Origin of the sequence: Photorhabdus akhurstii, from assembly GCF_018448925.1 — a bacterium.
Classification (GTDB): domain Bacteria; phylum Pseudomonadota; class Gammaproteobacteria; order Enterobacterales; family Enterobacteriaceae; genus Photorhabdus; species Photorhabdus akhurstii.
In genome coordinates this window covers 115,344-173,014 of record NZ_RCWE01000009.1, presented here as the reverse complement: position 1 = coordinate 173,014, position 57,671 = coordinate 115,344, and the positions used below count along the sequence as shown (strand labels likewise).

Below are 57,671 nucleotides of genomic sequence, written 5' to 3'. Positions count from 1 at the left end.
CAAATTCCCCTGGTATGGCATTTTCGAAGCTGATTGCAAGCTGATCTGGGTACATATTCACATGACTGGCGCCGCTGAAAGCGCAAAACATCACAAAGTCTGCAATAGCAGGTGACTGGATCTCATATAACTGACGCCAGACAGATAAAAATCGTTCTAACTGTAAATCTGTTTTCATCCATCCTGCGATCAGAACCAAATTACCAACCAGGTCAGGACGTTTAGCGGCAACAGAAGCAGTAACGACAGCTCCCAAAGAGTAACCTATCAATGTGACAGTCTCTCCCAACGCTGCTGCTTCAATAACGGCTTCGACCTGCTTTTCAAGATGTTCGAGGGTAAGCGTTTCGTTTGCTTTTACTGGTTGAGAAAAATCCAGGGATATAACTCGATTTTCCGCGGCAAGCAGTTGAAAGAGATAACCGAAATGTATCTCTGTGCTGCCGCCAGTGCCATGAACCAAGACGATAGGATTTCTATTGGCGTTATTCTTAATTGGATCGAGAGGTTGGGATGTGAAGAACTTTACCTCTTTTCCATCTACGTTGATGACACTTTCGTTGATATTAAATTTTTGCTCGGATTTATTCATGGTAATTAAATATCTCCTGATAGATATAGGTTATAAGGAAACTAAATGTAGATAATTAAACAATGATCTTGTTGGTTACTTAGTTAAATTAATAACTAAGTATAGAGTTGTTGTCAAATTATAAAAATAAAATAGTGTCGTGATTGAATATTTATATTATTATGAATTCCAATATTAGGTCTTATTTATTGTATTTTGGCGATATTGCAGGCAGAAAAAATAACTTGCAATCTATTAATTAAGTCATGAATGCTTTTTTTGAAATAATATGATAAATATCAATATATTATAAAATAAACATATTGGATTGTCTTATTGATTTCTTATTTCACATTGACAGATTTTCATCCTCATACCATAGTGATTACATCACTTTTTTATGTTCTTGCATTGTTAAATAATTTTATTTATCTATTTCTTGGGTATTACTGATTGATAATTTATATAGTTAAGAGTTATCAGTAATATACCAGAAATCATTTTCCTAAATATTTTATAAAGTGTTTTTCGCTCTGACAGCATTCTGCTATAACGCCTGACTTGGTTTATACAATTTATCAGCGTGTGTAGTCTGCTTTAGAGAGATAAAACTGAATGACATCATCGGATATTTAATACACTTGTTCAGGAGATGAAAAATGTCTACTCGAATCGTGAATGAACAACATCAACAATATGCGATAGCAGAAGGTGAAAAACGTGCTATACGCACGATTAAGCTATTTATTGCTCTGGGCTTTATCGCAGAGGCTGGATTTCTTTTAATGGGGCTTATTTTGTTTCCTGATAATGGCCCCTTGGTATGGCGTCTCGTATGGGCGCTTGGTTTATGTGGTATTGGTATGGGAGCTGCCGTTGGGGGATTGACTTACTTAGTTTCATCTCGTTTGACCCCCGGAAGCACTGGAGCTTATATCATGACCGCAGTGAGTAGTACTTTGCTGTTTAGTGTTTGCCAGACGCTTTGCTGGGGATTGGACCATAACGTTGGGCTGAATTATTGGGGTTCAATAGACATGCCGTTGTTGTTCCTTATTAAAGGATACACTGCTGCACTGATTGCAGGCATTCTGGGCAGCTTCCTGCTTAACTCGGTGCAAGGTGCAAGATTCCTTGCTTATCTTAAGGTGTTTTAGTGAATAAAAAGTCGAGTTTGCCCAATAGCTTTGCCATTTCCGTATTTCTGGCTGTGCTCGCTGCATGCCTGAATCTTATATTGTGGCGCGCTGATATTCTGGAAATGGCGCACAATACTGCGCTGAAAGGGTTAATGGCTATTTGGTATATATTAGGATGGGGTTTTGCTCCGGGTTGCCTGACCGCGCTTGCCATCAATTCAATCAGGGGAAGATTACCTCAGGGAGTGGGGGCGGTGACTGCAACGCTCATCAGCTTTCTACTGGTTACAGGGATTTGCGGTTTGGTTTATGCTTACCTGACAAACTCCGTTTTTATGCAAATTGCTATGGGAGGCGAAGCTCATCATCACCCGACCGCAAACAACGGAACTATTCTGGGTTTTATTATGCAACTGCTACCCAGTTTATGTGCGATCGTTATCTCAATCATAAATGCATTTTCGATAAAAATGGGAAAGGCGGTTTAGGCTATGAGATTTGGAATTCTTGGCAGCTAAATCGTTGTTTTGAATAGTGGGTGAAAAGCGTAGCTAGTCGACGGTTCTTCTCCCATCTTGTCATGGTGCTCAGTTCACCGACATAAAGCAAAAGATATTCGGCCCCAGTTTTGCGAATACAAAATTGGGGCATCCTCACCAATACAGCTTTATAGTAAGCTTTTTAAGTCCGCTGGCGTCGATTCTTCTACCGTCTGATATTATTGGATTTATTCCTCCAATTACCCTGGTTTTTCGTTACAGTCTGGCCTTTAAGCCCAAGGGAAAAGTTTTGATTGACGTGTAAGAACGTCAGAAATCGACAAATAGACGGGAAGGAAACCAACAAATAGACGCTATCTAAACCAGCATTTGGACGATATGATAGCCAGCAAATAGACGCTGTACAAACCAGCATTTGGACGATAGCATAGCCAACAAATAGACGGAGCAATTTAAGCTTCATTCTCTACATTGAACATAAAAGAACAACCTTGAATAACACACTACACCCAAGATACATAGCACCACAGCTCACGGCCGCATTGGCTGATACACCAGTGGTGTGTCTGCTTGGTCCTCGCCAAGTCGGCAAAACAACGCTGGCGAAATCTCTAGAGCCTGGGCGGGCTTACCTAACTTTCGATGACAGTACTTTGCTTAATACAGCTAAAGCCGATCCCACCGGATTTGTACAAAGCTTGCCAGAACGTGTCACACTGGATGAAGTACAGCGTGTGCCGGAGATCTTACCTGCCTTAAAAGCAACTATAGACATTCATCGTCAACCGGGACGGTTCATACTAACCGGTTCAGCTAATTTGCTGTTGCTGCCTGGAGTACAGGAATCATTGGCAGGTCGTGTCGAGGTGATCTATTTACAACCACTTTCTGAACAAGAAAAGCAGCATAGTCCAACATCGCTACTCGAGCAGTTGATCACGAACAAAATCTCTCCTTCAATCAAAGGGGAACAAATCCTCATTGAAGGTGTAGTAGAAGTTGTAGTACAAGGCGGTTATCCAGAACCGAATACGCGCAGTGAGGCGCGAGCTCGTCAGTGGCATAAGCAGTACCTCAACGCTATTATTCAACGTGATGTAAAAGACATTGCAGCGATTCGAGATGAATATGAGTTACTGCGACTTATCAAGACTCTTGCACTGCGTACCGGTAACTTATTGAACATCAGTGGATTGGCGAAAGATCTGGGTCTTCAGCGAGAAACCGTGGATAAATACATCACCATTCTAGAGCGCTTATTCTTAGTGAGGCGCTTACCGGCCTGGCATAAAAACCAAGCCAAGCGTTTAATAAAAGCCCCTAAAGTTCATGTGGTGGATTCGGGTCTGGCTTGTGCTTTAAATAATCTGAGAGTCGACGATTGGCATAACCTTAGTAATGATTTTGGTGCAGTACTTGAAAGCTTTGTGGTGCAACAATTGATTTGCCAAGCGGGTTGGAGTGAACATGAACTGCACTTCTCCCACTATCGTGATAAAGATCAGGTTGAGGTTGATCTGGTTATTGAAGATGGTCGAAGAATCTGGGGGATTGAAGTTAAAAAAGCGGCCAGCATACAGCCGAAAGACGGTATGGGGTTGGCAAGATTAGCTTCACTGGCTGATAGGGATTGGCAGGGTGGCATCTTACTGTACACCGGTAATAATTGCCTCCCAATTAGCCACATACCGAACACATTTGCGGTACCAATGAATGCGCTTTGGGGACATTGATATCCACCACGTCCTAAAGGACGTGGTTCCCTACAAGTTTCAGATCGTAGTCTGAATCTCTTCAGTGGGTTCCTGCTTCTCTTAGTTTCACAACAGCTTATTTAGTGTGTTACTGCACCAGCTATGCAGGTTAAATAAAATCTGCCCAAAAACAAACTCATGTAAGATAAAGCTTGCCAGAATCATCATTACGATTAGCGTAGCACATTTGGCAAACTATCTCCCTACAGTCACTACAGCTTCGATCTTTAATAGAAATTTACCGCTATCTTTGAGGAAGCCAAAAGGAGCTGGCATTCTCACTATTATTATACGACTAGATATGTATGACATCATCTGACTGCGAGATCTTTCTATTGCTATTTCATAATAGTATTCAAGATTACATATCAACGAACGCCGTCTAGCGCCCCATGTGGAATGATTAGAGTTTTCTTTTTTTAACAATCCTTAGGTATAAGATCAATTATAGTCATGTGGGCAGAGTTCTTCATTGAAAAAGATATAATCAAAAATAGCGTCCTTAGCACAGACTGCAAAGTACAAGTCAACTCTAGAAAAAGGGGAATTATCATGTTCAATCGTCTTCCAAGAAACTAAGCTACCAGCTACTGACCCCTTGCCAGTCAAGATATTCTTAATAGCTTCACTCGTCTCGTTTAATGACAATCTATTCTCTACAACATTAAGTTGCTCATTATGAATATGGCAACCACTAGATTTAAGCCAATCAGCTTTGAAGTATGTATATCCTAAGTTATATAACTGCTTTTCAATACACTTTTGGCAATAGCGAATTTGGACATGCTGCCCTGAGTAGCTTTTCTGTTTCTCCGGGTAAAAAACATCAATAAAAAGGGACTTTAAAGTCACTATATCCAGTCCGTTTTAAAACTCGAAAAATAAAGCTCTGCAATGATTCACTTAACGCCGGGCCAAAACCGTTTTTCCTTTTACTAATACCAACCTTCCCCCTGATTTTAGCACGTTCAGAAAAACCAGATTAAGTAGCCTTCTTTGAAGATTTTATTCTCGAATCTCCTTTTGTCGCGCTGGATAATTTTCACCTTTCCGCACCTGCGATCGCCTTTATTGAAACCACCAACCTCTGCAACCTGCGTTGCCAGCATTGTTATGCTTGGTCGGGGAAAAAGCGGGATAACGAACTCTCCACCGAAAGAATTAAGGCGCTCATTGATGAGTTCGAGGCCCTGGGGGTCTTGCAAGTCTTTCTGACTGGGGGCGAATTGTTTGCCCATAAAGATGCCATCGAGATCATTCAGCACGCCCGGCAAAAGCCATTTAGTACCCAAATTTTTAGCAAAAACCGCCGTAAACCCTCGTCCAGTGCGAGGGTGTCGCAAAAGTTAACCCTTATCAGTTAAGCTCTGGGTTAATATTCCAAACGAGACCTTCTATGACTCAATTCCTACGGCAACTGACACCTTCCGTTCATACCGGGCGTCAGTTTGTCACCGCTCAGCACCTAACTGTACTGGAGGGAACTCTTTCCCTCCATGACTATTTGAAGCAAGTGGGGGAACGCGCGGCATTTATTGTCTCCGATATCCTTGATGAGCAGGATTGGGCCCCTTTCGAACGCGATTACGCCTCATCCGGTAGAGCGCCGTATTCCCCACGTTCCATGATGGGCATTCTGCTTTATGGGATCATGAAAGGGATCAGTTCTCTCAGAGGACTTGAACGGCTGGCACGTCTGGATTTGGGATGTCTCTTTGTGAGTCATGGCATTACACCTGATCACGCCAGCCCTGGACGTTTCATCTATCAACATCAATCCACGCTGACGGGCTCGTTTTTTGACGGGGTAGCTTCATCCGTATTACATCACAGTCAATCCGGTGTTTCATGTCTGGCGGGGGATGGAACAGTGATAGAAGCGGCGTGTTCTCACTATCATCTCCTGACTCAGGAAGCGATTTTGCGAGAAAAAAAAAGCTTTAACTACCGTCCCCGCCAATCCCCAAAAAGCAGATAAAATCAGGCGACTGGAACAGTCTGCCGCCGTCTTACAAATCCGACAGGAAAATCGTGAAAAAAACGGTAAAGACGCCAGCCAGTGATGTATCAACCCGATAGAGCCAGAAGCGATGATCCAGCGGCTTAAGCGGAGACGGGGATTTTCCAGCGCGTATAAACCTTCAGTTTTGGTCAATGAGGTCCGTATCATTGTTGCTCAGACAGTCGATCCTGCCAGTGAAACACGGGTTATCGCGGATTGACTGGCTCAACATTATCGGCTATCTGGGTGTCACCCCAAAACCCTCTTACTGGATGCGGGTTATTTTCATGATGAGGTTATCGCCGAGGCTCAAAAACACGCGATCCTGTTGTTCTGTCCTGAAGGTAATAACCGACAGAGCCTAGGAAAAATCTACCCAAAATCGCGGTTTATTTATCATGAGGAGAAAGACCTGTATATTTGTCCGGCCAATGACAGGTTACTTCATGTCAGTACAGTAAGACCGTCCGAAAAAAGCCGTGGGTATCGGGTCTATACCGGAGCAAATTGTACCGATTGCCCGGAAAAAGAAAAGTGTACTCAGGCAAATTTACCTTGCACGCCATAGCGTATAACTTATCAAGGGCCGTTGCCCTGATATTATGGTTATTTTTAGCCTGTCATGGGTTGTCAGTCCCAATAACAGGCAATAAATCTCTGTGGGTTTATTGTCAATGCCGACCTTTTGCGACACCCTCTGTGCGGACGGGGATATCAGGCGAAAGCCCAGAGGGCTTTAGGACTGGCGACTCAGACGTCTCCTGACTGAATGGATATCTGCCGGTAAAACAGGCTAAAATGAATGCACTTTTTTTCAATGAGCGCTGAACATGTTAAGAGCCACCAAAGTACGCATCTACCCCACATCAGAGCAGGCGGAGTATCTTAACGCCCAGTTCGGTGCGGTACGTTTCGCGTACAACAAGGCTCTGCACATCAAAAAACACGCTTATCGGCGTTACGGCGTAAATTTAAACCCGCGTAAAGACCTGAAGCCTTTGCTGGCCGTGGCAAAAAAATCCCGTAAATATGCCTGGCTTAAAGAATATGATTCTATTGCCTTACAGCAGGCCGTGATTAACCTGAATACCGCATTTGATAACTTCTTTAATCCGAAGTTGAAAGCGCGTTTCCCGGCATTTAAAAGTAAGCACGCTAAGCAATCCAGCTATCATTGTGTCGGGGTAAAAGTGCTTGATGGCGCAATCAAAATACCGAAATTACCGCCGGTAAAAGCCCGGCTGCATCGTGAAATTAACGGGGAAGTGAAAAGCATCACCATCACTCGCGCGGCAACAGGCAAGTATTACGCCTCAATCCTCTGCAATGACGGCATGGAAGCGCCAGTAAAGCCCACTCGGGTAACCCGTGTCACCGGGCTGGATATGGGGCTGTCTCACTATGTGATCACATCCAGAGGGGATAAGATTGCGAATCCACGCCACCTTATCAACGTCAGCCGTAACCTGCGGCGTAAACAGAAAGCGTTATCCCGTAAGAACAAGGGGAGTGCCAATCGTCGCAAAGCTCGTATACAGCTTGCATGTGTACACGAACGGGTCGCCAATGCCCGTGCCGATTTTCAACACAAACTGTCTCGTTCAATTGTTGACGAAAACCAAGCGATCATTGTGGAGACACTGAAATCGGCCAACCTGATGAAAAATCCCAAGCTGGCTCGTGCTATCGGTGATGCAGGCTGGCATGGATTCATCACGAAGCTGGAATATAAAGCGGAAGCGGCAGGCATCCATCTGGTGAAACTGGATCAATGGTTCGCCAGTTCGAAAACGTGTCACTGCTGCTGCCATAAAGTGCCGGAAATGCCGCTGAACAAGCGGATCTGGTCATGTCCTTGCTGTGGTGTCGAACATGATCGTGACATCAATGCAGCGATCAACATCCAGCACAAGGGCATACAGGAATTACAGGCGGCGGGACTCGTCGTTTCTGCCCACGGAGGCCAGCGTAAATCCGTTGCATCAACGGTTGCGGCCTGAGAAGTGGGAAGCCTTGCCGTTTACGGCGGGGAGCAGTCACTAATGGTCTGCTCATTACGGAAGAAAAACTCAAGCGCATCCCCAAAGGTCAGTCGTTTTTTGTCAGTTTTGATACCGCCGTACCGGAACGAACCGTGCGGGGAAAAATGAACTTCCCGAAATTAAGAGAATGCTTCTAGCTCATGAGCCAGTATGGCCATGTCGTCCGCACAGCCGTATCTGTCCATAACCAGAATATCAATGATGTTGAAGAAATCTTCTAGTGGTGTGTGGACAACGGCTTTCCCCGCCCGCAATGGCTGGAAACACATCCCATCGGCAGGGCATTGCTCAATCCACATATCATTTTACAACCTGAACGGCTTGATGAAGTCTTTGCGATTTACGAACGTTGTATGGATCGCTTTCAGGGGGATGATGCCGATTCCCAGCATGAGTCCCTGATGGGGAAAAAGACAGGCGCGTTCACCTCCGATGACATTCACGGCGTTGAGACCATTAAGTTTTGTCAGACCTTGGAGCGGGCGACCCAACAAGAAAAATGTGGCCGTTCAACGATTTATGTGAATAGCTCTGGGGAAGTGTTTCCTTGCAGTAACTGTATGAGTAACAAGATGTATGGTGCCGGAAATATTAAAGATCGGTCCTTTCAGGAGATATGGGAGACAGGCTTCTCAGATTTCAGGGACAAGACCTTTGTCAGACATACCGTCTGCCAGTCCTGCGATGTTCAGCAAAGCGGCGTTTGGTGCCAGTTTCGCTGTCCTCCGCTTGCGAAAAATGTGTCCGGGGATGAAGCGGGCTGTGGCGCAATCGAGTATCTGAGGCTGTTTATGATTAAATCGCATTAGTATTGGATGTTAAGAAGAAGTCAGGGCTTGAAGCTCAAACTGATCGCACCGGGCAATTAAGTCGCGGCGCATTCTGACAGTGGCTTTTTTGTTGTTTCACTCACAGCATGTTGTGGTCTAATATTTCCGGACACATCAAAAGCCTGTTAATGTGACAACAGTCAATTGAGGTGTAGTCTATGAACAATCATCAAACTAAACGTCGCTTCTCCACGGAATTCAAGTTGGAGGCGATTACACAAGTTATTACACACCGGCAACGTGTGCCTGATGTGGGCGCAGCCTCTGCGGCCTTGAAAAAGTAATCACAGGTGTTGCGTATGTGCATTCTCAATTCTGTACATACGCACACTTTTTGCGCAGACGTGTTTTGCAGACAGGTCCGGGACGATGAACCCTACTTCTCAGCACTATCATTTAAAAGATGCGGATCACCAGCCTTTTCGAGTGCATATGACGGTGCCCGATACCCCATCATCTCCGCTTTGCTGTGTGTTCTTGCATTCCGGTCACATGACGGCATTTGATGCCCCCGCCCGGGAAAATGAATTCTTCTCCGCACTGCGACGGAATTTAGCAGCGCTTGGTATCGCGACCCTTGATTTTGATTTGCCTGATAAAATGCAAGCGGACGAAATCGCCTGCGCGATGGATATCCAAAAACGATATGAACGCTTCAATCAGGTGATTCAGGCCCCACTTTTTGAACCATTCAAGCGCAACTACTGTGTGATCGGGCTGTCCTTAGGCGGACAAATTCTATTAAAGCTGCTTGAAGATTCAAATCATGCCCATGCTCACTGCCGACAAGTTTTTTTACTCAGTACCGTGGTTGAACAACCCGTGTATGTCTATGCAAATCCCGATGCCATTCATCTGATTTATGGCAGCCGGGACTGCATTGCCTATTGCGATGAGGCAATCGAGACCGTCGAACAAGTCTGCGCCCCGGACACCTATTCAAAAGACAGCGCTGACTATGTGGTGACACGCAAATCACAAGAGAAACACATTCATATTCTTCAAGGCGTTGGACACTTGATGGATATGCAGACGACAGACAACCCGCCCTGCGATCCGGCCGATTATCTTGCGGCTCTGATCGCCGGCGAATCCGAATCTCCATGTTCCGCATCTGTTGAGGCGAATCATGCCAATCATTGAGTACCTTTCGCCGGAACCTGCACCGCCAGAAGCATTTTTGAAAACTATCTGTGACCGGATTCAGGTGATCTTGCAGCTCGCGCCCAATCACGTGTGGTCGTTCTGGCACCCGATCGATCCGGCTTGTTTCTTCAAACCGGACTGGGAAATCGCGAGCGCTCCGGCCCCGCTGGTCAAAATTCGCTGTAAATCCACGTACTCCAACCAAGCCGTGCAAGACATCATCACCTGTGTTGCCAATGGCATTGTTGAGGTATTTGGCGTCAACCGGGATGAGATCTATATCGTTGTCGATCGGGTGCATCCTGACCATTTATTCGTAAGAGGGCAGCTATGGAACCAGTAGATACAACTGTATTCACCCTACACCCGATTGGCTGGGTGAGAAATGAGAGAACGACCACCCAAGACGATTTCTGGGGCAGCGTGATCTCAACCATCACGCTCGATAGCAACCAGTTCACCCCGGCAGCGACGCAAGGTTTGAGTGAGTTTTCTCACTTGATAATCGTGTTTGCGATGCACAAAGTTCCTGCTGAAAAAATCGTCACCGGTGCAAGGCACCCGCGGGGTCAGACGGAGCTGCCGCTAGTCGGCATCTTCGGGCAGCGGGCCAAAGCGCGCCCCAATCGGCTGGGGGTGTCTTGCTGTGAACTGCTGGCCTGTGATGGGTTGACCTTAACCGTCAAAGCCCTTGATGCCATTGATGGCACACCGGTGATCGACATCAAACCTTACATGCAATCCTTTGAGCCACAAACAGAAATACGTGAGCCTGCATGGATCTCGGCCATTATGGCACAGTACTATGACTAACGAGTGATTCATGCCCTGAATCATCACTGACATTCGAGGAGCATCATCATGACGCGCATGGCCCATCCGACTGTTTTAGAAACATTGTTACACAACAATCCAGAACTCAATATTCCGGTCCACGAGTACAATATCAACGTGACTTCAAATCACGGGGATATTCTCAGTGATGTAGACACCTTTCAAGCCTACAAAGACTTTGATGGTGCTGGCAAAGAGACCCATCTCTACCTGCACTTGCCTTTGTGTGATTACATCTGTCACTACTGCAATTACGTCAAACGACGGATCAAAGCCAATGACAAAATGCATGAGCTGGAGATTTGGGCAGATTTGCTGATTCAGGAATCCAATTTGTATCTGACGCAGGTGCCGTGGGTGCGTCAGGCGCAGATTAAGTCATTCTACATCGGTGGCGGCACTGGCGCATTACTACTCAATAATCCGGTGGCGATCACCAAACTGATGACCTATATTCGCGAGAATTATCAGCTGGCGGATGACTGTGAAATCAGCATTGAAGGCAACCCGGAAAATTTGTTTTGGTCTAATATTCCCGGACACATCAAAAGCCTGTTAATGTGACAACAGTCAATTGAGGTGTAGTCTATGAACAATCATCAAACTAAACGTCGCTTCTCCACGGAATTCAAGCTGGAGGCGATTACACAAGTTATTACACACCGGTAACGTGTGCCTGATGTGGCCCGGGCTCTCGAACTCGACCCCAGCACCTTGCGCAAGTGGATAAAACAATATCAGGCCGACGAACTGAACGGGATTACCCCTTCCGGTATCGCGCTGACACCTGAACAACAGCGCATTAAAGCGCTGGAAGCCCAGGTCAGGCGTCTGGAAATGGAGAAAGCCATTTTAAAGCAGGCTGCCGTGTTGATGAGCGAAACCCCCGGCAAGTTTACGCTTTAATCACACGGCTAAGTCGGCGTTGGCCGGTCACTGACCTTTGTCGTCTCTTCTGGAAAAAGGCTAATAATGTGTCCTAAATTAGTGGACCACAACAGTCTTGTCAGACAGCACCTCTCTGAGCTGTTGAAGATCAGTCATGTCAATCAGAATCACCTGCACACCAAATTTCGGTAATCCCTGAGTCAGCAAATTATAACTGTTGCCATACATCTTATTGTGCGCAGCCACAACATCTCCGGACTGAAGTAAACTCCAGACAACGCTGCTGAGCGCCGCCATCCCGGATGCGAACGTCACTCCGGCTTCTAATAACGATTGGGTCGGATTATGGACCCGGCCATACACATAGCGCTGTTTTTCACCCGCAAACACCGTGGCGGCCTCTTCACAGGTCTCAAAGGTATAAGAGGCGTTCACATACAGTGGCGGGGAAATCGCCTGATATGGGTCTTCAAATTGTTCTGAAGCACTATGAATGGCCCGCGTTTCCAGTTGCATCGTTCTGTTTGTATTCTTTTGAGAGATATCGCTTTGAGACATATCGCATCCGCCATTGAATTCATATTCTTTCAAAGTATAGCAGTGAACCCTTTCGCAGGTGCTGTAATACTCTGTAATAGTTTTTGTTCCGGCTGAAAAATAGACTCTCCCAATACTTCAATCAAACATAAAATAGGGAGGATTACAATGTATAACAACTAATCACGCACAATAAAAGCAGTCACTCTGAGATATAATTAGATTTTATGACTTACTTAGCTCTTGGGCTTTGGTGTAGCGGAGTAGGCTCGGGCAAGTTTATCTCTAGCCACTCTCTTTCATGTTTATACAGCCAGAAGAACGCCGCATTACAGTCAAACTTTATGTCATGTCGGATGGCTTCTGGGTGGTATTGACGATAGCGAAGAATCTGAAGTTGATAGCGTCGCCTTTTTGATTCATGTTTACGCCAATTTACCAGTCCATCAGTAGTAGAAACGATCAGCTCAATACTCCCGGTTGAAATAGACAACCTTCGTGCGATTTCTTTACGGTGAAAGCCTTTCGTAGCAAGTTCAATTGCAATTTGGCAAACCAAAGGGGTTAGCTTAGTAGGCTTTAGTCGCGTACTTATTTTTGCCCCAAGAGCAGCAGCTTTTACAAAGCAGCGACTTTTGCTTATTTCCCTGCTAATGCTTGCAATTGAGTTACTTTTTTTCAGGAGTGTTAAACACTTTGCTTTCTTCTGGTCATTACGTGTTATGTAGTTAAATTCGGTGGTTACAAAACCTTCTACCGACTCAGCTTTACTCAACCAATAGCTGAACAAATGTTCTGTCTTACTTCTCCGTTAATGTGACAAAAATCTTTTTTCTTGGCTATCAAAAAACACTTGAAAATAACCATGCAAATGATAAGTTTTAATTTCAAACATTCTAGGCAAGGAAAATAAAAATGATAAATAAACCGATTGTCTATGATTTCCATGGTGATAAACCATTAAGTAAACCTGTTACTGATATAAAGCCCAAAGACATTCATATTTATCTTGATGAAATTAACGATCTTGTTAATAAAAGATTAAACGGTGTGTTAAAGAATGGATGTTTTTCTCGTGAGCTAATGAATAACCTCTCTGGTAGATCGATAGAGATTAAAAATGTTTAATAGATTATTGGTAATAGAAAAAAACCCATCCGGTTCGATTGGGTTAAAAAAAGCAAAAGAGCTGGGTGCTTATATTATATTTATTGGATCAAGGAAATACTATAATAAGGTATCTGATAATGATTTACTCTATATTGATGAATTCTTCGAAGCAGATACCAATGATGATCAGCTTGTTATAAATATGGCTGAACATATCAATGCTAAGAAAAAAATACAGGGTGTTATTACATTTATGGAGTTCTATGTTCCCCTTGCGGCTAAAGTAGCAGAAACATTAGGTCTTAAAGGAATAACATATGAGAATGCATTGAAAGCAAGAAACAAACACTTAATGAGAGAATCCTTTAGGCAAAAAAATGTTCCTATTCCTAAATACGCTCTAATTTCGAATGTTGACAGTGCAAAAATAGAAGCAGCCAAAATTGGGTATCCAAACATTATAAAACCTATTAATATGGCTGGAAGTCGAGGTGTTTTACGTAATGATAATGTCATCGAATTGGAAAGAAATTTCTGTGAAGTCTGTGAAATAACTCCTCCATTTGGAGTAAAAAAATCTTCTTTGTTTTTGATAGAAGAATATCTAGAAGGACAAGAATACAGTGTTGAATCTATTTCCTTTAATGGTGTTGTGAACATTATCACAATTACTAAAAAATACGTATCAGATAATGGTTATTTTGTTGAATTAGGGCATACATTGCCTGCTAATCTACCATTACAACAAAAAATTGAAATAGAAAAAGTGGTAACACAAGCCTTGCTCGCGTTAGGTATTTATAATGGAGGAGGACATACCGAGGTTAAGGTGACAAGTGATGGTGTCAAAGTCATTGAAGTAGGAGCTAGGTTAGGAGGAGATCATATTCCTGAATTAGTGGAAATGGCTACCGGTATTGATATGTGGAAAGCAGTTATACAGGTTTCGTTAGATATTTCACCTGACTTAAGTAAGAAGTTCAATAAATATGTCGCTATTTCTTATATCACCGCACCTTCTGGTATTGTTAAAAAGATAAATTACACAAAGAATGACTTTATCCATTTTGATGTTAACGTTGGAGAACATATTGAATCACTTAAAAATAGCTCTCAACGATTAGGGTATGCTATTGCATGTGGCGTAACAGCGGAGCAGGCTGAATCTGATAGTCATCACCTTAAAGAGAGTGTTATTATCGAAATAGAGTCAACATAACTCAATTACGTATCCTGGTGAATCAATGGCATCTCTATTTAGATTATCTTTATTAAAACATTTACCTCCCCCAATTTTTATCATGTTATTGGGGACACTGTTAACAAGGGCCGCCTATTTTATGGTTTGGCCTTTCTTAGCGATGATCCTTTATCGGCAGTTTAACATGTCAGCGACAGGGATTGGCGGATTATTGGCGCTGTCAAGTATCTTAGGCTCGGTGACAGGCATTTATACCGGATATTTGTCTGATATTTTTTGCCGCAGAACGATAATGCTTATCGGGGTGATGATAAGCATTATTTCATTCATCATGATATCCTTCTCATCTTCACCTATCTTATATTTAATCGCTATATCTGGAATTAGTATTGGCCGTGCTCTGTTAGAAGCGTGTAGCAAAGCCTTAATTGGCGATTATATTGATTCTCCTAAAGAGAGAGAGTCAATCCAATACTATCGATATTATTTGGTCAATGTTGGCGCTGCAATTGGTCCTTATATTGGATTAGCCTCTGGCCTATCGGCACAGAGAGAAACTTTTCTGATTACAGCCATTGTTTATTTTGTTTATGGTATTATGTTGCGTGTCCTTTTATTATCTTCAAAAAAGGAAGAGAAGATAAAAAAAGCCAGTAATGAAATTAGCTTTACAAAAACATTGAACATAATTATTTCTCACCGAACATTCGTGATACTTCTATTATGTAATGTTCTTGTTATGTTTGTTTATGCTAACTTTGACTCTACACTTGTTCAATATTTATCCAGATCAAATATCAACAATGTTACCAACTTTATCGCTTTATTAGTTATTGTCAACTCATTGACAATTATCACTTTGCAAATACCAATTTTAGTTTTGTTAAGAAAATTTACACCAAGAATAAAAATATTAATCGGTATCATGTTAATTGCCATAGCTCAAATCATTTTTGCATTCTCACCTATTGATACAGTTTATTATCTCTGTGTCGCAACTGTCATTTTGAGTTTTGGGGAAATAATTGCTATACCTACGTTTAATGTCGAAGTTGATACGCTCACACCTCACCATTTAAGGGGAGCTTTTTTTGGTGCTTCCAATATGTCAAGTATCGGATCAGCTTTAGCGCCTATTTACGGAGGGATCATGCTTGATTTATTTAATGCTACTCTACTGTTTTCATTATTATCCCTAATTAGCTTGATAACTCTATTGATTTATTATATTTTTTTAATCAAAAAAAGTAATTAATGGTGGATGTATGAATTTCAATTTTGATGTTGTATTCGATCGTTCTGTTTTTTCATCCACTAAATGGACATACCCTCAAGACCCACTGTATACCGATAACAAGCCAACACCATTATGGGTGGCAGATATGGATTTTCAGTGTCCTCCTTCTGTCAGAAAAGCGCTTTTGAACATCATTGATTATGGCATATTGGGTTACACTAATTGTAGCTTATCAACATTAAATGCGATTACAGACTGGCAAAAAAACAGGCATGACTGGACAATTGAACCCGATTGGATTGTTCAGAGTCCAGGTGTTGCTACTGCGATTGATATTATAATTAATGCACTTTCGGAGCCAGATGATTCTATCATTATAATGACACCTGTTTATGGGGCATTTTCGCGCTCTATACTCGCCAATCAACGCTCCGCAATAACTGTTCCTCTTCATAATATTACTGGTCGATATTTACTTGATTTTGATGAGCTAGAAAAAAGCATTACAGCAAAAACAAAAATGCTTATCCTCTGTAATCCCCATAATCCAATTGGTAAAATTTGGTCTATTGACGAGCTAAATATCATTGGTAATATCTGTTTGAAACATAAAATAATCATCATATCAGATGATATTCACCAAGATTTGATTTTCAATAACCGTTCGCAATACACTCCTTTAGCAGCTCTGCACCCTTATTTTTCTGAGATATGTATTACGTGTACCTCACCAAGCAAAACCTTTAATCTAGCAGGGCTGCAAACATCTAATATTATTATTAAAAATAATAAGCTACGTGAAAGAGTAAAAAAAGAATTTCTGCGATATGATATGTCCCGCCCCAACATGATAGGATTAGCTGCGTGTGAAGCAGCTTATAAAACAGGGCAGGAGTGGTTAGAAGCGCTTTTACTATATTTAAAGGGAAATTATAATTTATTACATACTATGCTGAATGGTGTTGAGGGTATTCGAGTGACTGAATCCGATGCATTATTTTTATCTTGGATAGACTTTCGGCAAACAAATATCAATTTAGATAATTTGAATAATACATTAATTCAACAAGGAAAAGTTTGGTTAGATATTGGTGAACAATTTGGTGCGGAAGGATATGGGTTTGCGAGATTGAATTTTGCTTGTCCTAGAAAGATGTTAGAGTCTTCAATTAAAAATATACTCCATATCTGTCATTTTCAGAATGATGGCTGCGTCAACTGACAGAGCTAAACCACCCAAGTCATGATTCCGGTAGTTAGGTATGGTCGAGTTGCCCGACATAGGCTCTCACGCAACCGGATGTGAAGTAGAGTAGAGCGCTAGCGAGTTACCATTTGCTATGACACTTTTCCGAACGCCCCTCTTCAAACCGGACATGAGACTTGCGACCTCATCCGGCTTTCCAGTATCATTTTTCCCGATTTTTGGTTGGACGAAACTTGTGAATCTCCTTATGGGTAAACTTTATTGTCTCTCCACAACAGTCACAACGCTTGCGCACATGCCCAAGAGGAACTCCATGCCCATTGGAAGTTATAGCCACCAAGCCAGCCGGTGACGTCTACTACCTCACCAATAAAGTAGAGACCTTTTACCTGATTAGCCTCCATCGTTTTAGATGAAAGCTGGTGAGTATCAACACCTCCCATTGTCACTTCGGCGGTGCGATAGCCTTCCGTACCGTTAGGTTGTACCCGCCATGATTGGAGGTTAGCCGCCAACTGTTTTTGCTGATTTGGAGTTAGTTGTTTAAGAGCAATATCTGGGATCTGACCGAGCGTTTGCAGGCACTCTGTCAGCCGCTTCGGTAATAATTTTGCCAAAGTATTTTTTACGCTTTGATTTGGGTGAGAGTTCCGTTCTTGCTCTAGAAAGGTTTCCAGATCACTATCAGGAAGTAAGTTAATGCTTACAAACTCCCCCGGTTGCCAGTAATTGGAAATTTGTAAGATTGCTGGACCAGAAAGTCCTCGGTGGGTAAACAGAATATTTTCTTTGAACAGAGTACCGTTTTCGGCGGTAACAATGGCGGGAACAGACACGCCAGAGAGCATATGAAGTTGCTCCAGTAGTGGTTTGTGCAGAGTAAAAGGCACAAGAGCGGCGCGGGTTGGCAAGACTTTCAAACCGAACTGTTCTGCAATTCGATAACCAAAAGGAGTTGCTCCAAGGCCAGGCATAGATAACCCACCGGAAGCAATGACAAGTGAGCGTGCATTTACTTCCTTTCCGTTAACGATGATAACGAAACCCTGCTCATTTTTTTCTACCTGGCTAACTTCGCTGCGCAGACGAATAGTAACCTGACCGGCTTCACACTCTTTCAGCAACATATCAACGATCTGTTGGGCAGAGTCATCACAGAAAAGCTGCCCCAGTGTTTTTTCATGGTAAGCAATGCCATGACGTTGAACCAGTTCGATAAAATTCCATTGTGTATAACGAGCCAGAGCAGACTTGCAAAAATGGGGGTTAGCAGAAAGATAAGCTGATGGTTCTGTGTACAGATTCGTGAAGTTGCAACGTCCACCACCGGACATCAAAATTTTACGCCCGGCTTTTTTGCCATTGTCCAGAACAAGTATCCGTAAACCGAGCTGCCCAGCCTGAGCTGCGCAGAACAAACCTGCTGCACCGGCGCCAATAATAACCGCATCAAATCTTTCCACTGTTTTTCTCTTTATGACTAAATAATTTAGTGGGGAATTACCCCTAATATGTTGCATTTTTGATAAGTTTGCGGGGAAAAATTCCCTTATAACTTAAATCTGTCAATTTTTTAGAAGATATGTAATTTAATGATATATAAGGAATATTCCTATTTCTTATTGTTACCTAGTTGTCATGAAATCAAAAAAAGTTCATATTTCACTTCCCCCGCTAGCATTTGTCACTGATAATGCGCCGCGTTCATGTCCAACTAACTGGCTTAACGTTTATGCTACATCTTTTTACTGGCCTGGATTTTCACACCAGCCTAATGTTAGTACTGGCACTACTATTTGTGCTGTTTTATGAAGCCATTAATGGCTTTCATGATACCGCGAATGCGGTAGCAACAGTTATTTATACCCGTGCTATGCGAGCACAGTTCGCCGTCGTTATGGCTGGGGTATTTAACTTCTTTGGTGTTCTTCTTGGTGGATTAAGTGTCGCTTACGCGATTGTGCATTTGCTTCCGACCGATCTTCTTCTCAATGTCAGTTCTGCTCATGGCCTTGCTATGGTGTTTTCCATGTTGCTGGCTGCGATTGTCTGGAACCTTGGGACCTGGTATTTCGGTTTACCTGCATCCAGTTCCCATACCCTGATTGGTTCCATCATTGGTATCGGTTTAACCAATGCCATCGTAACCGGTTCTTCTGTGGTTGATGCGTTGAATGTGCCGAAGATGATACAGATTTTCCTGTCGTTGATCCTCTCTCCTTTAATCGGATTGATCATCGCAGGGGCTGTCGTGTTTCTGCTGCGTCGTTACTGGAGTAGCACCAAGAAACGTAAACGTATTCATCTGACTCCCGCTGAACGTGAAAAGAAGGATGGTAAGCGTAAGCCCCCTTTCTGGACACGTACAGCGCTGATTTTGTCTGCGGTAGGCGTAAGCTTCTCTCATGGGGCGAATGATGGTCAGAAAGGTATCGGTTTGATTATGCTGGTGCTAATTGGTGTAGCGCCAGCGGGATTTGTTGTAAACATGAATGCCAATGGTTATGACATCGCCCGTACCTACGACGCTATTACTCACTTGCAACAATATTATCGGCAGCATGGCTCAGCGTTATCCCATGCAATTGAGCTGACGCCATCGGTCGCTGTTGCGGAAGATGAACCGGAAGGGCGATTCCATTGTGATATTACGCGTGCTGTCGTTGTTCTTAATCAGACAGAAAGCCTATTGAAGGGCATTCAGAGCTACAGTGAGCTGAATGCTGAACAACGTAACAATATGCGCCGTATGTTGATGTGTATTGCTGATACGGCGGAGTCTCTGGCTAAACTGCCGGAAACTCGTGCTGAAGACGCCCGTTTCCTGAATAAATTGCGGAAAGACTTATTACACACCGTTGAGTATGCGCCTGTCTGGATTATCATTGCGGTAGCACTGGCTCTGTCTTTGGGAACGATGGTTGGCTGGAAACGTGTTGCAGTCACTATTGGTGAGAAGATTGGCAAAAAAGGTATGACCTACGCGCAAGGTGTTTCAGCTCAGATGACTGCTGCTGTTTCAATTGGTGTTGCGAGTTATACCGGCATGCCGGTCTCTACTACGCAGGTGCTTTCTTCTGCGGTGGCTGGAACGATGTTGGTCGATGGCGGTGGGGTTCAGGGTAAAACTATCCAGAATATCATGCTGGCTTGGATACTGACGCTGCCGGTTTCAATCGGGTTGTCCGGTACGCTTTACTGGTTCGCTTTGAAATTGATTTAATTGTTTTAATGGATAATTTGAGGGCGGTATGGGTCAACTATACCGCCTTTTTATTTAATACCAAATCAACATAGAAATCAGGCAAATAACAACTAATCCACTCAGTGCGCTGGTCAAAATAAATTGTCTTCTCAACCTTTCACAACGAAGAACAACTTCTGGATCATGATGATCAAGGTAACGTTGTGAATTGATATAGTTCACTAGTCGTATTTGCTTATTAAGTTGCCCATGAGTAGTGAAAAAGCCGTTACCGTCTACTGATTGATAAAGCAAGGGGTCAGATTGACGAAGAATGGACAGCAATGCTCGTAGTGAAGAGAAGTAGCGCATCATATTGATAATGCAGACAAGACACAGCGCCCAAAACAATGCGATTGTACTGAACATAATCCCCTCCTTAGAATGGTTAGCCAAAGCTGTCACAAAAAAGAAAAAATCAAAATTGCAGGTGGCGACACCTTTATATTTATTGTAGGAAAGATAGCCAGATAGTACAAAAAACCTGTTCTGCATGAGTTGGGACAGAACTAGTAGAAAAACGTCATAAACACTCATCTAGTTAGTTCTATCCAACCATGAAACCTCAGAGAGATTGATTAGCTATTCACGTAAATATATTGGGTATCAAGAAAGGCCGTAAATTCAGAGTAGGATTTTGCTATCCATCAAGTGGCAGGAAGAGCAATTGTGGTATATGTTGTTTGGTGGATGTTCTTTGTCCAGTCGCTAAACCGATGAGCTGTGATCGAAACAGGACTTGAAGAACATCCTATTAGTAATAAACACAGGATAGTGGCAATTTGCCCTGCCAACTCACTAACTCGGCATTATGGAAGGAGTTCGCTTATGGCTTACAAACATATTCTTGTTGCGGTTGATTTATCCCCGGAAAGTCAGGTTTTGGTGAGAAAAGCTGTTTCTATGGCTAAACCGGACAATGCCAAAGTTTCCCTGATCCATGTTGATGTTAACTATTCCGATCTCTACACCGGTTTGATTGATGTTAATCTCGGTGATATGCAGCAACGTATTACTGACGAGACCCGCAGTGCGCTGAAAGCGCTCTCAGCAGATTCAGACTATGACATTCAGGAGACCCTGAGCGGTAGCGGTGATCTGGGTCAAGTACTGGTTGATGCAATCAAGAAATATGACATAGATATGGTTGTTTGTGGTCATCATCAGGATTTCTGGAGCAAATTGATGTCTTCTGCTCGTCAGTTAATTAACACGGTTCATGTTGATATGCTGATTGTTCCTCTGCGTGATGATGAATGACAATAGATTGAAAAGTTATTCGATAAAATCGCCTGCTTATGCAGGCGTTTTTTTTGGTGAAATGGGGGGGTGTTTGGCTTATGCTCGGTGCAATCAAGAAATTTTTTTTACCTTTCTGCGAAAAAACTTCTTGAAAGATGAATATAGAACAGTGATATATTCAAAGGGCAAACACAACTTATCTCACATTTTCAACAAAAATAATGATTAGAAAATGACTGAGAATCCATCACAACCGAAGTAGAAATAAGGAATAACTAAATGAGCTGTTTACTATCTTTGTCTTCATTTCTTGGATCGATTCAACGCAGGGATGAATATCAACCAGAATATCTCCAGGCTGTTCGGGAAGTATTCACCTCTCTTTGGCCGTTTCTTGAACAAAACCCGAAATACCGTGAACATAGCCTACTGGAACGTATGGTGGAGCCAGAAAGGGTTATCCAGTTTCGGGTTTGCTGGGTAGATGATCAGGGTAAAGTGCAGGTAAACCGGGCATGGCGAGTGCAATTCAACTCCGCTATTGGTCCATACAAAGGTGGCATGCGTTTTCATCCATCGGTGAACCTCTCTATTCTGAAATTCTTGGGCTTTGAACAAACCTTGAAAAATGCACTGACAACTTTACCAATGGGTGGTGGTAAAGGTGGTTCAGATTTTGATCCTAAAGGAAAAAGTCAGGGCGAAGTCATGCGTTTTTGTCAGGCATTAATGACAGAATTGTACCGCCATTTGGGGCCGGATACTGATGTTCCCGCAGGTGACATTGGTGTGGGTGGCCGTGAAGTGGCTTTTATGTCAGGGATGATGAAAAAGCTTTCTAACAACACGGCTTGCGTATTTACTGGCAAAGGTCTCTCTTTTGGCGGTAGCTTGATTCGCCCGGAAGCAACCGGCTATGGTCTGGTCTATTTCGTCAATGCCATGTTGAAACGTCATGGCATGGGTTTTGACGGTATGCGCGTATCGGTTTCCGGTGCAGGTAATGTGGCGCAATATACGATTGAAAAATGCATGGCATTGGGAGCGAAAGTGGTAACCGCTTCTGATTCCGGCGGTACTTTAGTTGATGAGGAAGGGTTTACGCCGGAGAAGCTGGCTCATCTTGAAGAGATAAAAAACCAACGCTATGGCCGTGTGGAAGAATACGCCAGAGAGCGGGGTCTGACTTTCTTGAAAGGGTTACAACCTTGGTCTGTGCCGGTTGATATCGCTTTGCCATGTGCCACTCAGAATGAACTGGACTTGGATGCGGCTAAGGTCCTTATCAAGAATGGCGTCAAAGCGGTTGCTGAAGGGGCGAATATGCCAGCAACTATTTCAGCGACGGAAGCCTTTATTGAAGCAGGTGTGTTATTCGCACCCGGTAAAGCGGCCAATGCTGGTGGCGTGGCGACATCTGGTCTGGAAATGGCACAAAATGCGGCCCGTTTAGGCTGGAAGGCTGAAAAAGTGGATGCGCGCTTGCACCACATCATGTTGGATATTCACCACGCCTGTGTTGAGTATGGTGGCGAGGGCAAACAGACCAATTATGTTCAGGGGGCGAACATTGCCGGATTTGTGAAAGTTGCCGACGCTATGCTTGCTCAAGGCATTCTTTAAACTACATTCTTTAAACTAAAAGATATCAGCCGCAATAACGGCTGATTTTTTTCAACGAGGATAAATATCAAAACGGTGATTTTTCGTGGTGATAGCTGCTGATGCAGCGACTCCAGCTAAGGGTTCTGCATAATCTGGCCGCTTTACCACGACGCGGCGTTTTGCCAAAGCGCGTGCAGGGGCTAGCAAACTATCAGCATCTTCATCAGCGCCAACCAGAGATTGGAACACTCGCATCTCTTTTTTCACCAGTGCGCTTTTCTGCTTATGTGGATACATAGGATCAAGATAAACGACATCGGGCTGTGGCGTAATATCGGCCAGCGCTGTAATGCTGGAGGCATGGAGCAGCGTCATGCGCTCTTGCAACCAGCCGCCAATTTCTTCATCCTGATAACCACGTTGCAGCCCATCATCCAGTAATGCCGCGACCACAGGATGGCGTTCCAGCATTCTTACATGACAACCCAGTGATGCCAGCACAAAGGCATCGCGCCCCAGGCCGGCGGTAGCATCTACGACTGTTGGTAGATAATCTTTTTTGATTCCTATGGCCTTAGCAACGGCTTCGCCGCGTCCGCCGCCAAAGCGACGGCGATGTGCCATTGTACCTGATACAAAATCGACATAGATGCCGCCTAGCTTTGGCTCATCCCGTTTACGAAGTTCAAGACGTTGAGGGGTAAAGACCAACGCCATAATCGCGCTTTCGTCATGCATCAGCCCCCAGCGCTCTGCCAGTTGAGATAAGGCGCTGTTATCAGCGCCTTGTTCACAGATTAAACAGATTCCCACCTTAAATTACCCTTTAATACCGGCCTTGCGCAGCATTGCATCCAGTTTTGGTTCACGGCCACGGAAGCGTTTGAACAACTCCATTGGTTCTTCTGAACCGCCACGGGACAAAATGTTATCAAGGAAAGATTGCCCGGTTTCGCGGTTAAAAATGCCTTCTTCCTCGAAACGAGAGTAAGCATCGGCTGCCAACACATCAGCCCACAGATAACTGTAGTAGCCAGCGGCATAACCACCGGAGAAGATGTGGGTGAATGAATGTGGGAAACGGCCCCATTCAGGTGAAGGCACTACGGAGACCAATTTCTTCACTTCTTTTAAGGTCTTCATGGTTTGAGCGCCTTTCTTTGGATCGTAGTTAACATGCAGACGGAAATCGAACTGACCAAACTCAAGTTGACGTAAGATCCTCATGGCAGCCTGATAGTTTTTGGCTGCTAACAGATTATCCAACATGGATTGCGGCAGAGGTTCTTTAGTCTCATAGTGACCAGAGATGAATGCCAGTGCTTCTGGCTCCCAGCACCAGTTTTCCATGAATTGGCTTGGCATTTCAACCGCATCCCACGGTACACCATTGGTACCGGAGACACCGGCAGTTTCAATCTTAGTCAGCATTAGGTGTAGACAGTGACCAAACTCGTGGAACAGCGTATTGACTTCATTGTGAGTGAATAGCGCTGGTTTATTGCCAACAGGTTTGTTGAAGTTGCAGTTCAGATAAGCGACAGGCTTTTGCAGTTCGCCGTTGGAACGGCGCATGCTGCTGATACACTCATCCATCCAGGCGCCGCCACGTTTATTCTCGCGTGCGTACAGATCCATATAGAAGCTACCGCGCAGCTCATTGGTGTCATCGTACAGATCAAAGAAACGGACATCCTGATGCCAGGTTTCTACATCATGGCGCTCTTTAGCCGTAATGCCATAGATACGGCGAACAACTTCGAATAACCCTTCAACAGCCTTTTGTTCAGGGAAATAAGGACGTAATTGCTCATCATTGATAGAGAACTCGTACTGTTTTTGTTTTTCGCCATAATAAGTCATATCCCAAGCTTCCAGCTTGTGGGCGCAATGATGCCATTTAGCAAAACCTTTTAATTCATCTACTTCCTCTTCGCCCTGTGGATGAGCGCGTTTTGTCAAATCATTCAGAAAATCCAATACTTCCTTCGGGGTTTTTGCCATCTTGGTTGCAAGGGATTGTTCTGCATAATTTTTGAAACCAAGCAACAGAGCTTGTTCGTGACGTAGCGCGAGGATTTCGGCGATCACTTCGCTGTTATCCCATTTACCTGCATTTGGCCCCTGATCGGATGCGCGGGTATTGTAGGCGTGGTAAATTTCTCGACGCAGTTCACGGTTATCTGCATAGGTGATAACCGGCTGATAACTTGGTGCTTCTAAAGTCAGTAGCCAGCCTTTTTGTCCTTTGGCTTCTGCTTGTGCTTTAGCGGCGGCAAGCGCGCTTTCAGGCAGACCAGCCAGATCTTTCACGTCAGTAATTAATTTGGTCCAGCCCATAGTTGCATCAAGCACATTATTGTTGAATTGCGAACTTAAATCTGACAAACGAGCACTAATCTCGCCATAGCGTTTCTGCTTCTCTTCAGGCAGACCAATACCTGATAGTTTAAAATCACGCAGTGCATTTTCGACAACTTTGCGTTGAGGCACAGAGAGCTTCTCAAACTCAGCGCTTTCACGTAATGACGTATAGGCTTGATATAGTCCCTTGTGTTGACCTAACCAGGTACTGAATTCGGACAGTAATGGCAAACTTTCTTCATAGACGGCGCGTAATTCTGGGCTGTTTTTAACCGAATTCAGATGATTGACTGGTGACCATGCACGGGATTGCTTATCACTTGCTTCGGCCAATGGCTGACACAGATTATCCCAGGTAAAAACGGTATTCTCGGCCAATATTTTTTCGATAGTTTGGCGATAATTGGCAATGACTTCTTTTACAGCGGGAACAACATGTTCTGGTTTAATAGAAGAAAATTTTGGTAAGCCTGATGGAACGAGTAACGGATTAGTCATATAAAGCGTCCTTTTTATGTGTTGGATACATTGCTGAGCGGAGCAACCTTGTATCGTAATGGGTATCGGCTAATAAGATGTAGGTAAAATTCGACAAACTCAACGCGAATGTTGAGTTTATGAACAACAAAATTTAATGCTTTTTAGGAAATTGAGAATGATTTCAGCAAACGGATTCAGAAGCCAGATAATATGCGCTATGATTAGCTCCTTTTCATAATTCTTTGTATTTATATGGAAGATCATCGTCCCCGGCGGGGCGGCTGGACTTCAAATCCAGATGGGGCCGCCAGCGGTCTCTGGCAGGTTCGACTCCTGTGATCTTCCGCCAATTAGCCTCTACTGAACTCCACTGCCTCAAGTAAATCCCCTATAATACCCGCAATTACTGCTGATTATGTTCTCCCGAGGTCAACTGTCTCTACCAGAATCAAGTGCATTCTGGGGGCATAATGGGGGGCATGATTTATAGCCCCATTTTGAGATGCCCCCAATGAAGCTAACAGTCAGACAAATCGACACAGCCAAGCCCAAAGAGAAGCCGTACAAGCTATCTGATGGTGGAGGCCTCTATCTTGAAGTAACTACCAACGGCTCACGCTACTGGCGTTTAAAGTATCGTTATGCGGGTAAAGAAAAGCGCCTTGCTTTCGGCGTTTATCCCGAGGTTTCTCTAGCTCAAGCACGCGAAAAGCGTGATGCTGCGAAAAAGCTGCTGTCTGCTGGAAGCGATCCCGGTGAAGTAAAGAAAGCAGAGAAAATTGCCCAAAAGCTTAACTATGAAAATACCTTCGAAGCTATTGCCCGTGAATGGCATCAGCTGAGAGCCGATCGTTGGTCATTGCGCTATCGGGATGAAATTATTGATACTTTTGAAAAGGATATTTTCCCCTACCTCGGTAAACGCCCCATAGCTGAAATTAAGCCTATGGAATTGCTGGAAACCCTTCGCCGAATGGAAAAACGCGGCGCGTTAGAAAAGATGCGCAAAGTCAGGCAGCGCTGCGGTGAAGTATTCCGTCATGCGATTGTGACCGGACGCGCTGAATACAATCCTGCACCCGATCTTGCCACAGCCCTCGCAACACCAAAGAAAACACATTTTCCATTCCTGACTGCCGAAGAACTCCCTCACTTTCTTAAAGACCTGGCCGGTTATACCGGCAGCGTTATTACCAAGACTGCAACACAAATCATCATGCTTACTGGGGTACGAACTCAGGAATTACGTTTTGCCCGCTGGGAGGATATCAATTTTGAAAAGCGGCTCTGGGAGATCCCTGCTGAAGTGATGAAGATGAAACGACCACACATCGTTCCGATGTCGGAACAGGTTGTCGCACTTTTTGAGACACTAAAGCCTATTACGGGGCTATACCCGCTGGTATTCGTCGGACGCAATGATCGTACGAAGCCGATCTCAAAGGAAAGTGTTAATCAGGTGATAGAGTTGTTGGGATATAAAGGAAGGCTGACGGGGCATGGTTTCCGCCACACAATGAGTACCATCCTTCATGAAGAAGGTTTTAACTCAGCGTGGATAGAAACGCAGCTTGCGCATGTGGATAAGAACGCTATTCGCGGGGCTTACAATCATGCACAGTATTTGGAAGGGAGACAACAGATGATGCAGTGGTATAGTGATTACATAGATAGCTTGTCTAGAAATAAACTTCCGCAATTTTTTTCTTCAAAAAAAGCAGTATGAACAATAAATCTAGTTGATGCATACAAAGGTTTATTGTCGATAGCAAGAGGAGCGTCACAATCATGAATGTACAGGTAACCAAATTTTCATCTAAAGAATTTCTAAGGCGCCGTCGACCCGAAAAATTTTCTGATTCAACAATCAGAGAGACTGGTACTTTAGATAGAGTTGTACTGGAACACTTCCTCTCTACGCTAAATACAAGAAATCAAGAATTACAATTCGAAGATTTTGCGAAAAAAATATGTGAAAAAATAATTTGCCCTAATCTCCTTGAACAGACTGGTCCTGTAGCTGGGGGGGATGGTAAAACTGACACACAAACATTCCCTGTTTCGGAACAGAATAAGCTTCTTTGGTTCGAGGGTGTTAATGAAACATCAAATAAAGAACGTTGGGCCTTTGCGGTAAGTACACGTAAAGACTGGAAGAAAAAATGCTATGAAGATGTACTTAAGATAAAAGAAACAGAGCGTGGATATACTAAAGTATTTTGCGTAACGAATCAATCTGCAAAGTCCAATATTCGTTCAGAGGTTGAGGATACACTAAAAACAAAAACCGGAATAGATGTCCGTATATTAGATATTAATTGGCTATTAGATCAAATTTACAAAAACCATTTTGAGCAATTGGTAATTGATTCATTATCAGTTCCAACTCAATATAAAAGAGAAGTTATTTTTGGAGAAAATGATTATAAGAAGCATAAAAAATTTGAAGAATTAACCGAGTATATTAGAGAGAAAATAAACCCTGCTGAAATTTCATATGAACAAGTGGATATATTTTTAGAAATTGCAGAGCTAAGCGCTGAACTTGAGAAACCACTAATTGAAACTCAAGGTCTATTTGAAAGAGCTATAAAAATCTCAAAAAAATTTGGGACTAATCAACAATTGCTAGATGCGTATTATCAATACGCTTGGAAGTCCCATTTTTGGATGGAAGATTTTAATCTCTTCGAAGAAAATCTTCAATTAGCGTATGAAAGTATAGCATCATCAACTAATTCCTCAAAATGGGAGAAAGTTTTAAACTTAGTAACAGTTCATAAAAGTTATATTAGACTTAACAACGCAACATCTACAATCGACATTGAGAATATTGAACGTAACATGCTCGTCAAACTAGATGAGATAGCTGACGATGAATCTCGTCCCAGTAATGCACTTACAGCGAGAACTCACAAAGCTATTTATAAATTGACAACGTTTTCAGATGTAGAAGATGCTTCGGTTGTATTTGAAGAGTTACATGAAATTTTTAAAAATAGTGGGAATTTAATAGGCTATCCCTTTGAGAAAAACTTCCAACTTTTGAACGAACTAGATGACATTTTTTTCGAGGTTGATGCATATGAAAATTTATTAGACTATATGACTGAGCAATCCGCTGTTAGAGGTGGTGAAGTTAAAGGGGCATTATTAAATCTTCGAAGAGGCATAAAGAGGATTCAAAATGGTCACCCTTATCAGGCAATCAAGTACCTAGGAAAATCTTTTATTCCACTCTATAAAGAGGAATCACGAGATAAATTTATACTAGCATTAAAAGCTATTGCTTATGCTTACGAATCCATTGGGTTGCTATGGAGTTCACGTTCATGCTTGCTTCTATCCGCTTCTTTGATTACAGATAACTACTGGAAGTATGATGAGATATCATTAAAGCAGGTTGAAATTTATTATAGTTTATGCTTGATAGAAATTAAACTAGGAAAATTAGCACACGCCCTTTTATGGTATGAATTATTTTTAATAATTAACCAAAATGTCATTAATAGCTCATTTGGTGATAAAGAAAATCAGCAAATTGATTTTTACATTAGCCAACTAATTTTAAACTCCACATTACCGGAAATAAATCGACAGTGTAATATCCCTGATGAGTTAGATAGACTAGGTCTTTTTGTCTCATCGGGATGCCTTAAGTATAGTTTAGGTTATATTGAAGATTTTGAGCGTGATTATGAAGTTACCGCCGATAATGATAATAATGATTTCTTACAAAAATTGCGTGACTTTGATGCAGGATTCGATAATAGAGGCATAAAAGATAATCATGGTAAACGAGGAGTATACGCTTCTTTTATTTTTGGATGCGCTATAGAAATTAACTTCCCTAATCGGTCACCATTTATAGAGTTCTCAACTAATGTCTTATCACTTTTAGAGAGTGCTTTTGCAACTTGTACGATTGATAACATCCATCTGAAAGAACCGTTTTTAATTATTGAAGTAATAGCAGATGACGAAGATGACTTATCCTTATCACATGAAATAAATAGCAATAGTGGAAAACTAAATCTTACAATAAACTGCGCTGGTTTTGATACAAGTGATTTTAGAATCGATGCTCAACAAAAAATTACCAATGAATTCAAGAAAATAGTATTTGATCTTCTTCCTGAATTATTTTTTATAAAAAACACAGAATATATTGAAAAAATGATCTTCGAAGATGCTGCATTCGACAGAGCAATTAGTTTCGGTGCCTGTATCAAAGCTATTGAAAATGTTCTTGGAAAAGACATTGATCAACAAATTAAAAAGATTTATTCCACTAGTGCTGAAAAGAAAACTTACCCTCTTCTAAGAGATAAATCCTGGGATAGTGAATTTCCGAAAGCGTTGGAGATCGAGGATATAAATGGTCCAACACTTGGAAAAGGAAGAATGCCTGAAGAAGAACTTAATTCCGAAAATATAACACATAAAGATTATTCCATACAAAGTCTAATCAAACCTCGTCTATGGGATAGAACACGCTGGCAAGGAGTGGGCTTCACTCAATTAAAATCGTGTTATCCAGGATTATATTTATTATTTAAAGACTCCGGTGTAGGTGCGGATATTTTTAAAGATCTTATATCATCAGTAGGCTTGGTAGATAGTAAAGCCAGATTACGGGTTTGTATTGTCAAGGGTATTTCAGTTAAAAACCCAACTCATTATAGAGTACTGATATCTGAAAATATGATGACAACCCCATTAACTAAAAGAATGACAATGATCAGTAGAATCAATACGATGACTCCTGATAGCAATGTCAATCTAGAAAGATTTCTTGCTGCGTATCAGGCCTGTGGAAAATTCTATCTTGGATGTGATGCGATGTTAAAAAATATTGTTCCTGAGCATCCACAAAGAGATAGTTTAGGGATAGAAATGAGTACGTTAGATATTAGATGGGCTTGGGAAATTGGGTTAAATGATGTTGATTGTATTGGGGTTAATTTAGAGGAAGATGATCCCTATATTCCTAATGATGTAGCCGACATCCCATTATTGGAATTGATAAACAGTAAGTAGAAATATGCGCTAGAGATACCGCCTCTTAAGGAGGCGGGATCTAAAAAACTAATTGAAAACAGCTCCTCTAATCTGAATTAACTCGGACTCATACTGACAGTTTCCGCACACAGAATGCAATCAAACCTGACCGTCTGTTCTGAGCTAAAAGTAAATCTTCAGTTGCTGTGAGGAATGCATATAGTAAGGTCTGCCGCTATTTCAATATCTCTTATTTGTAGAAAACAATATGGCGCGAACATTCTTCAAAAATTCGCTGTAACTCACTCCGTTGGCGGGGATGACGATACGTTGAACCGTGCAACCAAAACCTTTACTGAGGGTAATAAGAGTGTTATCCCGTCCTGAGCAATTGAGCACAAACCCCATAGAAATCTCCTTTTAGAAACATGCGTATTTTTTAATAAATTTAGAAAGATCAACTTAATTATAAAATGTCATTTTTCTTCATCTTCGAAGTATGATTGCGGCCCTCCTGCCAGACGGTAACTTTCCCTGAGGTCATCCATATTTTTTTCTTTGTAGAAAGGTTCTGCGAAATGTTTTTCATAAACGTTAATCAGACTTTTATTTCTGGTCGCATGGAATCTTTTTTTAACATCATGAGCTTCCAGCACGTGTATTCTATAGCGTTTCCTCACTGAGTTATTATCACGAAATTTTTCAAGCGATAACTGGCTGTCTACGCTCAGCTTCCCTGTGGTCCAGAATTCGACATGAATGTCGGCTTCTGGCTTCTCTTTTTTGGCGGCATCGAAAAATACAGGTACCTGATCTCCTATCCAGTGTTTAACGTCTTCATGCTTGACAAAGGAATAAGGTTTATAGCCTTTGCATTCAATAAACCTTACCTCCTGATATCCCTTAGCGATGAACACATCACTTTCTGCTTTTTTACCGTCAGCAGAACGGAAAACTTTTCCTATCTCAACGGCACCTTCATGTTTCATCACTTCAGCAACAAGATATTCAAAGAGCGCCCCCTGCAGCTGCGCCGCGGCACCTTTAACATTCGTTAGCGCAACCATAATAGAATCAATTTTTTCCAGGTTAGAGCTGGCATTTGTGAAGTAATAGAACAGAAAATCGTTCAGCTCGCGCAGTGACTTTGCAAACTCTTCACCGAACAGATTTTCTGGTGTAGCGGGGATTACGCCTTCCTTCTTCAGAGCATGAAACGCATCTTTGTCGAACTGACTGGCGGCCAGCATAAAAAGACTTTTACCTACGTTTCTTATGCTCCTTAGCGATTTACATTTAGCTATAAAGGGCTGTACCTGGGCCAGAGTGACTTTGGTCCCCAGCAGAACGTCACAGGCAAAAAAACCCGGCTTGTTGAAATCGCTTCCTGGTGTAACAAGAGGAGACAAATAGCTGGGACCTGTTAAATCGAACAGATAGTTTGAAATAGCAGGTAGCTTCCCTTCTTCATCCTGCCTCGTCCTTGCCAAGTTATAGCTGATCAGATTGAGGTTCTGACTCCACTGAACCATCGTCGCGATGAAAATGCTCTCTGTCACCAGACGCGCGTGTATCTGTCTCGATACGGAATCGTACCGCCTTTCATCTTTTTCTCTGAGAGCGATGCATTCTCCAATTTCAGGCAGGATAATTTCAGTGCATAAACCGATTTTCACCAGCCTTTGCCATACTACAGTGAACGGAATTTTTTTCTTCATGGCTACAGGTGAACCACTTGCAGCACCAAAATCACGTTTAGGAATGATTCCGCCTCTGGCCAGAAGGGCGCTCAGTGCAAGGCCCAATGCTGAACCACTCTCTATCAGCTTATCGGTCAGCACCTGCCAGAACTCATCGCTACCATAGGAGTCCCTGAGATATACAAACTGCTCCCTCTTAGGGAATACGTTTTTAATGCTGTTTATCTCACCGGCTAAGACAGCCCGTGAGATAACCTTCCTCGCATTTTCAGCAGAGATGTTTTTGCTTTGAATCAGCAGATCCGCCAGCGTTGAACTCAGGCAGGGACCTTCGCGCTTCAAAAGAGAGATGAGTGTCATAGTTTCCTTGTCACACTGCGCTATTAATAATTACAAACATAACATGTTCGACTCTCTTTTAAAAAAGACACTCACTCATTTAATTTAATATCAATGAGTTACTTGTTAAATTTAACTATGCAGTCATTAATTTGTCGCTATTGATAATTTTTAGTTTTTTATTCTGATCGATTTCAGAGCGTATACCTGGCACAAAGCAGTCGATACAGCCTCTTACGCATAAGTTGCATAAATCCAGTCAGCACATTGAGGACATCTCTTCGCTCCATGCCAGCAGACATGGCACGAGCAACATCGCCATTGCCGTATAGTCGTGCCAGCTGGTGGAAGGCGCTTTTGTGGAGGCGGTATAGTTTGTGATGAGGTTTGCTCTTGCACTGTCTGGTGCTTGTTGAATCGACATTTTTTAAGTCGAGTGACATTGTTGATATTCCCCGGCAGGTGAACAAACGTTGTTGTAGCTGTCAGAGGGTCAAACTGAACACCGATCTGCAGTTTGCAGTAAATACAATGCAATGAATCAAAATCAACCTGCTGAACAGATTCTGGTGTAACCCATTCACCATCTACGGTGACGGCGTGAGTGGCTAAGATGAAGTAATTCATCATGAACTCCGGAACAAATAAAAAAAGCCAGCATGGTTAGCTGGCTTTGTGGATAGAAGGGGGAAGGAAGCATTACCGACTGTTACAACGGGTTAGGTTTACCGGCCTATTTATGTTCTCTTCCTTTTTTTCAATGAACGTACTTCTCCGCGACCAAAGATTCTGGCATTACCCGGAAGAACCAGACGTGCACAGGCATCGATTTTGGTGATGTAACTTAGCGCCTTAAGTAACCCCTTGTCCTTACTACTGTCACCGCGTTTCAGTTTGCCGAGGCAGCAGTCCTCATAACGCTCTTTGTAAGCGTTGCAGTTGTAGAACATGCCTTTACCTTTAGTAATGGTTTCATTCCAGTATCTCCCGAAAGCATGAGCAATCACGCCATCCTGTTGTGCCTTATTGCCATTTAAGATAAATAGCATGTGGTAATGAAATTTACGTTGTGAGCCATATTCCAGTTTCCATACCGTTCCGAGGACATGGCGAAACATTGGATTCTTTTGCATATTGCGAAACAGCTGCTGACGGTGCTTACGGGCATCATCAGCAGTGATATCAGCTTTATGCTCATTTGCCCATGATAAATCAACCCGCAAGACCAGCAGTCGGGAATGACGCTCCTGCAGATGTCTGATGTAATTAATCACTCCCTTCAGGTTTTTAACCGAAGCCCTCTGGTACTTTCTGCATGCTTTTTTAAATCCTGCCTGGCTCACAGTAAATCGGTAATCCTGCATCAGCTTATTCAGCATTTCTGCTGTGGTAACGGTATCTGCCCCTACTATTTTCCCGTTATGGACACGCGAATATAAATCGGCGCTAGTAAATAAACGCTGGAAGGTAGCTATACGTGGATTAGCTATTCGTACTTTCATCGCATCTCGCGACAACATATTGAGATGACGGATGGCATCAAGAATGATGGCTGACTCTGCACTCCCTTTGTATCCTGATCGGTTATACAGAATAGTGAAAGGTAACTTACGTCCTCTGCTGATAGTTTTAAGACAACTGTCCAGTTGTTCTAATCTGAATCTGAATTCATTGTCATCGGATATGATGAGATAAGGATTATTATTATCAATATGATATTCAGCGTGAGATAACAGTATTGATTCTGGTAAGTCCATAATGTATTTCTCTAAAGCCAGTAAAAAATAGCTGACTGGCAATATGTAAGGGTGTTTATTGAATGAATGTCTTTGTATGATATTCAGTATGAATAGTGATATCAGAGGTGATGCTTTGCTGATAACAAAATGTACCTGTATGACGCTACACTGGATGTGATATCGTGTGTTTATATGAAGTGTTATTGATTGGTGATTGAATGCATTAAAGAGTGATTGATAATGCATTAAATACAATAATAAATAAACCGTCTTTATAAATCACATGAAACCCATGTGCGACAAGACACGGAAGTATAAAAGCATGGTGTAAAGTTAGTGACCTTTTTATCACTATCTTTAATTGTCTTTATGCTCTCGAGTCATTAATGCGGGCTTCTAACCATTCTTTTACTTCACGTTCAATCCAGCGGGAACTGCGGCCAAACTTTACAGGTTTTGGAAATTTCCCTTGCTGTGCCATTTTATAAAACCACTTATCAGACAACTTAGTCAATTCCGTGATGAAAGCCATATCGACGAATTTGTCGTTGTAAATGTCAATCGTTTTCATGCTTATCTCCAGAAGTTTGTCGGGAGAACGCCTGTCCGGCATTCCTTCAAAGAAATAAGAGAAATATGTTCAGTTTTACATTTCGAGCTCCCGCTGCCCTTTCAGTCTTAATTCTGCCTTATATACCTTTTCCATGTTACGTTACCCGCACCGGCATCAGTGTCGTGACCATTTATGCATGATATATGCGCATTGAATATGAGTTGATTTTTTTGCGTTAAAAGCCAGTTATCACGGAGCATAACAAGTCATAAAGCACTATGATTTTCACTATGAAATTTGCTATGAATGCTTCGTTGATTTAAAATGCAGAAAAATATATAATCTAATAGCGAGGGATTATTTTGACTGAGTTACCTTGGATAGACATAAAAAATAACAGGGATCTAGATTTCTTTCTTTGGAAACATGGAAACATGGAAACATGGAAACATGGAAACATGGAAACATGGAAACATGGAAACATGGAAACATGGAAACATGGAAACATGGAAACATGGAAACATGGAAACATGGAAACATGGAAACATGGAAATGATATTGCTATACTCAATTACATTACAGTTCAAAATCGTTCTTACAGATATGATGATATTTTTATAAGAAAACCTAAACTGGCAGCCCACGCAATAAACGAAGCATATAGAATATTTTATACAGATCTTGAGACGTATAAGCTCCATGCAAAAGAATTAAAGAAAATGCAGAATTTGCAGATTCCTATTAAAGAATTTGATTGGCTAAAGAGTAGCAATGATGCTTGTTACTTTGCTTGGATAAATATTTGTACGTTCGGAAATAAAAACTCTGAAATAGGTTCCTATATTTATCACGAGGATTGTTTTTTCTATCCACACACGCAATATTATTACCTTGGATGTGAACAATTTCCTGAGAATCATCGCAGCAGAATTGATTCTATTATTGCTTTTTTTGACCGGTGCACGCTGAATTTTCAGAACAAAACAGAGTTAATCAAAAAGATTAAATGGGAATGGTATGAACGTAGCAGAACGGTTAAAAAACCACCATTAAAGAGCAACGAAAAGAAAAAAATAACTTGGGCATGGGAGTATATTAATAAGAATAAAGGCCAGGTTGTTCATGGGCACCGAAAGAGAGAGCTTAATGCACAACTTGAAAGAATAAATGAAATGGGGAATAATCTATATAACAAAATTATATTAACAGAGAAGTTAAAGGAAGAGATCGAAAGTGAATTCACATTAGCTACACGGGATAAATTAGCAGAAGTACAGTCTGATATATATCTCTTAAAACAACAATTAGCTGTTGAGTTAAAGAATAAAAAAAGTATTGAGGTGATAAGAAAAACCAATTTGCACTCATCATCATTGTTGGGTTTTTTTATGCCTCCGAACCCTAGTGAAATGTACTTAAGCATTGTATGTATTTATTATTTTCTCTATTATAAAGATCCTAATTTCATTCCTAGATTATCAAAAGCTTGGGAAGCTCGCTCCTACCGAGAAGCAAAGAAAAAAAAGACCAGACATCATGTGAAAAATAAAAATAATGATGATTTAACAACCAGTGAGATCACTAATATTACAGTTGATGAAATGGTTGACGCTGTAATAAAAACAGAAAAAGAATTAAAGAGAGAAAAAGCTCAAGAAATAATTAATAAAATTCATCATGACCTACCACCGCAATCTGAGAAGAAGGATGATGTTGATCCATTATTAGACTCCGGTGCCAACCCGTGGTTTGGTTAGGATTTATAATTTAGAAAGATATCCTTTCGGTATGTCAGCACGAAGTGATATGCCGAACACCCTTTCACGCAGGATACTGTTTCTAATATTTTTCACACCTATATAACCCATATGTAGCTGCGCCAGAATTTGTTACTGGTATGGCTGTTATGCATTGATCTGTAATACCGATCGATGCTTTATTCGCGATAGCTGATACCTATCAAAACGGATTTATCGATCGGTTTTATATAGATTATAACGATCAATTCGTTGAAACTGATCTGTAGTAACGATTATCCCATTCCCTCTCAAATGCATACGATCAGGTGGCCTTTTGTACAGCAAAAGGCCATTTTTCGTTTGTAAAACAACAGTAAGGACTCTCTATGTTCAAGGTCACTTCTGCACTCTTTCTCAGTGCAACTTTGTTCACCACCGCTGCGCACGCGACCATTCAGGAGCAGCAGTGGGGTAACTGGTTTGGTAATACCAGTGGAATGGAATTCGGTATTAATGCCGACAATGATGTTGGTGAGCGCATTACCTTCACTTGCACCGGAGGCCACCTTGGCATCACCTACAGCGTCCTGGCAAAGAACTATTCCGTTTCTTCTGATACTGGACTAAAAGAGCTGGGGCTGAACATTAATTCAACCCACTATCAATTAGGCGAAGCTGCATTTATGGCGCTCAAAAACACCGGTGATGAAGGAGTACTGGAAGTTACTGAAGCCAGTAAGCCATTGTCCAGTCCGTTCAAAACAGCAGGTCTTCAGGAAGCGCTGAAAGAGGTAACCTGGCAGGACTGCATTAGCCGTTAAGTAACTTTCTTAACTCCTTTTTCAAAACAGCACAGTTTGCAGTTTTAACCACTCGTTGCTGGATTTCAGGTACATCCAGCTGAATCAACGACAAATGTCCTCAGGGTGTCACTATGACAGAATTTATTTCACGCTTATTTATTATCTCCGTGCTTTCATTTCCAGCTCTAAGCTTTGCCATCACCATTCCCGGTAATATTCACCCAGAGCGATACACGTTCTTTCTGACAGATAGAGGCGGTGAAATGCTTCGCGAAATGAACGATGCGGCAGTCAGTGTAAAACTCAACAACAAAGTTGGTTTTAGCGCTGAGGCACAGAGCAAGGCTGCTGCTGCGAACATATCTCCTTTGCTGTATGCAGCATTACCGCTTGAAAAGAACTTTATCCGTTACGACGGTAAACCGGTTAAGGCCCTGACCTGCCTCATCACGACACGCACCATGCCGGGCCAGAATAAAAATTACACTTGGGAGGAAACTTACTGCCTTGATGAAACCGGTGCTGCTTACATTGGCTCAAAAGGCTGGCCGTCACGCGCTATCGTCGAAAAGAGCTGTGAGGTGGGTGCCTCCGTTTGTCCTGTATATCTTGGCCTGAACAATGATCCACCGACCCTGCGGAATGATGCTGCGCAATATATTCCTTACAGCAGCAAACGCTTAAGTGGGCAGAAAGAAAGTAACTCTCAGCCAAAACCAGCAACTGGAGAAATCGTCGCAGAGCAGGATGATTACGTGGTGAATTATGTCAAAGGTAGCAGTTGTGCTGACAACAAACTGGTTGTTAAAAACACAAGCTCTGGGAAAACCGCTGAAATTGCAGGATTAAATGGTTGCTCTTTTGACCCGAAGAAAAATGCAGTAATTATCTTCCCTCAAAATGAATACGTCGGCGTTTACAGTGGCCCCACAAACGCTTCTGAGGAAATAGCCTCAGTCGATCTCCCCTAATTACTCTTCCAGTCCGGTATAAGCTTCCTGCGGTACCGGACACCTTTTGGATCAACCTATGAAAACTAAAAAATCCCCGGACGATACAACGCCAGATGCAGAATCATTTGGGCTGACCTGGCCCGTTGTTTTTAGCGTCGCAGGACTCACTCTGCTAAGAAGTAAGTCGGTCGTATGCCAGACAATGGGAGCCAGCCTGATGACCTTTAGTCTGATAAGGCTCATAAAAAAACTCGCCACTCTTGCCTGAAAAAGCCCCTATCAGGTAACACGGTTTGTGTGCCAGCACCTGGACCACACGTACTATCGCCTTCCGACGTTCACCTGGAAGCTAATTCTCGACAAAAGTTGAAGCGCTCCTTTATCAAAGGGCTGGCTGCAATAGCAGAGGACAGAATTAATGATGATGCCTTTGTTTTATCGGTGTGCAGCAAAGCGTATGAACGCTTGCCTCTGATCATAAGGCGAGTCGTGAAGTACGAATGGTGTCTTCGATACTTCCAGTACAGTAAGCCCTTTATTCTGCGGCGATTACAACATCACCAGGCCGACAAGTTAATCCCCCAGACATTACCTGACAGTGAACTCTTGCCACAGCAGAGCCAGCCACCGGCTTCTCCGTGAATGCTTTACCTTCCATCCAACGCCACTCCACTGGAGTGGCTTTTATGCCCATTTTTAAAGGAATCACCTATGACCCGTTTAGCCAGCCGCTTTAGTGCGGTCAACCTTGTACGTCGTGACCGCCCGTTAACTCGCGACGAACTGGCCCATTATGTGCCCAGTGTCTTCAGCGAAGACAAGCATGAATCCCGTAGTGATCGCTATACCTACATCCCGACAATTACCCTTCTCGATAACTTGCAACGCGAAGGCTTCCAGCCATTCTTCGCGTGTCAGACCAGAGTCCGCGACCAGAGCAAACGAGAGCATACGAAGCACATGCTACGCCTGCGTCGTGAAGGCCAGATTACTGGTAAACAAGTTCCCGAAATTATTCTGCTGAATAGCCACGACGGCTCCAGCTCATATCAGATGCTACCGGGGTTATTCAGAGCAGTTTGCCAAAATGGGCTGATTTGCGGTGAGAGTTTTGGCGAAGTGCGCGTGCCGCATAAAGGCAACGTAGTAGAGAAAGTCATCGAAGGGGCCTACGAAGTACTGGGAATATTTGACCGCGTAGAAGAGAAACGCGATGCCATGCAGTCGCTTTTGTTGCCGCCGCCCGCTCAGCAGGCGATGGCGAAAGCGGCGCTGACATATCGCTTCGGTGAGGAGCACCAACCGGTGACAGAGACGCAGATACTTTCCCCACGCCGCTGGCAGGATGAGAGTAACGACCTGTGGACCACTTATCAGCGCATTCAGGAAAACCTCATTAAAGGCGGGCTATCGGGGAGAACAACCAAAGGAAAGCGCGCCCATACCCGAGCAGTGAAAGGTATTGACGGTGATGTGAAGCTCAACCGTGCCCTCTGGGTGATGGCTGAGAATATGCTGCAGCTTGCTTCATGAACCATTCCACCATTTTCCCTTAACGCCTTTCCGAAGATTCGGAAGGGCTTTTTCTTCTGAGGAGTTATCATGCCTACGATCAATTTGTCTCCGGTATTTCCTGCAAACGAGCAGCGAGTCATCCAGCGAGCATTACGTCTGCTGGAGAAATACCAGCGTCAACCGAGTGAGTCATTTACCTCAACCAGCCTCACAAAAACCTGGCTGCAACTGCAGATGGCTCACCTGGAGCGGGAAGTTTTCATCGTGATGTATCTCGACAATCAGCATTGCCTGTTGGAGCGAGAAACACTGTTTACCGGCACGCTCAGCCATACCGAAGTGCATCCCCGCGAAGTGGTTAAATCAGCCCTGAAACATAACGCCGCTGCGGTCATTTTGGCGCATAACCATCCATCCGGCACGACAGAAATCAGTCAGCAGGACAAACATATTACTCAGAGGATTATGAAAGCGCTGGCACTAGTGGAAGTACGTGTGCTGGATCATCTTGTGGTGGGAAACGAGGTAGTGTCATTTGCTGAGCTTGGTTTGCTTTAAAGGGAGATTTTCATGTCATTAATACCAGCCCATGAATGGGGGCTAAAAAGCGATATTGTTCCACGTTTTGGTGCCAGATTAGTTCAGGAAGGCAACCGGCTGCATTATCTGGCTGAAAGGGCTAGTTTGATGGGCAACTTCTGCGATACGGAATGCTTCAAATTGAATGACGCATTTCCGCACTTTATCAGCCAGATGGAATCGATGCTGACCACTGGTGAACTTATCCCCTGCCACCATCACTGTGTCACTCTCTACCACAACGGTTTTACCTGCGAAGCCGACACCCTTGGCAGTTGCGGCTATGTGTACATCGCTGTTTACCCCACTCAACGCTAACTAATTTCCTGAGATCAAACATGAATACTCAACCTGCAACAACTCCGCAGGCGGCGAAGACATGTCTGTCGCCCCTGGCTGTCTGGCAAATGTTACTGACAATCCTGCTAGACCAGCACTATGGTTTCACGCTAAACGACACGCCGTTCAGTGATGAAACTGTTATTCAGAAACACATTGAGGCGGGTATTGCCTTGGCCGATGCCGTAAATTTTCTGGTTGAACGCTATGAACTAGTTCGTATTGACCAAAAAGGCTTCTCTGTGCAAGATCAAGAACCTTGGTTAACTTCTATGGATGTCCACCGAGCACGATTTAAACTCAACGTGGAACGTTTATAATTTAACCAGTTAACTGACAAGAAAAAACATGTGGGGGCATAATTGGGGGCACACTTAAAAATCGTATAGAAAAATAATCAATAAATTCAATGTGATTACCTATCAAATGCGACTCTGTGATTCCGAACGCCGAAGCTTTTTAATGCCTGTAGTTGTTCCGGGGTTCTGGAGGCGCACCGGCTATACGTTTTGATGCTTATCTATTTTCCCGGCGTTTTGTACATTAAAATCACTCTTAATGCACAGTCGGGCTGGGAACTGTTGGTGAGGCAGCAGGTTTCTTCGCTCTTATTACGACCTATTGACTGAAAAAATTATAGGAACAGCTTTGTGTCGCAGCACAAAATGGTAAATAGTGTCAGGAACTCTAGCCATCCCTTCCATTTTTGCCATTTTGACCACCATTAGGGCCTCCTTTCCCTCCTGATCCACCTTTCCCTCCATCGCCACCATTGCCTCCATTACCACTTCCTGAACCATTCCTCCTCTCCCACCATTTCCACCGTTAGGTCCTCCTTTTCCACCATCTCCTCCGTTACCGTTACTCCCAGCACCAGCATGTCCACCATTGCCCCCATTACCACTTCCTGAGCCATTCCCTCCTTTCCCACCATCCCCTTTCCCTGCATGTGCGATGTTAGGGATAGCTAATGACGCTGTAGATATGATCGGAGATATGCAAGAAGATGAAAAAGTTAACAATAAGGCAAAATATTTTTTTTTCATAAAAACCTCAGTACATACATGTTAAGTATTTTTATTTCCACCGCCATGCCCACCATTGCCTCCATGTCCACCACGGGAACCACTTCCGCTGCCACCATGTCCACCATTGCCGCCATTTCCTCCATGAGAACCATCCCCCCCAGTGTTACCGCCATGCCCACCATGCCCACCATTTCCACCATGTGAACCGTTCCCTGTGCCTGCGTTTCCACCATTTCCACCATTTCCACCGTTTGGCCCACTTCCACCGTTGCCGCCATTGCCGCCATCTCCTCCTTTTCCGTTATTTTTACCAGCTATACCGTCGCCGCCGTTGCCGCCATTTTTACAACTAGGGGTACCATTCTTACCATTTTCACCTTTTTTTCCATCAAGGACAGAGCATTTAATGACCTCAGTTATTTGTTTTGAATAGCTTGCTGTGGAAAATAGTAGAGGGATAGTTAAACTGAATAAAAAAATAAATTCTTATTAATCATATAAATACCTTATAAAAATCCTTTGCTTAGAAAAAGCGTCAGCCTCAAAAAAACAAAGGATGTGAAAGTTAGCTTTTACCTTTACCGCTATTTACCCCTAATTTCCACTACCATTTCCGTTACCACTACCATTGCCGCCACTACCACCGTTGCCGCCATTACCACCATGAGATCCTGCTCCACTTCCGCCATTACCGCCGTTACCACCAGGTCCTCCATTTGAACTATATAATTTCAAATCAAAATCTAAATTTGTTGAATTTTGATTTTCTAAATTGAATTGATTTTTTAGGGAGGTGGTTTCTGCTGAGGCTATTGGTGTGATTGAAAGGAAAGAAACAGTTAATAATGAACTTGTTAAAAATAAGGATGTTTTTTTCATAAATGCTCCATTTACTATATGACTATATGACTATATGACTATATGACTATATGACTATATGACTATATGACTATATGACTATATGACTATATGACTATATGACCACATGACTATATGGAACAATATTAATAACCTTTACTAAATATAATTTGAGTGAATTTAACTTTCAACAATAATGTCACTGGCGAGCATAAAAAAGTGCGGGGCACCTATGCGGCAACAGCTTCTGCCAAATAGCGATCCGCTTCTTCACATAATCTTATCCCCGAATACCAATGCTCAAATCGGGCTTTTAAATCATCATTGAGTATCGCTGTGCATGTTTGGGGTAAGTAATGTGCGCCTTGTTGGAGAGCATAAAATTTATGGTCACCCTCATCTAAATGAACTTAAATGGGCGCTGCGGTCAGGGGAGATCTCGATCAAAGGTTCCCGGAGTTACAAAAATTTTGACGATTATCTCATTAGTTAACCTGAACTCTGGATAAAAGATGTAACTAAATGCCTGTTCCAAGATCGAAAATTTCGACCAAGAAAAAAGAGAACTTATGAAGAACAGGCATGGATAAAGGGATATATCAGTCAGGCTCTGTTTGATGATTTAAACGCAACAGGCAATGGATACGCGCAGTAACATGAAGGCAAAAGAGCTCTCAGTGTGGGACAAAGTGATGTTATCAAAGCGTTTCATTATAGAAGCCATCAATGATCAGTTAAAGAATATTTCACAAATAGAATACTCACGGCATCGTAGTGTACAGGGATTAATGTCAGGGCGGGGTTCTACTTTGAGTAAAAATTATACATTTAGTGGATGTTGATAATTTTCCACATTCAATCCGATTTTCTTGATAAGTTTCAATATATGAATTGATTACTTATCAAACTATCACAGTGGTATTTTTATCCATATAACAATATAAAAAATGTGAGATTCGGCCCTGGGATTAATGTTGAATGTGTTGGGAGGACTCATAGCTTATTGTCTTAAAGAGAACAAACCGTCACTGAATATTTCCCACTCAGAAATGAATATGTTAGTGACGGCTTAACCAGTATTTAGGTTAACTTATCCATAGCCTGTTCTTCCCCGGAGCTGTTTTCGGCGTTCACCAAAACTTTGCTCCCGGAACAGGCTTCTCGTCAATTTCTTATCCAGAACTCAGGTTAGTTAAATGCTTCGTAACAAAGTGTTTTAAATAATTTTTCCATTTCTTTTTTACTTTCTAAATGGCAAATTATTTTCTTCTTAATTGACTTGCAAATATCTGCGTAATCATCTTGTAAACTCTTTGGAGGAATAAGAATTCTTATGTTTTGCAATTCTTGTGCATTTATATTGGCCATTCCAACAATACTTCTGCACATGTTGATTAATGTATTCTTTCCATGAACTGAGTTTAGATATCCTGAAATATAATAATTATTTCCTGATTCATTAGATCTGACTCTAATTAAATATCCAGCAAATGCCATCTCCATATCACTTTCAAAAACCGCTGTTTTTCCCACCAGCTCTTTGCTATTTGTCCGATTGAATAGTAAATCACCTTTCTTGACCAAGAATTTTTCTTTTTGTTTTTCATCAAGATCAATATATTTTAAGTCAGTAAAATCCCAGCCACCTTGATATGTAATATTACCCATTCTAAGTACAGGATATTTACCATTTGATTTAGATGCTTTACTCGACGTGCCATAGTTTGCAGAACTGATTAAATCTCTTATAGTACCAATAGGGAATCTTTTGGGATTACTTTCGAGATCTCCAAACATCTCCAGAAACGTAGCACGCAAAAAATCATCAGCGAGTTTGACAGATTGCTCACGTTTGCGAAGAATATCATCAGCCTTATCAAGAATGGCTGCGATACGTTTTTGTTCTTTCAAAGAGGGCAGTGGAATTGTTAATGCTGAAAATCGACTTTTATTAATTATTGCAACAGTAGTTGATGGTGCAATGTCTTTCAATTCATCTTTTAATAGTTTTAGCGCATAAAACCCAAATCGGTAATATATTTTCGTTTCATCAAAAATCACAGCATTAATTTGTTGATTGGTTGCAACAGGACAATCTGCCATAGCCATTTTACCTAAAGAGCCAATGCAACAAACTAAGATACTATTTTTAGGAAGTAATTTGGTAGATAATAATCCTTTTTCCGTAAGTGTTGTTCTTGGTTTTAATAAATAATCTGAGTCTGTTAGCTCAGATGGTGTAATGAAAGGAATATCTCCACCAAAACAATCTGGATCAGCTTTAGAGGGTGTTTTTCCCGTAATTACTGTTGCAACATTTCCAATACTCACCATCGGCCAACTCACAGCATCCCCTCCAATTCATCCAGATCCGCCAGAATCTCTTTTTCCAGATCTTTTAACCGTTTCAGTATCACTTTAGGATCTTCGTATTCCTCTGCCTGATATACGACTTCTTTATAACGGTTGATGGAGAGATCATATTTCTGAGCCGCTAAATCGGCTTTTGGCACCACAAACGCGGCCTGAGTGCGGTCTTTGAAATCAACGCTGGTATCAAAACCTTCCGGGTACTGCTGTTTCAGCAACGAGGCTAATTTCTCGCCCATAAAGTTATCGACCGGCAATCCACGCAAAGTACGATAGTGCTTCCAGCTTGCCAGCAGATGCGGCAGGTCGTTGTCTTTTATCAGATTACGCTTGTCATCCAGACTATAACCGTCACTTTGCAGGTCATAGAGCCAGACCTCATCCGTCTGGCCGCCTTTAGTGAATATCAGGATTGCTGTTGCCACACCGGCATAAGGTTTAAAAACGCCAGAAGGCAGGTTGATCACCGCTTCTAACTGGTTATCTTCCACCAGCGTTCTACGCAACGACTGATGCGCTTTACTGGAACCAAACAGTACTCCCTGCGGGACGATAGTCGCGCTGCGTCCACCCACTTTCAGCATTTGCAGAATACGCACCAAGAACAGCAGTTCGGTTTTCTTGGTTTTCACCATCGCTGACAAAGTGGAATCGATATCTTCCTCATCCAGTGAACCGGTAAACGGCGGGTTCGCCAGAATCAAGTTAAAGGCGTTTTTACTGGCCTGTGGAAAGTTGGTGCTGAAACTCTGGCTCATGGTGTCCTGATAGTGGATATCCGGTTCTTCCACACCATGCATAATCAGGTTCATGGCGGCGATACGCAGCATGGTAGTATCGAAATCGTAACCGTGGAACATATTGTTATCCACATGGCTACGCCACGGTGTCAGCAGATCGCCGGTAAAGATTTTTTGCTCTTCCAGTTCACCACGTTCGTTGGTTCCAATCTCGGTATGAATGGACTCCAGAGAACTGTATTTTTCTAGCAGATATTCATAGCTGGTCGCCAAAAAACCACCGGTGCCGCAGGCTGGATCGCAAATTGTTTCACCACGGGCCGGGTTAGGCTCCATCATCTCGACCATAGTGCGGATGATGTGACGCGGCGTACGGAACTGACCGTTGATTCCTGCGGTGGTTAGCTTGCTTAACAGGTATTCGTAGAGATCGCCTTTGGTGTCGCCACGATCCAGCGGCAGGTTTTTAATCACTTCCACCGTTTTAGTCAGCAGTGAAGGTTTAACAATCTCTAGGCGGGCATCCTTCATAAAGTTCCCCAGCAGCGTTACCTTCATACCATCGGCTTGCCCAAGCTGACGGAAATGCTGAAATACGCCATCGCGTACCACTTCCATCATTTCATCCGAACCTAGGTTACTGTAGTGACTGAAACGAAACTCCTGCTGTACTGGCGCAAAGCGCGGTTTAAAATCGATATCGGCGATTTGTTTACGCTTTTTGTCTCTTTGTTCCTGGGTATCCAGCATCCGGGAGTACATTAGGTAGGTGATTTGTTCGATAACCGTGAGCGGGTTGGTAATACCGCCCACCCAGAAATCTTCCCACAGCCCGTCGATTTTGCTTTTTAAGTCACCGGTGATCATTGTTAACGTATAACCCTGTTATAAATACAAAAGCCCCGCTGTTGGGGCTTATCATGGATGCATTATACCGTCTCTGCGTCGGCCACAACACCCAGTTCTTCAACTATCTTTTGTAACCGGGCGATTTGTGCTACGTCCCGGAACACACCCGTGATGCCTTCGTTGTGGATATGAGTGAACGGTTGTTCAAAGAGCTGTCTCATTTCGATAGTGCCGTAATCACGGATATGGTTTTTCAGCAGTGTCAGGAAACGTAATTGATGGATGGTCAGGCTGTTATCGGCGGCAAAATGCGCAAAATGTACCTCCACCGCGTTGCTATCCATACCGATGATGGTACGCAACAGTTTGTCCAGACTGGTGGTCGTCTGCGGGTAGAACTCTTTCAATGCCCGGATGTCGACATTGGGGTTCTGGATCAGCACCAGTTTCGCTAGTTCATCCAGTTCACTTTGCGTTACTGGTTCACCGTCGCGAATTTTCTTCAGTACCGGATTTTGCTGGAATAGCGGCTCCAAAGCGCCCTGAACCTGTTGACGATAAAATTTGAAATCAATGGAGCGAATATTGGTTTTACGTGTTTCCATTTGTACCAAATTCGTATCTTCCGTAATATCCACATGCAACGGGTTAAATTGCGGCGTTGGATCTTTTTCCATCAGATGCATAATACCGCGTAGGTGAATACGAATATCTTCCAGCTCTTCCAGGCTGGCCTGCTTCCACCAGCTTAGGTCGCGGAGATGATTAATACGCTGCCCCTGCTGCTGTACCTGAGCCAGATGCGGCGGCAGGCGATCCACTTTCTCAACCATTACCGGCCAGAGCACATCCAGCTCTTCCGTATTGGTGTAGCGGGCCGTTTGTGCCGCCAGAATATCCATATCAAAACGCATGGCTTCGCTTTGGCCGCGCACGTCCAGCCATTGCATCAATGGCGCTAGCCCGGAAAGCAGATCCAGCTGCGTTTTCGGGGAAAGCTGGCGCAGCACTTTTTCATCGCTGTACTGCGCTTTTTGTTGCCACTTTTCCTGAACCGCAATCGATTTTTCATCCAGCGCATTGATCTGTTCGCGAAGCTGGTGAGCGACCAAATCTACCGCCTGCTTGTCGAATTTACGTTGCGCAGCGGCTCCCAGCATTACCCACGCCTCAAAGCGTTTTTGTGCCAGCGATTTTGTCGGTGTGATTTCGGCCTCTTCGGTATGCAGTTCGTGGTACTCAAAGTTGCCCCAGTGGTCGAAGATGCGGAACTTTTGTTTATCCAGCGAGTTGCCGTTTTTATCGTTGCCGTACAGTCCCGGGCAAAGGCGAGTACCACGTCCAATCATCTGCCAGAACTTCACTTTCGATTTGACGGGCTTAGCGAAAACCAGATTCACAATCTCCGGGATATCAATACCGGTGTCGAGCATATCGACAGAAATAGTAATGGTGAGTTTTTTATTGGTACTTTCGTCCAGCCCTTTGAAATCATCAATGAGTTGCTCAGCACGAGGATCGTAGTTATCAATCACCTGGCAGAAACATCCTGCAAATTGTGGGTACATTTCGTCGAAAAGCTCACTCAGCAGCAGAGCATGTTTATGGTTACGGGCGAAAATAATGGTCTTGCCGGGTAGCTGACCATCCAAGTCTTTCAGGCCATTCTCCATCAGGTTACGCAGAATATGGCGGTTGGTGTCCCTGCTGTATATCGCATCGTCCAGCGACTTACCTTCAAACTCCAGCGTATTGGGATCAATACCCTGTTCTTCCAGTTCGCGGATTTGCACATCGCTTAATTTTTCTCGTTTGATACCCTCGCGCAGGAATTCCGTGGTGTGTGTGACCACCTCATAAGGCACTAGATTGTTGTCAGCAATGGCATCTTCCAGACTGTAATTAGCAGTAGGAATTCGTCCCTCGCAACCGAACAAGCCGAAAGTGGTTTTACTCACCATATCGATAGGTGTTGCCGTCAGGCCAATCTGGAGCGCATCAAAGTACTTAAACAGATCGCCGTAGACGTTATAGATAGAGCGGTGGGATTCATCGGCAATGATCAGATCAAAATACCCCACATCAAAGTGATCCATTATCTTCATCATGCCGGGATAAGTAGCGATGTAGATCCTAGCGTTCTGACGATCTGCTTTTTTTGATTTCCCGACCACATAAAGTGGCTCATTGGTGAACAGATTAAAGACATTCGCTGCTTGTTTGCGTAACTCTTTTCGATCACAAAGAAACAGGACACGTTTTACCCAGCGGGCATCAATCATCAGCTTACTGAGCGCAATCGCCACACGAGTTTTACCCGTACCAGTAGCCTGTACTATTAATGACTGGCGGTATTTATTGGTGAAACGTTCACTGACGCGGGCAATGGTTTCAAGCTGATACAGACGCCCTGCAACTGCTTTGCCTTTGTTATCTTTAACGTGCGGTACGCTGTTTAACGGCAGACGGGTATCACGTTGCTGGATAAGATATTGCAGGCTTTCCTTGCTGTAGAAGCCAAATACCCGACGCGGCGGATAGCCTTGGGTTTTATTGTCGTCCCACAGCCAGATGCCATAGCCGTTAGTGTAAAAAATTACCGGGCGCTGACCATACTCTTTCTCCAGCCAGTCCGCATACAGCCGGGCCTGAATTCGCCCCTGTTCGGCATTCACACTGGTTTTTTTTGCTTCCACCACGGCCAGCGGTTTATGTGCTTCATCCCACAACACGTAATCCGCATAGCCGTCACCGGTCGAAGTAGGTTGTCCTTTGACAGGATGTTCTTGGGTAACCTGATCGGTATTCTTAAGTTCTTCCCCTACATTCCAGTCTGCTGCAAGTAGGCGGGAGTCAATCAGGCGACGGCGGGTTTCCGCTTCATCAATGGAGAGAATATCGGCAACATGCTGGTTGCGCGTTCTGGCTTCATTAAGACGCTGGGTAAGGAGTTCGGCTTTTTCCTGCTCCTGCTGTAAAGCGCGTTGCAACGCCAGCTCACGCTCACGGCTTTCATCCTGCGCCTTTATTGCTTCTTCCAGGCGTTTTTTATCTGCTCTACCAGAAGATTGTGTTAGTGGGGGAAGCGTGAATTTAGGACTGTCATCAACATTACCGTGGGCATAACGGACATATAGCCAAATCCCTAATAAGTACGCTTCCTTGAGCAGCCAGTATGTATCTTTGGCTTTAATGCGTCCGCCGTGTGCAGCGCGGTTGCCGTGGATACGCAATGCATCCATCTTCATGATGATAGCTTCCGGCATCATGCTGGTGAACACATCGGCGTTCATCAGATCGTACAGATTTGCCTTGAAACCTTCCGGCAATCGTTCCTGACGATACAACCAGCGCACCATTAGTTCGATGTAGTTGCGTAACTTCACCAAGCAGCTTTCTGGGTCGGAGTGAACATAGTGTTCTGCCATAAATCCCAGCTCTGTCAGTTCCGGCCACTGGCTACGTAACATTTCAAAATTGAGAGACTGTTCCATAAATCATCGCCTTATTTCGTGGATACAACAGGATTTCTGGAAAGAATATCACACTAATTTGGCTGACAAAGTGAGCCTAATGACATATGGCGGATATGAATTTACCGACGTAGCAGTTTTAAATTGCTGTAAGCTTTAGAGCGTTTTTTCGCTAATTACCTGAGATTTGATTAAGAAGGGAACTAAGTACCTGAGGCACGATCAAAGTTTTTGCTAAATAAAACAAAATCGTGGAGATCCTCAGGCATCAACAGTTAATTGAAAATGGCTTGCTAAAATGTCACCGCGAAGCTTCCCTTTCTCTCAGTGAAGTGATGACTCTCCTCATTTTATTCCCTACGAGCCATTATCGTGATTTTAAAACGTTTTAATATCTTCAGGCCGATTTTCCAGGGTTGGTCAGCTATACCCGGATATTAACCTTGAAGCAAAGGGCTTTCATTCCTCTCTATGTTTTTTTCTTCACGCAAGGCTGAAACCCTGGGGCTCGCTTTTATTGATTCAACCAAAATTGCTGTTTGCCACAACCTCCGTATTTCCCGTCATCGCGTATTTGAGGATCTTGCACAGCGAGGAAACGAGTACAGGTTGGTTTTATGGCTTTAAACTTCATCTAGTTATCAATGATTGTGGTGAACTTCTGGCAGTTAAGTTGACCTCAGGAAATAAGGATTCGCCATCCCGTCAAAGCGCTGGTACAAGAGTTAACAGGATGTTTGGCGATAAAGGGTATTTGTCGCAAGCCTTGTGCGATGAACTGGAAGCAGAAGGAATAACGTTAATTACTCTGTTCGCAGTAAATGAAGGCAAAAGCATTATCTCTCTGAGATAAGCTAATGTTAAGAAGGCGATTTTTGATATAAACGGTCGTGGATCAGCTCAAAAATATTTCTCAGATAGCGCATTCAGGGTACCGCAGTCAGCTCGGTTTTTTATTGGAAATCGTCACTGGCTTAATTGTTTATACATTCCAACCTAAAAAGCCGAGCTTGAATTTACAGGATTGTGATATTGCTATTTTTAAACGAATTTGAGGTTATTATTAGGTAAACAAATTATTCATAGGATTATATACTGTGAAATATTATTATGTTTTCATTGAAATAGATAGCGTAAATGAAACAATTAGTAAAAAATGAAAAGTAATTTATTGAGTGACCAAGTTATAAATTTCGTGCTATTAGTCAAGATTTTGTCCATACTACATAGACTATTTTACATGAATATGGGTTTAATAGTGATTATATAATTGGTAGAGTAAAAGGAATATGTATGTCTTATTTTTTTATACAGCAGTTAATGTTGAGGGAAATAAGAAATTAAGAATGCCTCAGATTGAGGCATACATTAAAATTAGAGAATATTTTAATCAACTAGATAATAAAAAGGCATTAGCTCGAATACTTGAAGAAGTTAAGAGGATGATAAAAGTAAACGAGATTATAGAAAGAATGGTAGCTTTTTTTAGTGAGAGATGTTCAGCCTGATGAACTCATAACTGCTGTTTTTGAGAGTGAATACGATAGCATCGAAAACATTAATAAATATAATGAATTGTTTTTTAATAAAGAAAGTTATTTTATAGTATAGGCAAAATTATTTTCACTTATTATGCTAATGCAATTGTAGTATGTAAATTTTAATTTCTGCTGAGAAATTTATGTAATAGATTTTCTTAGCTAGTAAAAGATTTCATTAAATTTAAAAGTAAAATTAAAGAGAGATAGTTTTTTATGAGTAATAATGATAAACCTAATGTTGCGGTTGGTGGTTCAATGAATACTAAAATAGGTCCATATGATGTTCATATTGAAGGTGTTCACCCAATTTCATATTATGAAGGTAGTTCTCCCTTTGATTCTAATGATCAAAAAATTGAAATTCAGGATAAATTACAATTAGATTCAGAAACAAGTTTTTTGCCAGATTTTTCAGCAACTGGTGGTTACATGAGTTCTGGGCAAATGGTAAAGGCACTAACAGATGGTGCTAAATATGCTCCAATGGGAGGCATTGGCTTTGCGGATATAGTTAATACTTATAAAGATAAATATAACAAAGAGAATTGCCCTATTTGTGAAAAAAAAGATTGTCCGGTTTTAAAAAGAGATTGTGAGAATATATTGAGGGGGATAAAAAAATTTGGCTCAGAGAAAAAAGCATTTTTGATGGGTAATCCAAATATCACCAGACCAATTATGGCTAATAGATACGTTTTTAATTCAACATTACCTGTTGTAATGAGTTATGTATCTAAGTTTGAAGGAAGAGTTAATTCAAATGTAAATACTCTGAGAGAATTTTTTGATGATCGATTCTTTTTAGAGCAGAAGATAAATTCATTTAGATTACTACCAGTTAAAATTCAAGCTGTTTTACAAATATTTGTTTATGGAAGGGATGCAAGAGATTCAAAATATGATAAATTTTATAATAACCTTAAAGGATCTATAGGAGAAGTAAATTATAATAAAGCTATAAAAGAGCTACATGATAATATGCCGCTGACAGAAAGAAATCTTTTTGTTTTAAATGAATTAATAAAAGCAAATGGTAATATTAATAATGAGGTAGGGAAAATAAAAAAATTAACTACATACTTAGCTGATTTTGATAAAAAATATGGGTATGGAACAGGAGAAGATGCTAGCTATTCTGAAGACTGGTATGGTGCTTATACTGGTGAGAGCAATAACTTGCCTCAGAAAATGAAGGAAATCTTATTTGCGATGCGGCACCCTATTGCAGCCTATGATATTGGGCTCTACGAAAGAGGTGCTACCAATATCACGACTAATGCGGTGCGTTTTTCAACCCAAGGGAATAGTAAAACGAACCCTAATGGTACGTTACTGGATAATAAATATAAGGAAGGCTCCCAGGTCAATGCTTTTCGGCATACACTATGGCAAGCTACCATTGCTGCTCGGTATGGTGAGGAAGTGGCACTCCATGCAGGCAATGCTCATGAAAGTAACCCTAAAATAGATCTTAACATCCGGCAGTTTGCTGCCCTTAAGGACGCAGATCAGACAATTGATTTACTCAATAACCAGATAGGGCGTAGGATTGGCCTACAGAGCAGGAACTCGTCAATGAAAGCGCAGGCCAAGGCAGTGTTGAATCGCTTTCATAAAGAGGGACTGTATGTTGCCAAGAAAAATGCGATGGGGTTTGAGATTGTCAAAGAAAAAATCACCGATGAGCAGTTTTCTTATATGAACTCGGTATTTGAAAGAGGAAATGAAGATGGCTTTTCACCTGAGTAACTATTGGCGATGCAATTGGAACAGCAGAAAAAATAAAATCATTTTTTTTTCATGCACATTGCTGATAGTTTTTTTTATGTTCAATAGTAACCGACAGTTTAGCATTGTTAAGAGTATGTTTGATTACGCTGATAAACATTGCCAGCAAAACACAGACTGCTTGGTTAACATCAGCAAAATCACGCCGTTTAAATGGGACACTTTGTATATTATTGATAGTGGTTGGAATCTTGACGAAATTAAGTCTGTCATTGGTGCCGAGTTAAAGGAAAGGACTGATATCTTTTCCAAGATTATCTTTGTTAAGGATGGGCAAGTGGTTTATTTCGAAGAGTATTATTATTATCCGGATTCAGGGGGTAAAAAAATCTTGGTTCTCGATTTTGATTATGAAAATCAGGAAAAAGGGCTTATAGCTTATTATCGTGTTCCCAGAGAGGCTCCCAAAATTGTCATAAAAATGAAAGGAGACCCATCAGTAGAGGACAAAATTTACTATTTATTTTCTTCCGTTAATGAGCAGCAGGTTCAGAGGAACCCTTCATCATTCCGAAAACCATCATAATGCCTTGATGTTAAAAAAACACATCATAATACCCGGTGATATTTGCCGGGTTTACTAAATAACAACAACAATACACGATACCAGCTAAAGAAATGAAAACTAACAACAACATCAATACCCTGCACTTGATTCTTGTCGCCATAAATGTGCGGCTAATAGGGCTTTCCAGGGGGCGAAATCTGCCAACCATTTTTCTGCTTGTTCTGCGGAAATTTTTTCATTTTGATTAAATAGTCTTTGCATATTACGTCTTACGGCGACATCGCCATGTAATGAGCCATTTAAGTAGTTGAATCCCCGTAACAGGGAATAGTTAATTGTCCACATACCAATGCCTTTTATAGCGAGTAAATTATCTGTTAGTTGCTGAATATCTTGCTCATCATCAGAGATTGCCAATGTTAATTCACCAGATTCAATTAATTGGCTTAAGCGGAGTAATGCTTTGGCTTTGCTGACAGAAAATCCGCATTGGCGTAATTCATCTTCTGAATGGTTGAGTATTTGTCTGGCGGTTGGAAAGCACCATAGCCCGGAGGAATGCTGAACTCCCATTGCCTGAATAAATCTCCTGCGAATAGAGATGGCTGCACTGACGCTGATCTGCTGACCGATAACCGCCCAACTTAATGCTTCAAACGGTGTGGCCGATTGATAAATTCTTAGACCTGATTGTCTGGCAATAAGTGAACCGATAATCGGGTGTCCTTTATATAAACATTCAAATAGATGAACCGGCTGTAGAAGCCCTAGCATATGAGATGCTAAAGCAGATAAGCGCTCATCAGGGCCTGTTGTATCACCATCAACTTTAAGTTGTATATGTGCGGTTTTTGCATTAATAGCTATGGTTAATTCCGCAGGTTTGTCATCCCACATCGTCCCTTTTCGAACTTTATTCTGTTCCACAATTTCGGCGATATTTTGTTTATCCCTTTGATGAAAAGCGAAAAAATCGTGGATATGATAATTATCGGGTAATGCGATTTTGGTGGATAAAGTGGTTTTCATTTCTTCTCTCCCAAGGTATGGGTATTTTAGTGATCATAGTTAGCATTCTGGATAAAAAACTCTGAAATCTGTTTTCAAATTTTTAAAATTTTTCTGACAGGGATAATATCGTCAATCTGTGGTCTTTGTATATGTTAGTTAAAGGAGAGGTTAATGAAAGCATATCGTTTTAATTTACGACAGAAAATTCTGACATCTGTTCTGCTTTTTTCATGTTGTATAGATTTCGCTTACTCAAATACAAATACGCATAAACAGTTTTTCCGTCATGATGGTAGTGAAATAACTTACTATCTTAAGCAAAGAGGAGGTAATAATCTATTAGTGCTGATACAGGGTTCTGATTGTAATAGTATCGCCAATAATAAGTTTGTGAATGACACGTTTAGTGATATTTATCCCGATAGTGATGTTCTGACTGTGGAAAAATATGGCATTAATGCATCACTCCCTTGGTCTAATGCTGTTGAACGCTCAGATTGTCCTAAGGCTTATATGAGTTCGGATACACCAGAGCAGCGAGTTAAGGATTATATTCAGATCATTGGTTATCTAAAACATCAGAATAAATATAAGAAGATCATTGTCTTGGGTGGAAGTGAAGGGGCAGTGGTTGCCAATTTAATTACGTCACAAGTCAATTATATTGATAGAACTGTGTCACTGAATGGTGGAGGTCGGCATTTCGCTGATGATGTTATTCATAGTATAAGGAGTGAGGTGTCACCAGAATATCTCAATGAGGCAATTAAAGGGTTTAGGGATTTTCAGCAAGAAATAGCTACCGGGAAGAATATGAGTCATATAGAAATGAGTAATCACGGTGCTAATTGGTGGAGGGTTTCTCTTGGTATTGATCAATATAAAGTGTTAAATCAGACTAAGAGTCCTATCTTGATTATTCAAACGCTAAATGATAATTCAGTCAGCTCTAGTTCAGCGATAAAAATGAAAGAACAATTAAAGAAAGATAATATTACCTTTTATCAATACCCAGGTTTAAATCATGGATTCAGGAATAGTGAAGGTGTTTTGCAGATTACTCCTATTGTTGAAGATATAAAGAATTGGTTATCTAGGGATTATGGAGAAAAGTCTGTTATCTAAAATGGTATTAATTCGTTGGTTTTTATATATTGGGAAGTGATATTAAATTTGGAAATAAAACGTGGTATAGTCAAAATTGACACCACGTTTTTTCTAGGATTATTTTCGCATAGTAACTGTTGTTAATTTCATATCTCATTTGGCAATAAAAATATATGTAAATAAAGAATTGGTGATTAATGGTTTATAATAAATTTAATAATAATATAATTTCCTGAGATTTATTTTATATTCTTGTTATTATAATGGAAAGATGGGGTGAAATTATAATGTTTACTATAAATCATCACTTGATTAATATACCGCTTGTTATTTCCAAAAAATATAGTACTAAAACGTTATGAATTATTCTTCGTTTCTTGGGTAATTTTCTCGGTTTTACCTTTTATAGTATAGAAGGGAAGTAGCTGTTTATTTCCCATTATCATTTATCGCTGTCATTATATTAGATTGGAAAAATTACTGAAATATCCTGTTCATTACAGGATGTAATATCTTTTCTATTTTTTTACTGGGTAATAAAATATTGATTTTAAATTAATTAAATTTATTTTTTTATTTTATTGACAATACATTAATGGCATCTATAGTTATATGTATTAGATAAAGCGTCAATATGGCATCAAAAATGCTGTATATGTTATCTAAATGCTGGATAAATTCCTGATAAACACCTTATTTTCTAGTGAAAATGGTTACAATTTCATATAGGCAAGATGAATGGCTTATTGTACATATTCTTGAGTGATATAAGTTATTTATCAATTGGTTAGATTAAAATTTGGAGTTTATGTTATGATAATTAAGAAAGATATTTTGTTAAATGAAGAGCTGATTGTCGATGATGAGCTTAGAGTGGGTAAAGTAGAGAAAGTCAATATTGATATTCTGTCACCCAGCTCAGTTATTGTTAGTCTGAATATTTTAGGCGTAGTTGATGATTTTCATCTATTACTAGTTGATGATAAAGATAAAGAGAAGATTGTGCTGCTCTATCTTTCTCTTTTACGTGTTCTTCATGAAAAATTAGATGTAAAAGTGAAGGTCGCAAAAAGTAAACTTACTAATATAAAATATATAGTAGGTGTTGAAATTTAAGAATTATTTGTTAAATTTCTAAATGAGTGTTTGAAAAAATATTCTGTAGAATAACCTGATTTAGTTTGAGTGATATAATCAGTTGCCAA

At 42.0% G+C, this 57,671-nt stretch carries 54 protein-coding genes, 1 tRNA gene and 2 pseudogenes (1 of these 57 only partly in view); 38 read left to right on the top strand and 19 right to left on the bottom strand.

The genetic code is table 11. The annotated features are described in order from the left end of the window. Positions 1–592, bottom strand: the 5' portion of a protein-coding gene (locus EAE93_RS12635; protein WP_214039806.1) for an alpha/beta fold hydrolase. 284 nt of this gene lie to the left of the window's left edge; only the first 592 of its 876 coding nucleotides appear in the window; the start codon lies at positions 590–592; its stop codon lies off the left edge, out of view. Positions 593–1,230: 638 nt separating this feature from the next. Between EAE93_RS12635 and EAE93_RS12630 the strand changes: the two genes are divergently transcribed. From EAE93_RS12630 to EAE93_RS12620, 3 genes are all read left to right on the top strand, one after another. Further along, positions 1,231–1,728: a hypothetical protein gene (locus EAE93_RS12630; protein ID WP_040149946.1), complete on the top strand. Its 498-nt coding sequence runs from the start codon at positions 1,231–1,233 to the stop codon at positions 1,726–1,728. Then, the gene (locus tag EAE93_RS12625; protein ID WP_214039805.1) at positions 1,728–2,198 is read left to right on the top strand and encodes a hypothetical protein; all 471 of its coding nucleotides are present in this window, start codon (positions 1,728–1,730) and stop codon (positions 2,196–2,198) included. The genes EAE93_RS12630 and EAE93_RS12625 overlap by 1 nt, the downstream gene beginning before the upstream one ends. 503 nt (positions 2,199–2,701) lie before the next feature. Beyond that, positions 2,702–3,943: an ATP-binding protein gene (locus tag EAE93_RS12620; RefSeq protein ID WP_214039804.1), complete on the top strand. Its 1,242-nt coding sequence runs from the start codon at positions 2,702–2,704 to the stop codon at positions 3,941–3,943. 462 nt (positions 3,944–4,405) lie between these two features. On the opposite strand, the gene EAE93_RS12615 is transcribed toward EAE93_RS12620, so the two are convergent. After that, positions 4,406–4,816: a hypothetical protein gene (locus EAE93_RS12615; protein WP_214039803.1), complete on the bottom strand. Its 411-nt coding sequence runs from the start codon at positions 4,814–4,816 to the stop codon at positions 4,406–4,408. 155 nt (positions 4,817–4,971) lie between these two features. Here EAE93_RS12615 and EAE93_RS25565 point away from each other — a divergent pair, with 155 nt between their 5' ends. The 11 genes from EAE93_RS25565 to EAE93_RS25560 all read left to right on the top strand — a co-directional run bounded on the left by EAE93_RS25565 (position 4,972) and on the right by EAE93_RS25560 (position 11,724). After that, complete coding sequence (locus EAE93_RS25565; protein WP_105399233.1) at positions 4,972–5,328, top strand: radical SAM protein; 357 nt, start codon at positions 4,972–4,974, stop codon at positions 5,326–5,328. A 32-nt stretch (positions 5,329–5,360) separates the two neighbouring features. Then, complete coding sequence (locus EAE93_RS24575) at positions 5,361–5,942, top strand: transposase (RefSeq protein ID WP_250151008.1); 582 nt, start codon at positions 5,361–5,363, stop codon at positions 5,940–5,942. 112 nt (positions 5,943–6,054) lie between these two features. After that, the gene (locus EAE93_RS25100) at positions 6,055–6,186 is read left to right on the top strand and encodes a hypothetical protein (protein WP_258165978.1); all 132 of its coding nucleotides are present in this window, start codon (positions 6,055–6,057) and stop codon (positions 6,184–6,186) included. A gap of 610 nt (positions 6,187–6,796) precedes the next feature. After that, positions 6,797–7,966, top strand: a complete 1,170-nt coding sequence (locus EAE93_RS12600; protein WP_214039802.1) for an RNA-guided endonuclease InsQ/TnpB family protein — start codon at positions 6,797–6,799, stop codon at positions 7,964–7,966. A gap of 269 nt (positions 7,967–8,235) precedes the next feature. Beyond that, a complete protein-coding gene (locus EAE93_RS25095) occupies positions 8,236–8,817 on the top strand; it encodes an SPASM domain-containing protein (RefSeq protein ID WP_214039801.1) in 582 nt (193 codons plus the stop codon). Positions 8,818–8,996: 179 nt separating this feature from the next. Beyond that, complete coding sequence (locus EAE93_RS25090) at positions 8,997–9,122, top strand: hypothetical protein (RefSeq protein ID WP_269468839.1); 126 nt, start codon at positions 8,997–8,999, stop codon at positions 9,120–9,122. An 85-nt stretch (positions 9,123–9,207) separates the two neighbouring features. Continuing rightward, positions 9,208–9,981, top strand: a complete 774-nt coding sequence (locus EAE93_RS12590) for a hypothetical protein (protein WP_214039800.1) — start codon at positions 9,208–9,210, stop codon at positions 9,979–9,981. Continuing rightward, the gene (locus tag EAE93_RS12585) at positions 9,968–10,327 is read left to right on the top strand and encodes a tautomerase family protein (protein WP_105399528.1); all 360 of its coding nucleotides are present in this window, start codon (positions 9,968–9,970) and stop codon (positions 10,325–10,327) included. Before EAE93_RS12590 ends, EAE93_RS12585 begins: the two co-directional genes overlap by 14 nt. Next, positions 10,315–10,797, top strand: a complete 483-nt coding sequence (locus EAE93_RS12580) for an SAM-dependent methyltransferase (RefSeq protein WP_105399527.1) — start codon at positions 10,315–10,317, stop codon at positions 10,795–10,797. Before EAE93_RS12585 ends, EAE93_RS12580 begins: the two co-directional genes overlap by 13 nt. 48 nt (positions 10,798–10,845) lie before the next feature. Continuing rightward, positions 10,846–11,382, top strand: a complete 537-nt coding sequence (locus tag EAE93_RS12575; protein ID WP_214039799.1) for a hypothetical protein — start codon at positions 10,846–10,848, stop codon at positions 11,380–11,382. Positions 11,383–11,490: 108 nt separating this feature from the next. Further along, the gene (locus EAE93_RS25560) at positions 11,491–11,724 is read left to right on the top strand and encodes a transposase (protein ID WP_105399525.1); all 234 of its coding nucleotides are present in this window, start codon (positions 11,491–11,493) and stop codon (positions 11,722–11,724) included. 78 nt (positions 11,725–11,802) lie between these two features. On the opposite strand, the gene EAE93_RS12565 is transcribed toward EAE93_RS25560, so the two are convergent. Further along, positions 11,803–12,264, bottom strand: a complete 462-nt coding sequence (locus EAE93_RS12565) for a PLP-dependent transferase (protein ID WP_214039798.1) — start codon at positions 12,262–12,264, stop codon at positions 11,803–11,805. A gap of 211 nt (positions 12,265–12,475) precedes the next feature. Next, positions 12,476–13,018 carry a TnsD family Tn7-like transposition protein gene (locus EAE93_RS12560; RefSeq protein WP_214039797.1) on the bottom strand — a complete coding sequence of 181 codons (543 nt, stop codon included), beginning with the start codon at positions 13,016–13,018 and terminating at the stop codon, positions 12,476–12,478. A gap of 140 nt (positions 13,019–13,158) precedes the next feature. Here EAE93_RS12560 and EAE93_RS12555 point away from each other — a divergent pair, with 140 nt between their 5' ends. From EAE93_RS12555 to EAE93_RS12540, 4 genes are read left to right on the top strand one after another with little or no spacing between them, the layout of a single operon-like run. After that, positions 13,159–13,371, top strand: a complete 213-nt coding sequence (locus EAE93_RS12555) for a hypothetical protein (protein WP_036812617.1) — start codon at positions 13,159–13,161, stop codon at positions 13,369–13,371. After that, positions 13,364–14,572, top strand: coding sequence for an ATP-grasp domain-containing protein (locus EAE93_RS12550; RefSeq protein WP_214039796.1), 1,209 nt, complete (start codon positions 13,364–13,366; stop codon positions 14,570–14,572). The genes EAE93_RS12555 and EAE93_RS12550 overlap by 8 nt, the downstream gene beginning before the upstream one ends. A 25-nt stretch (positions 14,573–14,597) precedes the next feature. Beyond that, positions 14,598–15,809, top strand: coding sequence for an MFS transporter (locus EAE93_RS12545; RefSeq protein WP_214039795.1), 1,212 nt, complete (start codon positions 14,598–14,600; stop codon positions 15,807–15,809). A 10-nt stretch (positions 15,810–15,819) separates the two neighbouring features. After that, entirely contained in the window at positions 15,820–17,013 is a 1,194-nt protein-coding gene (locus tag EAE93_RS12540) for a MalY/PatB family protein (RefSeq protein WP_214039794.1), read from the top strand. Between the two features lie 263 nt (positions 17,014–17,276). On the opposite strand, the gene EAE93_RS12535 is transcribed toward EAE93_RS12540, so the two are convergent. After that, positions 17,277–18,461, bottom strand: a complete 1,185-nt coding sequence (locus EAE93_RS12535) for a BaiN/RdsA family NAD(P)/FAD-dependent oxidoreductase (RefSeq protein ID WP_214039793.1) — start codon at positions 18,459–18,461, stop codon at positions 17,277–17,279. 269 nt (positions 18,462–18,730) lie between these two features. Here EAE93_RS12535 and pitA point away from each other — a divergent pair, with 269 nt between their 5' ends. Next, positions 18,731–20,221, top strand: coding sequence for an inorganic phosphate transporter PitA (gene pitA, locus EAE93_RS12530; protein ID WP_214039792.1), 1,491 nt, complete (start codon positions 18,731–18,733; stop codon positions 20,219–20,221). 54 nt (positions 20,222–20,275) lie between these two features. On the opposite strand, the gene uspB is transcribed toward pitA, so the two are convergent. Then, positions 20,276–20,611: a universal stress protein UspB gene (gene uspB / locus EAE93_RS12525; protein ID WP_036812627.1), complete on the bottom strand. Its 336-nt coding sequence runs from the start codon at positions 20,609–20,611 to the stop codon at positions 20,276–20,278. A gap of 459 nt (positions 20,612–21,070) precedes the next feature. Here uspB and uspA point away from each other — a divergent pair, with 459 nt between their 5' ends. Both uspA and gdhA read left to right on the top strand, forming a co-directional pair. Then, positions 21,071–21,502 (top strand): universal stress protein UspA, encoded by a 432-nt coding sequence (gene uspA / locus EAE93_RS12520; RefSeq protein ID WP_036779007.1) that lies wholly within the window; start codon positions 21,071–21,073, stop codon positions 21,500–21,502. 261 nt (positions 21,503–21,763) lie between these two features. Continuing rightward, positions 21,764–23,107, top strand: coding sequence for an NADP-specific glutamate dehydrogenase (gene gdhA / locus EAE93_RS12515; protein ID WP_036812629.1), 1,344 nt, complete (start codon positions 21,764–21,766; stop codon positions 23,105–23,107). A 51-nt stretch (positions 23,108–23,158) separates the two neighbouring features. Here the strand turns inward: gdhA and rsmJ are convergent, their stop codons facing one another. Together rsmJ and prlC are read right to left on the bottom strand one after the other, a co-directional pair. After that, complete coding sequence (gene rsmJ / locus EAE93_RS12510; protein ID WP_040149960.1) at positions 23,159–23,902, bottom strand: 16S rRNA (guanine(1516)-N(2))-methyltransferase RsmJ; 744 nt, start codon at positions 23,900–23,902, stop codon at positions 23,159–23,161. Positions 23,903–23,908: 6 nt separating this feature from the next. After that, the gene (prlC, locus tag EAE93_RS12505; protein WP_040149962.1) at positions 23,909–25,951 is read right to left on the bottom strand and encodes an oligopeptidase A; all 2,043 of its coding nucleotides are present in this window, start codon (positions 25,949–25,951) and stop codon (positions 23,909–23,911) included. Positions 25,952–26,187: 236 nt separating this feature from the next. Here prlC and EAE93_RS12500 point away from each other — a divergent pair. From EAE93_RS12500 to EAE93_RS12490, 3 genes are all read left to right on the top strand, one after another. Then, positions 26,188–26,282, top strand: a tRNA-Sec gene (locus EAE93_RS12500). A 162-nt stretch (positions 26,283–26,444) separates the two neighbouring features. Next, positions 26,445–27,659: a tyrosine-type recombinase/integrase gene (locus EAE93_RS12495; RefSeq protein WP_036812636.1), complete on the top strand. Its 1,215-nt coding sequence runs from the start codon at positions 26,445–26,447 to the stop codon at positions 27,657–27,659. A 62-nt stretch (positions 27,660–27,721) separates the two neighbouring features. Further along, the gene (locus tag EAE93_RS12490) at positions 27,722–30,973 is read left to right on the top strand and encodes a hypothetical protein (protein WP_036812638.1); all 3,252 of its coding nucleotides are present in this window, start codon (positions 27,722–27,724) and stop codon (positions 30,971–30,973) included. 437 nt (positions 30,974–31,410) lie between these two features. On the opposite strand, the gene EAE93_RS12485 is transcribed toward EAE93_RS12490, so the two are convergent. The 3 genes from EAE93_RS12485 to EAE93_RS12475 all read right to left on the bottom strand — a co-directional run bounded on the left by EAE93_RS12485 (position 31,411) and on the right by EAE93_RS12475 (position 35,283). After that, positions 31,411–32,994, bottom strand: coding sequence for a hypothetical protein (locus EAE93_RS12485; protein ID WP_052105868.1), 1,584 nt, complete (start codon positions 32,992–32,994; stop codon positions 31,411–31,413). 716 nt (positions 32,995–33,710) lie between these two features. Beyond that, entirely contained in the window at positions 33,711–34,730 is a 1,020-nt protein-coding gene (locus EAE93_RS12480) for a YagK/YfjJ domain-containing protein (protein WP_036812640.1), read from the bottom strand. 349 nt (positions 34,731–35,079) lie between these two features. After that, positions 35,080–35,283, bottom strand: a complete 204-nt coding sequence (locus tag EAE93_RS12475) for a helix-turn-helix transcriptional regulator (RefSeq protein WP_036812642.1) — start codon at positions 35,281–35,283, stop codon at positions 35,080–35,082. A gap of 416 nt (positions 35,284–35,699) precedes the next feature. Between EAE93_RS12475 and EAE93_RS12470 the strand changes: the two genes are divergently transcribed. The 4 genes from EAE93_RS12470 (at position 35,700) to EAE93_RS12455 (ending at position 39,028) form a co-directional block, all read left to right on the top strand. Continuing rightward, the gene (locus tag EAE93_RS12470; protein ID WP_214039791.1) at positions 35,700–37,022 is read left to right on the top strand and encodes a hypothetical protein; all 1,323 of its coding nucleotides are present in this window, start codon (positions 35,700–35,702) and stop codon (positions 37,020–37,022) included. 368 nt (positions 37,023–37,390) lie between these two features. Further along, the gene (locus tag EAE93_RS12465; protein ID WP_052105869.1) at positions 37,391–37,825 is read left to right on the top strand and encodes a hypothetical protein; all 435 of its coding nucleotides are present in this window, start codon (positions 37,391–37,393) and stop codon (positions 37,823–37,825) included. A gap of 113 nt (positions 37,826–37,938) precedes the next feature. Then, positions 37,939–38,778, top strand: coding sequence for a hypothetical protein (locus EAE93_RS12460; protein WP_214039790.1), 840 nt, complete (start codon positions 37,939–37,941; stop codon positions 38,776–38,778). A gap of 46 nt (positions 38,779–38,824) precedes the next feature. Next, on the top strand, positions 38,825–39,028 hold the full coding sequence (locus tag EAE93_RS12455) for a hypothetical protein (RefSeq protein ID WP_036812648.1): 204 nt from the start codon (positions 38,825–38,827) through the stop codon (positions 39,026–39,028). Positions 39,029–39,295: 267 nt separating this feature from the next. Here EAE93_RS12455 and EAE93_RS12450 read toward each other — a convergent pair whose 3' ends face one another. After that, positions 39,296–39,454 carry a hypothetical protein gene (locus EAE93_RS12450; protein ID WP_214039789.1) on the bottom strand — a complete coding sequence of 53 codons (159 nt, stop codon included), beginning with the start codon at positions 39,452–39,454 and terminating at the stop codon, positions 39,296–39,298. 17 nt (positions 39,455–39,471) lie between these two features. Here EAE93_RS12450 and EAE93_RS12445 point away from each other — a divergent pair, with 17 nt between their 5' ends. From EAE93_RS12445 to EAE93_RS12430, 4 genes are all read left to right on the top strand, one after another. Next, complete coding sequence (locus EAE93_RS12445) at positions 39,472–40,293, top strand: DUF932 domain-containing protein (protein WP_036812650.1); 822 nt, start codon at positions 39,472–39,474, stop codon at positions 40,291–40,293. 69 nt (positions 40,294–40,362) lie between these two features. Beyond that, entirely contained in the window at positions 40,363–40,833 is a 471-nt protein-coding gene (gene radC, locus EAE93_RS12440) for a RadC family protein (RefSeq protein ID WP_214039788.1), read from the top strand. Positions 40,834–40,845: 12 nt separating this feature from the next. Beyond that, the gene (locus EAE93_RS12435) at positions 40,846–41,172 is read left to right on the top strand and encodes a type IV toxin-antitoxin system YeeU family antitoxin (protein WP_072165607.1); all 327 of its coding nucleotides are present in this window, start codon (positions 40,846–40,848) and stop codon (positions 41,170–41,172) included. Between the two features lie 20 nt (positions 41,173–41,192). After that, on the top strand, positions 41,193–41,513 hold the full coding sequence (locus tag EAE93_RS12430; protein ID WP_214039787.1) for a TA system toxin CbtA family protein: 321 nt from the start codon (positions 41,193–41,195) through the stop codon (positions 41,511–41,513). Between the two features lie 291 nt (positions 41,514–41,804). On the opposite strand, the gene EAE93_RS12425 is transcribed toward EAE93_RS12430, so the two are convergent. The 3 genes from EAE93_RS12425 to EAE93_RS12415 all read right to left on the bottom strand — a co-directional run bounded on the left by EAE93_RS12425 (position 41,805) and on the right by EAE93_RS12415 (position 43,100). Beyond that, on the bottom strand, positions 41,805–42,239 hold the full coding sequence (locus EAE93_RS12425; RefSeq protein ID WP_214039786.1) for a hypothetical protein: 435 nt from the start codon (positions 42,237–42,239) through the stop codon (positions 41,805–41,807). After that, the gene (locus EAE93_RS12420) at positions 42,236–42,499 is read right to left on the bottom strand and encodes a hypothetical protein (RefSeq protein ID WP_214039785.1); all 264 of its coding nucleotides are present in this window, start codon (positions 42,497–42,499) and stop codon (positions 42,236–42,238) included. The genes EAE93_RS12425 and EAE93_RS12420 overlap by 4 nt, the downstream gene beginning before the upstream one ends. A 316-nt stretch (positions 42,500–42,815) precedes the next feature. Continuing rightward, entirely contained in the window at positions 42,816–43,100 is a 285-nt protein-coding gene (locus tag EAE93_RS12415; protein WP_036812662.1) for a hypothetical protein, read from the bottom strand. A gap of 568 nt (positions 43,101–43,668) precedes the next feature. On the opposite strand from EAE93_RS12415, the pseudogene EAE93_RS12410 reads away from it, so the two are divergent. Then, a pseudogene (locus tag EAE93_RS12410) lies at positions 43,669–43,870 on the top strand (transposase); the annotation flags it as partial. A gap of 397 nt (positions 43,871–44,267) precedes the next feature. Here the strand turns inward: EAE93_RS12410 and EAE93_RS12405 are convergent. From EAE93_RS12405 to EAE93_RS12395, 3 genes are all read right to left on the bottom strand, one after another. Then, the gene (locus EAE93_RS12405; protein WP_036812664.1) at positions 44,268–45,425 is read right to left on the bottom strand and encodes a restriction endonuclease subunit S; all 1,158 of its coding nucleotides are present in this window, start codon (positions 45,423–45,425) and stop codon (positions 44,268–44,270) included. Then, positions 45,422–47,056: a type I restriction-modification system subunit M gene (locus EAE93_RS12400; RefSeq protein ID WP_214039784.1), complete on the bottom strand. Its 1,635-nt coding sequence runs from the start codon at positions 47,054–47,056 to the stop codon at positions 45,422–45,424. Before EAE93_RS12400 ends, EAE93_RS12405 begins: the two co-directional genes overlap by 4 nt. A 62-nt stretch (positions 47,057–47,118) precedes the next feature. Next, on the bottom strand, positions 47,119–50,532 hold the full coding sequence (locus EAE93_RS12395) for a DEAD/DEAH box helicase family protein (RefSeq protein ID WP_214039783.1): 3,414 nt from the start codon (positions 50,530–50,532) through the stop codon (positions 47,119–47,121). 227 nt (positions 50,533–50,759) lie between these two features. On the opposite strand from EAE93_RS12395, the pseudogene EAE93_RS25555 reads away from it, so the two are divergent. The 3 genes and pseudogenes from EAE93_RS25555 (at position 50,760) to EAE93_RS12380 (ending at position 54,366) form a co-directional block, all read left to right on the top strand. Beyond that, positions 50,760–51,566: pseudogene (locus EAE93_RS25555) on the top strand (IS982 family transposase). Positions 51,567–52,265: 699 nt separating this feature from the next. Then, positions 52,266–53,801 (top strand): DUF6973 domain-containing protein, encoded by a 1,536-nt coding sequence (locus tag EAE93_RS12385; RefSeq protein WP_214039782.1) that lies wholly within the window; start codon positions 52,266–52,268, stop codon positions 53,799–53,801. Positions 53,802–53,916: 115 nt separating this feature from the next. Next, entirely contained in the window at positions 53,917–54,366 is a 450-nt protein-coding gene (locus tag EAE93_RS12380; RefSeq protein WP_214039781.1) for a hypothetical protein, read from the top strand. 111 nt (positions 54,367–54,477) lie between these two features. On the opposite strand, the gene EAE93_RS12375 is transcribed toward EAE93_RS12380, so the two are convergent. Further along, on the bottom strand, positions 54,478–55,377 hold the full coding sequence (locus EAE93_RS12375; RefSeq protein ID WP_214039780.1) for a DNA-3-methyladenine glycosylase family protein: 900 nt from the start codon (positions 55,375–55,377) through the stop codon (positions 54,478–54,480). 153 nt (positions 55,378–55,530) lie between these two features. Between EAE93_RS12375 and EAE93_RS12370 the strand changes: the two genes are divergently transcribed. Together EAE93_RS12370 and EAE93_RS12365 are read left to right on the top strand one after the other, a co-directional pair. Further along, the gene (locus tag EAE93_RS12370) at positions 55,531–56,484 is read left to right on the top strand and encodes a dienelactone hydrolase family protein (RefSeq protein ID WP_036812680.1); all 954 of its coding nucleotides are present in this window, start codon (positions 55,531–55,533) and stop codon (positions 56,482–56,484) included. A 795-nt stretch (positions 56,485–57,279) separates the two neighbouring features. Continuing rightward, positions 57,280–57,582, top strand: a complete 303-nt coding sequence (locus EAE93_RS12365; RefSeq protein WP_036812683.1) for a hypothetical protein — start codon at positions 57,280–57,282, stop codon at positions 57,580–57,582. The last annotated feature ends 89 nt before the right edge of the window (positions 57,583–57,671 follow it).

Bases quoted from the DNA above. Each gene is read 5' to 3' on its own strand.
- EAE93_RS12545 (WP_214039795.1), top strand. From the start codon at position 14,598: ATGGCATCTCTATTTAGATTATCTTTATTAAAACATTTACCTCCCCCA.
- EAE93_RS12460 (WP_214039790.1), top strand. From the start codon at position 37,939: ATGACAGAATTTATTTCACGCTTATTTATTATCTCCGTGCTTTCATTT.
- EAE93_RS12555 (WP_036812617.1), top strand. From the start codon at position 13,159: ATGATAAATAAACCGATTGTCTATGATTTCCATGGTGATAAACCATTA.
- EAE93_RS12550 (WP_214039796.1), top strand. From the start codon at position 13,364: ATGTTTAATAGATTATTGGTAATAGAAAAAAACCCATCCGGTTCGATT.
- radC (WP_214039788.1), top strand. From the start codon at position 40,363: ATGCCTACGATCAATTTGTCTCCGGTATTTCCTGCAAACGAGCAGCGA.
- EAE93_RS12450 (WP_214039789.1), bottom strand. From the start codon at position 39,454: ATGGGCATAAAAGCCACTCCAGTGGAGTGGCGTTGGATGGAAGGTAAA.
- EAE93_RS12470 (WP_214039791.1), top strand. From the start codon at position 35,700: ATGGAAACATGGAAACATGGAAACATGGAAACATGGAAACATGGAAAC.
- EAE93_RS12395 (WP_214039783.1), bottom strand. From the start codon at position 50,532: ATGGAACAGTCTCTCAATTTTGAAATGTTACGTAGCCAGTGGCCGGAA.
- EAE93_RS12430 (WP_214039787.1), top strand. From the start codon at position 41,193: ATGAATACTCAACCTGCAACAACTCCGCAGGCGGCGAAGACATGTCTG.
- EAE93_RS12480 (WP_036812640.1), bottom strand. From the start codon at position 34,730: ATGGACTTACCAGAATCAATACTGTTATCTCACGCTGAATATCATATT.
- EAE93_RS12400 (WP_214039784.1), bottom strand. From the start codon at position 47,056: ATGATCACCGGTGACTTAAAAAGCAAAATCGACGGGCTGTGGGAAGAT.
- EAE93_RS12495 (WP_036812636.1), top strand. From the start codon at position 26,445: ATGAAGCTAACAGTCAGACAAATCGACACAGCCAAGCCCAAAGAGAAG.
- uspA (WP_036779007.1), top strand. From the start codon at position 21,071: ATGGCTTACAAACATATTCTTGTTGCGGTTGATTTATCCCCGGAAAGT.
- EAE93_RS25090 (WP_269468839.1), top strand. From the start codon at position 8,997: ATGAACAATCATCAAACTAAACGTCGCTTCTCCACGGAATTCAAGTTG.
- EAE93_RS12475 (WP_036812642.1), bottom strand. From the start codon at position 35,283: ATGAAAACGATTGACATTTACAACGACAAATTCGTCGATATGGCTTTC.
- EAE93_RS12485 (WP_052105868.1), bottom strand. From the start codon at position 32,994: ATGACACTCATCTCTCTTTTGAAGCGCGAAGGTCCCTGCCTGAGTTCA.
- EAE93_RS12415 (WP_036812662.1), bottom strand. From the start codon at position 43,100: ATGAAAAAAACATCCTTATTTTTAACAAGTTCATTATTAACTGTTTCT.
- prlC (WP_040149962.1), bottom strand. From the start codon at position 25,951: ATGACTAATCCGTTACTCGTTCCATCAGGCTTACCAAAATTTTCTTCT.
- EAE93_RS12425 (WP_214039786.1), bottom strand. From the start codon at position 42,239: ATGAAAAAAAAATATTTTGCCTTATTGTTAACTTTTTCATCTTCTTGC.
- EAE93_RS12375 (WP_214039780.1), bottom strand. From the start codon at position 55,377: ATGAAAACCACTTTATCCACCAAAATCGCATTACCCGATAATTATCAT.
- EAE93_RS12490 (WP_036812638.1), top strand. From the start codon at position 27,722: ATGAATGTACAGGTAACCAAATTTTCATCTAAAGAATTTCTAAGGCGC.
- EAE93_RS12420 (WP_214039785.1), bottom strand. From the start codon at position 42,499: ATGGCGGCAACGGTGGAAGTGGGCCAAACGGTGGAAATGGTGGAAATG.
- EAE93_RS12445 (WP_036812650.1), top strand. From the start codon at position 39,472: ATGACCCGTTTAGCCAGCCGCTTTAGTGCGGTCAACCTTGTACGTCGT.
- EAE93_RS24575 (WP_250151008.1), top strand. From the start codon at position 5,361: ATGACTCAATTCCTACGGCAACTGACACCTTCCGTTCATACCGGGCGT.
- EAE93_RS12630 (WP_040149946.1), top strand. From the start codon at position 1,231: ATGTCTACTCGAATCGTGAATGAACAACATCAACAATATGCGATAGCA.
- EAE93_RS12380 (WP_214039781.1), top strand. From the start codon at position 53,917: ATGTTTGATTACGCTGATAAACATTGCCAGCAAAACACAGACTGCTTG.
- EAE93_RS12465 (WP_052105869.1), top strand. From the start codon at position 37,391: ATGTTCAAGGTCACTTCTGCACTCTTTCTCAGTGCAACTTTGTTCACC.
- EAE93_RS25100 (WP_258165978.1), top strand. From the start codon at position 6,055: ATGATCCAGCGGCTTAAGCGGAGACGGGGATTTTCCAGCGCGTATAAA.
- EAE93_RS12540 (WP_214039794.1), top strand. From the start codon at position 15,820: ATGAATTTCAATTTTGATGTTGTATTCGATCGTTCTGTTTTTTCATCC.
- EAE93_RS12435 (WP_072165607.1), top strand. From the start codon at position 40,846: ATGTCATTAATACCAGCCCATGAATGGGGGCTAAAAAGCGATATTGTT.
- EAE93_RS12370 (WP_036812680.1), top strand. From the start codon at position 55,531: ATGAAAGCATATCGTTTTAATTTACGACAGAAAATTCTGACATCTGTT.
- EAE93_RS12600 (WP_214039802.1), top strand. From the start codon at position 6,797: ATGTTAAGAGCCACCAAAGTACGCATCTACCCCACATCAGAGCAGGCG.
- EAE93_RS12565 (WP_214039798.1), bottom strand. From the start codon at position 12,264: ATGTCTCAAAGCGATATCTCTCAAAAGAATACAAACAGAACGATGCAA.
- gdhA (WP_036812629.1), top strand. From the start codon at position 21,764: ATGAGCTGTTTACTATCTTTGTCTTCATTTCTTGGATCGATTCAACGC.
- pitA (WP_214039792.1), top strand. From the start codon at position 18,731: ATGCTACATCTTTTTACTGGCCTGGATTTTCACACCAGCCTAATGTTA.
- uspB (WP_036812627.1), bottom strand. From the start codon at position 20,611: ATGTTCAGTACAATCGCATTGTTTTGGGCGCTGTGTCTTGTCTGCATT.
- EAE93_RS12575 (WP_214039799.1), top strand. From the start codon at position 10,846: ATGACGCGCATGGCCCATCCGACTGTTTTAGAAACATTGTTACACAAC.
- EAE93_RS12590 (WP_214039800.1), top strand. From the start codon at position 9,208: ATGAACCCTACTTCTCAGCACTATCATTTAAAAGATGCGGATCACCAG.
- EAE93_RS12385 (WP_214039782.1), top strand. From the start codon at position 52,266: ATGAGTAATAATGATAAACCTAATGTTGCGGTTGGTGGTTCAATGAAT.
- EAE93_RS12585 (WP_105399528.1), top strand. From the start codon at position 9,968: ATGCCAATCATTGAGTACCTTTCGCCGGAACCTGCACCGCCAGAAGCA.
- EAE93_RS12365 (WP_036812683.1), top strand. From the start codon at position 57,280: ATGATAATTAAGAAAGATATTTTGTTAAATGAAGAGCTGATTGTCGAT.
- EAE93_RS12580 (WP_105399527.1), top strand. From the start codon at position 10,315: ATGGAACCAGTAGATACAACTGTATTCACCCTACACCCGATTGGCTGG.